At 65.5% G+C, this 54,779-nt stretch carries 56 protein-coding genes (2 of these 56 only partly in view); 28 read left to right on the top strand and 28 right to left on the bottom strand.

What is annotated here, in order from left to right; genetic code table 11:
• Together G9C89_RS17175 and G9C89_RS17170 are read right to left on the bottom strand one after the other, a co-directional pair.
• Nucleotides 1–488, bottom strand: partial view of a 3'-5' exonuclease gene (locus tag G9C89_RS17175; RefSeq protein WP_172150183.1) — the 5' portion only. Its footprint begins 130 nt before the window's first position; 488 of the gene's 618 nt are visible here — the first part of the coding sequence; the start codon lies at nucleotides 486–488; the stop codon falls past the left edge of the window.
• A 48-nt stretch (nucleotides 489–536) separates the two neighbouring features.
• Nucleotides 537–1,016: an NYN domain-containing protein gene (locus G9C89_RS17170; RefSeq protein WP_172150181.1), complete on the bottom strand. Its 480-nt coding sequence runs from the start codon at nucleotides 1,014–1,016 to the stop codon at nucleotides 537–539.
• Between the two features lie 152 nt (nucleotides 1,017–1,168).
• Here G9C89_RS17170 and G9C89_RS17165 point away from each other — a divergent pair, with 152 nt between their 5' ends.
• Nucleotides 1,169–1,831, top strand: a complete 663-nt coding sequence (locus G9C89_RS17165) for a YciC family protein (protein WP_172150179.1) — start codon at nucleotides 1,169–1,171, stop codon at nucleotides 1,829–1,831.
• A 43-nt stretch (nucleotides 1,832–1,874) separates the two neighbouring features.
• Nucleotides 1,875–2,309, top strand: coding sequence for a VOC family protein (locus G9C89_RS17160; RefSeq protein WP_172150177.1), 435 nt, complete (start codon nucleotides 1,875–1,877; stop codon nucleotides 2,307–2,309).
• 148 nt (nucleotides 2,310–2,457) lie between these two features.
• On the opposite strand, the gene G9C89_RS17155 is transcribed toward G9C89_RS17160, so the two are convergent.
• On the bottom strand, nucleotides 2,458–3,303 hold the full coding sequence (locus G9C89_RS17155; protein ID WP_172150175.1) for an SDR family oxidoreductase: 846 nt from the start codon (nucleotides 3,301–3,303) through the stop codon (nucleotides 2,458–2,460).
• Between the two features lie 31 nt (nucleotides 3,304–3,334).
• Complete coding sequence (locus G9C89_RS17150) at nucleotides 3,335–3,574, bottom strand: CDGSH iron-sulfur domain-containing protein (protein WP_172150173.1); 240 nt, start codon at nucleotides 3,572–3,574, stop codon at nucleotides 3,335–3,337.
• 325 nt (nucleotides 3,575–3,899) lie between these two features.
• Here G9C89_RS17150 and G9C89_RS17145 point away from each other — a divergent pair, with 325 nt between their 5' ends.
• Nucleotides 3,900–4,646, top strand: a complete 747-nt coding sequence (locus G9C89_RS17145) for a substrate-binding periplasmic protein (RefSeq protein ID WP_172150171.1) — start codon at nucleotides 3,900–3,902, stop codon at nucleotides 4,644–4,646.
• Between the two features lie 17 nt (nucleotides 4,647–4,663).
• On the opposite strand, the gene hrpB is transcribed toward G9C89_RS17145, so the two are convergent.
• Nucleotides 4,664–7,213: an ATP-dependent helicase HrpB gene (hrpB, locus tag G9C89_RS17140; protein ID WP_172150169.1), complete on the bottom strand. Its 2,550-nt coding sequence runs from the start codon at nucleotides 7,211–7,213 to the stop codon at nucleotides 4,664–4,666.
• Nucleotides 7,214–7,352: 139 nt separating this feature from the next.
• Between hrpB and G9C89_RS17135 the strand changes: the two genes are divergently transcribed.
• The 5 genes from G9C89_RS17135 (at nucleotide 7,353) to G9C89_RS17115 (ending at nucleotide 10,884) form a co-directional block, all read left to right on the top strand.
• Nucleotides 7,353–7,772, top strand: coding sequence for a polyribonucleotide nucleotidyltransferase (locus G9C89_RS17135; RefSeq protein WP_172150167.1), 420 nt, complete (start codon nucleotides 7,353–7,355; stop codon nucleotides 7,770–7,772).
• Between the two features lie 94 nt (nucleotides 7,773–7,866).
• Nucleotides 7,867–8,721 carry a cation diffusion facilitator family transporter gene (locus G9C89_RS17130; RefSeq protein WP_172150367.1) on the top strand — a complete coding sequence of 285 codons (855 nt, stop codon included), beginning with the start codon at nucleotides 7,867–7,869 and terminating at the stop codon, nucleotides 8,719–8,721.
• 203 nt (nucleotides 8,722–8,924) lie between these two features.
• On the top strand, nucleotides 8,925–9,680 hold the full coding sequence (locus tag G9C89_RS17125) for a VIT1/CCC1 transporter family protein (protein ID WP_172150165.1): 756 nt from the start codon (nucleotides 8,925–8,927) through the stop codon (nucleotides 9,678–9,680).
• Nucleotides 9,681–10,027: 347 nt separating this feature from the next.
• A complete protein-coding gene (locus tag G9C89_RS17120; RefSeq protein WP_172150163.1) occupies nucleotides 10,028–10,507 on the top strand; it encodes an Lrp/AsnC family transcriptional regulator in 480 nt (159 codons plus the stop codon).
• Between the two features lie 173 nt (nucleotides 10,508–10,680).
• A complete protein-coding gene (locus G9C89_RS17115) occupies nucleotides 10,681–10,884 on the top strand; it encodes a DUF2788 domain-containing protein (RefSeq protein WP_172150161.1) in 204 nt (67 codons plus the stop codon).
• A 34-nt stretch (nucleotides 10,885–10,918) separates the two neighbouring features.
• On the opposite strand, the gene G9C89_RS17110 is transcribed toward G9C89_RS17115, so the two are convergent.
• Nucleotides 10,919–11,485, bottom strand: coding sequence for a pseudouridine synthase (locus tag G9C89_RS17110; protein ID WP_172150365.1), 567 nt, complete (start codon nucleotides 11,483–11,485; stop codon nucleotides 10,919–10,921).
• Nucleotides 11,486–11,689: 204 nt separating this feature from the next.
• Between G9C89_RS17110 and ahr the strand changes: the two genes are divergently transcribed.
• A complete protein-coding gene (ahr, locus tag G9C89_RS17105) occupies nucleotides 11,690–12,724 on the top strand; it encodes an NADPH-dependent aldehyde reductase Ahr (protein ID WP_172150159.1) in 1,035 nt (344 codons plus the stop codon).
• 58 nt (nucleotides 12,725–12,782) lie between these two features.
• On the opposite strand, the gene amn is transcribed toward ahr, so the two are convergent.
• From amn to G9C89_RS17085, 4 genes are all read right to left on the bottom strand, one after another.
• A complete protein-coding gene (gene amn, locus G9C89_RS17100) occupies nucleotides 12,783–14,258 on the bottom strand; it encodes an AMP nucleosidase (RefSeq protein ID WP_390623833.1) in 1,476 nt (491 codons plus the stop codon).
• 231 nt (nucleotides 14,259–14,489) lie between these two features.
• On the bottom strand, nucleotides 14,490–16,139 hold the full coding sequence (locus G9C89_RS17095; RefSeq protein WP_172150155.1) for an acyl-CoA dehydrogenase family protein: 1,650 nt from the start codon (nucleotides 16,137–16,139) through the stop codon (nucleotides 14,490–14,492).
• Nucleotides 16,136–16,777 carry a TetR/AcrR family transcriptional regulator gene (locus G9C89_RS17090; RefSeq protein ID WP_172150153.1) on the bottom strand — a complete coding sequence of 214 codons (642 nt, stop codon included), beginning with the start codon at nucleotides 16,775–16,777 and terminating at the stop codon, nucleotides 16,136–16,138. The genes G9C89_RS17095 and G9C89_RS17090 overlap by 4 nt, the downstream gene beginning before the upstream one ends.
• 238 nt (nucleotides 16,778–17,015) lie before the next feature.
• Nucleotides 17,016–19,406, bottom strand: coding sequence for a hybrid sensor histidine kinase/response regulator (locus G9C89_RS17085; RefSeq protein WP_172150151.1), 2,391 nt, complete (start codon nucleotides 19,404–19,406; stop codon nucleotides 17,016–17,018).
• Nucleotides 19,407–19,735: 329 nt separating this feature from the next.
• On the opposite strand from G9C89_RS17085, the gene G9C89_RS17080 reads away from it, so the two are divergent.
• From G9C89_RS17080 to G9C89_RS17060, 5 genes are all read left to right on the top strand, one after another.
• Nucleotides 19,736–20,530, top strand: a complete 795-nt coding sequence (locus G9C89_RS17080) for a hydroxymethylpyrimidine/phosphomethylpyrimidine kinase (RefSeq protein WP_172150149.1) — start codon at nucleotides 19,736–19,738, stop codon at nucleotides 20,528–20,530.
• A 13-nt stretch (nucleotides 20,531–20,543) separates the two neighbouring features.
• The gene (gene thiE / locus G9C89_RS17075) at nucleotides 20,544–21,173 is read left to right on the top strand and encodes a thiamine phosphate synthase (RefSeq protein WP_172150147.1); all 630 of its coding nucleotides are present in this window, start codon (nucleotides 20,544–20,546) and stop codon (nucleotides 21,171–21,173) included.
• Nucleotides 21,174–21,227: 54 nt separating this feature from the next.
• Nucleotides 21,228–22,517 (top strand): glutamate-1-semialdehyde 2,1-aminomutase, encoded by a 1,290-nt coding sequence (gene hemL, locus G9C89_RS17070; protein WP_172150145.1) that lies wholly within the window; start codon nucleotides 21,228–21,230, stop codon nucleotides 22,515–22,517.
• Nucleotides 22,517–23,161, top strand: coding sequence for a hypothetical protein (locus G9C89_RS17065; protein ID WP_172150143.1), 645 nt, complete (start codon nucleotides 22,517–22,519; stop codon nucleotides 23,159–23,161). The genes hemL and G9C89_RS17065 overlap by 1 nt, the downstream gene beginning before the upstream one ends.
• 91 nt (nucleotides 23,162–23,252) lie before the next feature.
• Nucleotides 23,253–23,801 carry a tetratricopeptide repeat protein gene (locus G9C89_RS17060; RefSeq protein ID WP_172150141.1) on the top strand — a complete coding sequence of 183 codons (549 nt, stop codon included), beginning with the start codon at nucleotides 23,253–23,255 and terminating at the stop codon, nucleotides 23,799–23,801.
• 84 nt (nucleotides 23,802–23,885) lie between these two features.
• On the opposite strand, the gene G9C89_RS17055 is transcribed toward G9C89_RS17060, so the two are convergent.
• A complete protein-coding gene (locus G9C89_RS17055) occupies nucleotides 23,886–24,209 on the bottom strand; it encodes a DUF1820 family protein (protein WP_079204654.1) in 324 nt (107 codons plus the stop codon).
• Nucleotides 24,210–24,399: 190 nt separating this feature from the next.
• Between G9C89_RS17055 and miaB the strand changes: the two genes are divergently transcribed.
• The 5 genes from miaB to lnt all read left to right on the top strand — a co-directional run bounded on the left by miaB (nucleotide 24,400) and on the right by lnt (nucleotide 29,938).
• The gene (gene miaB / locus G9C89_RS17050; protein WP_172150139.1) at nucleotides 24,400–25,731 is read left to right on the top strand and encodes a tRNA (N6-isopentenyl adenosine(37)-C2)-methylthiotransferase MiaB; all 1,332 of its coding nucleotides are present in this window, start codon (nucleotides 24,400–24,402) and stop codon (nucleotides 25,729–25,731) included.
• Nucleotides 25,732–25,912: 181 nt separating this feature from the next.
• Complete coding sequence (locus tag G9C89_RS17045; RefSeq protein ID WP_172150137.1) at nucleotides 25,913–26,917, top strand: PhoH family protein; 1,005 nt, start codon at nucleotides 25,913–25,915, stop codon at nucleotides 26,915–26,917.
• Entirely contained in the window at nucleotides 26,910–27,368 is a 459-nt protein-coding gene (ybeY, locus tag G9C89_RS17040; RefSeq protein ID WP_172150135.1) for an rRNA maturation RNase YbeY, read from the top strand. Before G9C89_RS17045 ends, ybeY begins: the two co-directional genes overlap by 8 nt.
• Nucleotides 27,369–27,400: 32 nt before the next feature.
• Complete coding sequence (locus tag G9C89_RS17035; protein WP_172150133.1) at nucleotides 27,401–28,240, top strand: HlyC/CorC family transporter; 840 nt, start codon at nucleotides 27,401–27,403, stop codon at nucleotides 28,238–28,240.
• 180 nt (nucleotides 28,241–28,420) lie between these two features.
• On the top strand, nucleotides 28,421–29,938 hold the full coding sequence (gene lnt / locus G9C89_RS17030; protein ID WP_172150131.1) for an apolipoprotein N-acyltransferase: 1,518 nt from the start codon (nucleotides 28,421–28,423) through the stop codon (nucleotides 29,936–29,938).
• A gap of 63 nt (nucleotides 29,939–30,001) precedes the next feature.
• Here lnt and G9C89_RS17025 read toward each other — a convergent pair whose 3' ends face one another.
• Both G9C89_RS17025 and G9C89_RS17020 read right to left on the bottom strand, forming a co-directional pair.
• Complete coding sequence (locus G9C89_RS17025; protein ID WP_172150129.1) at nucleotides 30,002–30,769, bottom strand: YdcF family protein; 768 nt, start codon at nucleotides 30,767–30,769, stop codon at nucleotides 30,002–30,004.
• 26 nt (nucleotides 30,770–30,795) lie between these two features.
• The gene (locus G9C89_RS17020) at nucleotides 30,796–31,248 is read right to left on the bottom strand and encodes a hypothetical protein (protein WP_172150127.1); all 453 of its coding nucleotides are present in this window, start codon (nucleotides 31,246–31,248) and stop codon (nucleotides 30,796–30,798) included.
• A gap of 202 nt (nucleotides 31,249–31,450) precedes the next feature.
• On the opposite strand from G9C89_RS17020, the gene leuS reads away from it, so the two are divergent.
• The 5 genes from leuS (at nucleotide 31,451) to G9C89_RS16995 (ending at nucleotide 37,558) form a co-directional block, all read left to right on the top strand.
• Nucleotides 31,451–34,057, top strand: coding sequence for a leucine--tRNA ligase (leuS, locus tag G9C89_RS17015; RefSeq protein ID WP_172150125.1), 2,607 nt, complete (start codon nucleotides 31,451–31,453; stop codon nucleotides 34,055–34,057).
• 73 nt (nucleotides 34,058–34,130) lie between these two features.
• Nucleotides 34,131–34,742 (top strand): LPS-assembly lipoprotein LptE, encoded by a 612-nt coding sequence (locus tag G9C89_RS17010; protein WP_172150123.1) that lies wholly within the window; start codon nucleotides 34,131–34,133, stop codon nucleotides 34,740–34,742.
• Between the two features lie 42 nt (nucleotides 34,743–34,784).
• On the top strand, nucleotides 34,785–35,831 hold the full coding sequence (holA, locus tag G9C89_RS17005; protein WP_172150121.1) for a DNA polymerase III subunit delta: 1,047 nt from the start codon (nucleotides 34,785–34,787) through the stop codon (nucleotides 35,829–35,831).
• Between the two features lie 201 nt (nucleotides 35,832–36,032).
• Nucleotides 36,033–36,191: an alternative ribosome rescue factor ArfA gene (arfA, locus tag G9C89_RS17000; protein WP_172150119.1), complete on the top strand. Its 159-nt coding sequence runs from the start codon at nucleotides 36,033–36,035 to the stop codon at nucleotides 36,189–36,191.
• Between the two features lie 74 nt (nucleotides 36,192–36,265).
• The gene (locus tag G9C89_RS16995; RefSeq protein ID WP_172150117.1) at nucleotides 36,266–37,558 is read left to right on the top strand and encodes a lytic murein transglycosylase; all 1,293 of its coding nucleotides are present in this window, start codon (nucleotides 36,266–36,268) and stop codon (nucleotides 37,556–37,558) included.
• 15 nt (nucleotides 37,559–37,573) lie between these two features.
• Here the strand turns inward: G9C89_RS16995 and G9C89_RS16990 are convergent, their stop codons facing one another.
• Together G9C89_RS16990 and G9C89_RS16985 are read right to left on the bottom strand one after the other, a co-directional pair.
• Nucleotides 37,574–38,008: a GFA family protein gene (locus G9C89_RS16990; RefSeq protein WP_172150115.1), complete on the bottom strand. Its 435-nt coding sequence runs from the start codon at nucleotides 38,006–38,008 to the stop codon at nucleotides 37,574–37,576.
• A 33-nt stretch (nucleotides 38,009–38,041) separates the two neighbouring features.
• Complete coding sequence (locus tag G9C89_RS16985) at nucleotides 38,042–38,983, bottom strand: carbon-nitrogen hydrolase family protein (protein WP_172150113.1); 942 nt, start codon at nucleotides 38,981–38,983, stop codon at nucleotides 38,042–38,044.
• A gap of 112 nt (nucleotides 38,984–39,095) precedes the next feature.
• On the opposite strand from G9C89_RS16985, the gene G9C89_RS16980 reads away from it, so the two are divergent.
• Together G9C89_RS16980 and lipA are read left to right on the top strand one after the other, a co-directional pair.
• On the top strand, nucleotides 39,096–39,803 hold the full coding sequence (locus tag G9C89_RS16980) for a winged helix-turn-helix transcriptional regulator (RefSeq protein WP_172150111.1): 708 nt from the start codon (nucleotides 39,096–39,098) through the stop codon (nucleotides 39,801–39,803).
• 80 nt (nucleotides 39,804–39,883) lie between these two features.
• Complete coding sequence (gene lipA / locus G9C89_RS16975) at nucleotides 39,884–40,936, top strand: lipoyl synthase (protein WP_172150109.1); 1,053 nt, start codon at nucleotides 39,884–39,886, stop codon at nucleotides 40,934–40,936.
• A gap of 271 nt (nucleotides 40,937–41,207) precedes the next feature.
• Here the strand turns inward: lipA and lipB are convergent, their stop codons facing one another.
• The 11 genes from lipB to G9C89_RS16920 form a co-directional block, all read right to left on the bottom strand.
• On the bottom strand, nucleotides 41,208–41,861 hold the full coding sequence (gene lipB, locus G9C89_RS16970) for a lipoyl(octanoyl) transferase LipB (protein ID WP_172150107.1): 654 nt from the start codon (nucleotides 41,859–41,861) through the stop codon (nucleotides 41,208–41,210).
• The gene (locus tag G9C89_RS16965) at nucleotides 41,861–42,136 is read right to left on the bottom strand and encodes a DUF493 domain-containing protein (protein ID WP_172150105.1); all 276 of its coding nucleotides are present in this window, start codon (nucleotides 42,134–42,136) and stop codon (nucleotides 41,861–41,863) included. The genes lipB and G9C89_RS16965 overlap by 1 nt, the downstream gene beginning before the upstream one ends.
• A 73-nt stretch (nucleotides 42,137–42,209) precedes the next feature.
• Entirely contained in the window at nucleotides 42,210–43,385 is a 1,176-nt protein-coding gene (locus tag G9C89_RS16960; RefSeq protein ID WP_172150103.1) for a D-alanyl-D-alanine carboxypeptidase family protein, read from the bottom strand.
• Between the two features lie 124 nt (nucleotides 43,386–43,509).
• Complete coding sequence (locus G9C89_RS16955; RefSeq protein ID WP_172150101.1) at nucleotides 43,510–44,511, bottom strand: septal ring lytic transglycosylase RlpA family protein; 1,002 nt, start codon at nucleotides 44,509–44,511, stop codon at nucleotides 43,510–43,512.
• The gene (mltB, locus tag G9C89_RS16950; protein ID WP_172150099.1) at nucleotides 44,511–45,521 is read right to left on the bottom strand and encodes a lytic murein transglycosylase B; all 1,011 of its coding nucleotides are present in this window, start codon (nucleotides 45,519–45,521) and stop codon (nucleotides 44,511–44,513) included. Before mltB ends, G9C89_RS16955 begins: the two co-directional genes overlap by 1 nt.
• Before the next feature lie 18 nt (nucleotides 45,522–45,539).
• A complete protein-coding gene (gene rodA / locus G9C89_RS16945) occupies nucleotides 45,540–46,643 on the bottom strand; it encodes a rod shape-determining protein RodA (protein WP_172150363.1) in 1,104 nt (367 codons plus the stop codon).
• Between the two features lie 38 nt (nucleotides 46,644–46,681).
• On the bottom strand, nucleotides 46,682–48,571 hold the full coding sequence (gene mrdA, locus G9C89_RS16940) for a penicillin-binding protein 2 (RefSeq protein ID WP_172150097.1): 1,890 nt from the start codon (nucleotides 48,569–48,571) through the stop codon (nucleotides 46,682–46,684).
• 39 nt (nucleotides 48,572–48,610) lie between these two features.
• Nucleotides 48,611–49,078, bottom strand: coding sequence for a 23S rRNA (pseudouridine(1915)-N(3))-methyltransferase RlmH (gene rlmH, locus G9C89_RS16935; protein WP_172150095.1), 468 nt, complete (start codon nucleotides 49,076–49,078; stop codon nucleotides 48,611–48,613).
• Nucleotides 49,079–49,090: 12 nt separating this feature from the next.
• Nucleotides 49,091–49,456, bottom strand: coding sequence for a ribosome silencing factor (gene rsfS / locus G9C89_RS16930; protein ID WP_172150361.1), 366 nt, complete (start codon nucleotides 49,454–49,456; stop codon nucleotides 49,091–49,093).
• Between the two features lie 37 nt (nucleotides 49,457–49,493).
• Nucleotides 49,494–50,138 (bottom strand): nicotinate-nucleotide adenylyltransferase, encoded by a 645-nt coding sequence (nadD, locus tag G9C89_RS16925; RefSeq protein ID WP_172150093.1) that lies wholly within the window; start codon nucleotides 50,136–50,138, stop codon nucleotides 49,494–49,496.
• Complete coding sequence (locus tag G9C89_RS16920) at nucleotides 50,131–51,399, bottom strand: glutamate-5-semialdehyde dehydrogenase (protein ID WP_172150091.1); 1,269 nt, start codon at nucleotides 51,397–51,399, stop codon at nucleotides 50,131–50,133. Before G9C89_RS16920 ends, nadD begins: the two co-directional genes overlap by 8 nt.
• Nucleotides 51,400–51,591: 192 nt before the next feature.
• On the opposite strand from G9C89_RS16920, the gene G9C89_RS16915 reads away from it, so the two are divergent.
• Together G9C89_RS16915 and G9C89_RS16910 are read left to right on the top strand one after the other, a co-directional pair.
• A complete protein-coding gene (locus tag G9C89_RS16915) occupies nucleotides 51,592–52,308 on the top strand; it encodes a DNA-3-methyladenine glycosylase (RefSeq protein ID WP_172150089.1) in 717 nt (238 codons plus the stop codon).
• Nucleotides 52,305–53,621 (top strand): bifunctional DedA family/phosphatase PAP2 family protein, encoded by a 1,317-nt coding sequence (locus tag G9C89_RS16910; RefSeq protein WP_172150087.1) that lies wholly within the window; start codon nucleotides 52,305–52,307, stop codon nucleotides 53,619–53,621. The genes G9C89_RS16915 and G9C89_RS16910 overlap by 4 nt, the downstream gene beginning before the upstream one ends.
• Here the strand turns inward: G9C89_RS16910 and G9C89_RS16905 are convergent.
• A complete protein-coding gene (locus G9C89_RS16905; protein ID WP_172150085.1) occupies nucleotides 53,615–54,211 on the bottom strand; it encodes an LON peptidase substrate-binding domain-containing protein in 597 nt (198 codons plus the stop codon). The genes G9C89_RS16910 and G9C89_RS16905 overlap by 7 nt on opposite strands.
• Nucleotides 54,212–54,221: 10 nt before the next feature.
• Nucleotides 54,222–54,779: the 3' portion of an LrgB family protein gene (locus G9C89_RS16900; protein ID WP_172150072.1), read on the bottom strand. 159 nt of this gene lie beyond the right edge of the window; 558 of the gene's 717 nt are visible here — the last part of the coding sequence; its start codon lies beyond the right edge, outside the window; its stop codon occupies nucleotides 54,222–54,224.

The raw sequence follows: 54,779 nt of genomic DNA, 5'->3' as shown, positions 1-54,779 counted from the left end.
GTCAGGTTGGCCGCCATCTCCGCATCGGCCAGCGCACGGTGGGCCTGGCCGGTGTCCGGCAGTTGTGCCCAGCGGTTGAGGGTGCCGAGCTTGTGGTTCGGCGCCATCGGCAACAGGCGTCGCGCCAGCAGCAGCGAGCAGGCGAACGGCTGCACCCGCTTGCGCCGGATCAGCGCCAGTTCGGCATCCCAGAATTTCTGGTCGAAGGAGGCGTTGTGCGCCAGCAAGGGGATGTCGCCGACGAAATCCGCCACCTCGTGCATCACCTGCGCCGCCGGCGGGGCGTTGCGCAGCATGGCGTTGCTGATGCCGGTGAGCTGTTCGATGAAGGGCGGCACCCAGGCGCCGCTGTTCATCAGACTCTGGTAGCGCGCCACTATCTGCCCGCCTTCGACGATGACCACGCCGATCTCGGTGGCGCGCGCCTGCTGCGCCGGCGACATGCCAGTGGTTTCAAAATCGAGGACGGCTATCGGTGCTTCGAGCATTTATCGGTTTCTCAACGACTGATTTCTTAACGGCTAACGTCTCAACGACTAGCTGCGCAACAACAACGCGCCTTCAATCGGCACATAACGACTGGCCGCCCGCACCAGCGATTGCGCGGTCAGCCCCGGCACGCCGTAGGCCACGGCCTCGACCCCGTAGCTGCTGCGGATCTTCTCCAGCAGCAGATCGAAATCGCCATCGCCGGACGCCAGCACCACTTCGTCGACCCGCGGCGCGGTGTCCATGATGTCGATGGTGATGCCGACGTCCCAGTCGCCCTTGGCCGAGCCGTCGCTGCGCTGGATATAGGGTTTGAGCTTCACGGTGAAACCGAGGTTGCGCAGGATCTGCTGGAACTGCTGCTGCTTGGCGTCGCCACGGTCGATGGCGTAGGCATAGGCCTCGACGATCTGCCCGTGCTGGCTGATGTCGGCCCACAGCGCGGCGTAGTCGAAGTGGCAGCCATAGGCCTGGCGCACGGTGTAATAGAGGTTCTGTACATCGGCGAATACGGCGATTTTCTTCACCGGTAATCCTCTTGGCGGTAACAAACGCCGGCCAGTATGCCAGATCCACCCGGTTCGCTTGCCCGCCTGCGCAACCGGTGCGCGCTGAATTTGGAGCGCATGCCACGATCGGCTAGAGTGGCGCCCTGCTCACTCGACCGCGATCCCTGCCCATGAATGCCTTTCACGTCCTGCGCGATGCCTGGTTTTTCTTCAGCCACAATCTGGCGGCGATCGCCCGCCTGTGCTTGCCCCTGGTGGTGCTCGAAGCGCTGGTGCAGCAGGTCGTCAGCGCTCGGGTCGGGGTCGAAACGGCGGCGGCTTACGGCATTCTGGTCGGCCTGCTGTTCTATCCGCTGTACACCGGAGCGCTGATCCTGTTCCTCGATGCGCGCAGCCGCGGCGAGGCGCCGGCCAACCGCGACCTGCTCGCCGCCAGCCTGCGCCTGTGGCCGGGCTTTGCCCTGCTGGCGGGCCTGAGCACCCTGGCGATCATGCTCGGCGCCTCGCTGTTCGTGCTGCCGGGCCTGTGGCTCATGATCAAGCTGGCATTCGCCGAGTACCTGCTGGTGCTGCGTGGGCTGAGCCCGATAAAAGCCCTGCATGAGAGTTTCGAACTGACCAGCGGCTACTTCTGGCAGATTCTGACCTGCGTGCTGTGCGTCATGCTGCCGTTGTGGCTGCTGTCCTGGGCCAGCCAACCGGCCGAGGGCGCGCAAGCGGACGTGCTGCTCAGTCTGCTGCTCGACAGCGCCAACGGCTTTCTCCAGCTGTTCGCCAGCGTGGTGCTGTTTCGCCTGTTCATGTTGCGCGGCAGCCTGCCGGCAGAGGAATAAATTCGGGCTAGGCTGTTAGGGGTCAATCTCCAAGGAGCCCCCCATGGCCGACACCAACCCCAGCTGCCTGTCGCATGTATCGCTCGGCACCAACCAGTTCGACCAGGCCGTAGCCTTCTACGACCGGGTACTGCCATCCCTTGGCTGCAAACGCATTCTCGCCCACCCAGGGGCGGTGGCCTACGGCCGCGAATACCCGGAGTTCTGGGTGCAGACGCCCATCGATGGTCAGCCGGCGACTGTCGGCAACGGCACTCACTTCGGCTTTGTCGCGCCAGACAAGGCCGCCGTGCATGCCTTCTACCAGGCCGCCCTGGACGCCGGCGCAGTCGGCGAAGGCGAGCCCGGTCCGCGTGCCGAATACGGCGAACCCTATTACGGCTGCTTCGTCCGCGACCTCGACGGGCACAAGATCGAAGCGACGTACTGGGATCTGGAACAGGTCTATGAGCTGTATATCGCGCCGGCCGAAGACTGAGAACCCCGCCAATTGCGGCCACCTGCAAACGCTCTGGGCTCCGACCAATCAGGGTGTCGCTCGCCGCAGGCAGTGCACCGTGGTTCGGCGGCGCGGCACAAAAGCTGGCGGGTTATCGCTGCGCTCCGATCGCCGCCCGGACCGCCGTTCAAGCGCGGCGCGGGCGTTGCGGCTTCATGCCGGACAGACGCGGCAGCAGCACCCGCTCGAACAGGCGCGGGAAGAAGCGCGCCAGGATGCGCGCGCGCCAGTCGACGTTGGACAGGATCAACAGCCGCTTGCGCTTGAGCGCCGCCAGGTAGATGGCTTCGGCGACGTCCTGCGGCGAGGCCACCTTGCCCATCGCCAGCGGCGGCTGCGGGGCCACCGAGCCGTCACCGACCAGGGCGTTCTTGCGCAGGTCGGTGGCGGTAAAGCCGGGGCAGACCAGCATCACGCCGACCCCGCTGTCCTTCAGCTCGTAGCGCAGGGTTTCGAACAGGCCATGCAGGGCATGCTTGCTGGCGTTGTAGGCGCTGCGGTAAAGCAACGGGGAGAAACCGGACAACGAACTGAGCACGATGATCTGCCCACCGCGGGCCAACAGGCTGGGTAGCGCCGCCTTGGTGCAATGCAGGGCGCCGAAGTAGTTGACCGCCATGACCCGCTGGAACACCGCCAGCTCGGTGTCGGCGAAGCTGCTGCGATGGGTGATCCCGGCATTGTTGACCAGCACGTCGACCCCGCCGAAGCGCTCGACGGCCAGGGCGACGGCGCGCTGCACCGCCTCGGCATCGGCGACATCGCAGACCAGCCCCAGCGCCTCGGCGTTGTGATGATCGGCCAGGTGTTGCACCAGACTGTCCAGCGCCTGCTGCTGCAGATCCAGAATCACCAGGCGCGCGCCGGCCTGAGCCAGGCGCACGGCCAGGGCGCGGCCGATACCGGCGCAGCCGCCGCTGATCAACACCACCTTGCGATCGAATACTTTACTGGCGAAGACCTTGCGATACATGGTTTGCCCCCGGCTGTGCTGGCTGCTTGAACTACAGCTTGTTATGGCTACCGTCGCAACAGGGCGGCGTCTGGGTATGCTTGCAACCGCAAAAATACAGGGTGTCGCTCTGTTCGGCATGATACTTCAGCGGCGTGATATCAGTGCCCTTATGGCTGCCATCGCAAAACGGCTGGCTGGCGCTACGCCCGCAACGGCACCAGAAATAGTTTTTTCCGGCCGACACCTCGACCGCAAAGGGGCCTCGTTGGGCAATCAGCGGCTCGGTCATGCTAGCTCCTCACTTCACCATACCAATCCACACCAGCAAAGTCGGCGGCACACAGCCTCACCCACCCGTTGCACGCCAGCCTCTCGGTTTTTTTCAGCATAGTCCATGCACTCCCTGGGCTGGCCCTGCGTCCTGTGTACCCCGAGTCCGACAGGCTGCCAGCCTTGCCATTGGCGATGCTTTTCGTGGTTAGGGCGCCCGCTGCCAGCAACGCTCGACTAGGCTGACTATAGATGCCGCTGGACAACCGCTGCCGCGCATCGTCATGCTCGTACAGGTGATTGTTTTATAACGACAAGACGGCCAAGCGCCGCAGCCCTGATCAATGCCCAGAATATTCTGCCTCGCCCTTGTCGCTGTCCTCTGGGGCAGCGCGAGTCCGGCTCACAGCGCCAGCGACGGCCCGGCTTCGCCGATTCAGGTCGGCTTTTATGAGTTCCCACCCTATTCCTACAGCGACAGCCAGGGCCGCCCGCAAGGCGCGATCCTGCACCTGACCAAGCGGCTGCTGGAGCACGCCGGCTACCAGGCCGAGTTGCGCTCCTACCCGAGCGCGCGCCTGTACAACAGCCTGCGCGATGGCAGTGTGCAGGTCTGGCCCGGTGCGCCCGGCAAAGCGGAGCTGAGCGGACATACCCTGGAAACCCGCACGCAGCTGGGGGAAATCGTCCTCAACCTGTATTTCCGCCGCGACACCCTGCTGCCACGCATTCCCGACGACCTGCAAGGCCGCGGAGTCATCATGATCAACGGCTACAGCTATTGGCCGCAGACCAATGCACTGCTCAACGACCCGGCCCTGGCGATCCGCCAACACCGCACCACCACCCACAGCGCCGCCCTGGAAATGCTCCAGCGTCGCCGCGGCGACTTTCTGCTGGACTACCATCTCCCAGTGGAGCAGTCCCGACGGCGCCTGGGCATGAGCGAGCTACCCTATGTACAGCTGCAACGCGTGCCCTTGAAGCTGATCGTCTCGCGCCACGCTCCCGACGCCGAAGCCCTGCGCGATGCGCTGGATCGTGCCTACCAGGAACTGCAGGCAGCCGGCGAGGATCTGCGCCTGCCCTAGCAACCTGTCTTTACTCGTTATTTGCGCGGTTTGGCCCGGGCGGTGGGCTCGGCGATCAGCGGGTCGTCCGGCCAGTAGTGCTTGGGGTAGCGGCCCTTGAGGTCCTTCTTCACCTCGGCGTAGGTGCTGCGCCAGAAGTTGCCCAGGTCCTGGGTCACCTGCACCGGCCGCCGCGCCGGCGACAGCAGGTGCAGCTTGACCACTTGCCGGCCGCCGGCGATGCGCGGCGTCTCGGCCAGGCCGAACAGCTCCTGCAGACGCACCGCCAGTACCGGCGGCTGCTCGCTGTAATCCAGGCCGATGCGCGAACCGGACGGCACCTGCAGGCTGCGCGGCGCCAGTTCCTCGAGGCGCTGCGGCAGCGGCCAGGGCAACAGGTTCTTGAGCAAAGCGGACAAATCCAGATTGGCGAAATGGCTGAGGCGCTTGACCTTGCCCAGGTAGGGTTGCAGCCAGTCTTGCAGGCTGGCGAGCAGCGCCGCATCGCTGACATCCGGCCACTCGCTGACGCCCTTGGCGGCCAGATCCAGCGCGCGCAGCAAAGCCACCCGCGCCTGCCACTGACGCAACTCCGGGGTCCAGGGCAGCAACTCCAGGCCCTTGCGCCGCACCAGGCCGAGCAAGGCGCGGCTGCGCGCGGCTTCATCCAGACCGGTCAACGGCTCGCGCTCGAGGACCAGTTCGCCGACCTTGCGCTGGCGTTCGGCGCGCAGTACGCCTTCGCGTTCGTCCCAGTCCAGTTCCTCGTGCACGCTGACCTGCTCGGCCAGCACCGTCTCGAACAACTGCGGATCGAGGTCGGCGGCCAGGTAGATGCGTTCCTCGCGCTGGCCCTGGCGGCTGCCGAGATCGGCCAGCACCAGCCATTCATGTTTCATCAGCGCATCGGCCTCGGCGAACAGCGCCGCGCGGCCGTTGGCCAGGCGGTATTCGGCGCCACCCGCGCGGCGCTGCCGGGCCACCCGGTCGGGGTAGGCGAATGCCAGCAAGGCGCCGAGCCAGCGCGGATGTTCGGGGTCGGCCACAGGAGTGCTCGCGGGGCTGCGCTTGAGATAGCCCTGGAACTGGCGGGCCAACTGGCGCGCCCGCTGTACCCCGCCTTGGCCGGCACTCCGGTGGCTGCCACGCGCAGCCTTGCTCGCGCCGCCGAGCAAGGCAATGCGGCTGTGCAAATCGGCGCCCGCGCCGCGCAGGATATCGCGCTCGCCGAGCAAGGCGGCCAGGTCGCAGGCCAGCGCCCCCAGGCCCAGCGCCTGGCCGCGCAGCAGCAGATGGGCGATGCGCGGGTGCGCCGGCAATTCGGCCATGGCCTGACCGTGGGCCGTCAGCACCCCGCGCTGATCCAGCGCGCCGAGCCGGGTCAGCAGCTCCGTGGCCTGGGCATAGGCCGCGGCCGGTGGCGGGTCGAGCCAGGCCAGTTCGGCCGGGGTCACGCCCCAGCGCGCCAGCTGCAGGGCCAGACCGGCCAGGTCGGCCTGGAGGATTTCCGCCGCAGCATAGGCCGCGAGTTGCTCGTGCTGGTGTTGCGACCACAGGCGATAACAACTGCCCGGCTGCAGGCGCCCGGCACGACCGGCGCGCTGGGTGGCGCTGGCGCGGGAAATCCGCTGGGTGTCCAGGCGCGTCATGCCGCTGCCCGGGTCGAAGCGCGGCACCCGCGCCAGGCCCGCGTCCACCACCACGCGCACGCCGTCGATAGTCAGGCTGGTCTCGGCGATATTGGTCGCCAGCACCACCTTGCGCTTGCCGGCGGGCGCCGGCTCGATAGCCGCGCGCTGAGCGCTCAGGTCCAGCTCGCCATGCAGCGGACACAGCAGGATCTCGCTGCGCCCGACCAGGGCCTCGGCCAACTGCTCGTTGACCCGGCGGATCTCCGCCTGCCCAGGGAGAAACACCAGCAGACTGCCCGGCTCGTCGGCCAGCGCCTGCAGCACCGCCTGCACCACCCTGGGCTCGAGCCACTCGCCGGGTTGATAGGGCGCGCCCCAGCGCAGTTCCACCGGGAACATGCGCCCCTCGCTGCGCAGTACCGGCGCATCGTCGAGCAGCGCGGCCAGCTTCTCGCCTTCCAGGGTCGCCGACATCAGCAGCACCTTGAGCGCCGGCTCGCCCGAGTCCTCACCGCGAAACACGGTGCGGCCGTTGAGGCACAGGGCCAGGGCCAGGTCGGCATCCAGGCTGCGTTCGTGGAATTCGTCGAAGATCACCAGGCCGACCCCCTCCAGCGCCGGGTCGTCCTGCAGACGGCGGGCGAGGATGCCCTCGGTGACCACCTCGATGCGGGTGCGCGGGCCGACCCTGCTGTCCAGGCGGATGCGATAACCGACGGTCTCGCCCACCGCCTCGCCCAGCTCGCTGGCCAGGCGTTCGGCGGCGGCACGCGCGGCCAGGCGGCGCGGCTCGAGCATGATGATGCGCTGCCCGGCCAGCCAGGGTTCGTCCAGCAGCGCCAGCGGCACGCGGGTGGTCTTGCCGGCGCCGGGCGGAGCCTCCAGCACCGCCTCGTGGCGCTCGGCCAGGGCTTGGCGCAGCGCGGGTAACAGGACGTCGATAGGCAAGGAATTCATGAAGGCTCCAATCTGGCCGGCGATTATAGCGGCGAACCGCCACCCTGCTCCGCGGGTCTTAACTTAGCCACATCAATGCGCAGCAGTTTTGCACCAGCCGGCTTGCTATAGTTGCGCCACTTTTGTCTGGAGGTATGCCATGCGCACCCAATACCGCGTTATCGGCGGCGCTCTCGCCGTCACCCTGCTCACTCAATTGAGCGCCTGCGGCACCCTGTTCTTCCCCGAGCGGCGCGGCCAGATCGAAGGCCGGATCGACCCAGTGGTGGCGGCGCTGAACGCCGTCGGCATCCTGTTTTACGTGATCCCCGGCCTGATCGCCTTCGGCATCGACTTCGCCACCGGCGCCATCTATCTGCCGAACGGGCAAAACGCCCAGGTCGATCCGCAAGAGTTGCGCAAGGTCGTGGATGCCGAGGGCAAGATCGACCACGCCCGCCTCAAAGTCCTGATCGAACAGCAGACCGGCCACAGCCTGCCGCTCGACGACCCGAGGCTGATCCACAGCAGCGCCAGCGCCGAGCAACTGGCAGCCTACGGACTGCGTCCGGCCGCTTGAGCCTGACCCGCGACAACCCTGGCCTGGCCCGCTCGGCCAGGCCTGCTAGCGAGAGCAAGACCCTGTGACCATACTTCCGCAGCATGCCCGCCTGATGCGCCAGGCCACCTTTGCGGCGCTGGCCGTGGCCTTGACCCTGGCCCTGGCCAAAGCCATCGCCTGGTGGTTGAGCGGCTCGGTCAGCCTGCTGGCCGGCCTCACCGACTCGCTGCTGGATGGCGCCGCCTCCCTGCTCAATCTGATCGCCGTGCACTATGCCTTGCGCCCGGCGGACGAAGACCATCGCTACGGACACGGCAAGGCCGAGGCCCTGGCCGGGCTTGGCCAGGCACTGTTCATCGGCATCAGTGCGGTCGTGGTCGGCTGGCATGGCGTGGATCGCCTGCTCGATCCGCAACCAATCGGCGCGGCGACCCTGGGCGTGGCGGTGATGCTGCTGTCGCTGGCGCTGACCGCCGCCCTGCTGCTGTTCCAGCGCCATGTGGTGCGCCAGACCGGTTCCACCGCGATCCGCGCCGACTCGCTGCACTACCGCTCCGACCTGCTGCTCAACACCAGCATCCTGCTCGCCCTGCTGCTGGCCAGCTTCGGCTGGCCACAACTGGATGCGCTGTTCGGTATCGGCATCGCCTTCTATATCCTCTGGAGCGCCCTGAGCATCGCCCGCGAGGCCTCGGCCGTGCTGATGGACAAGGAGCTGGCGCCGGAGCTCAGCGAGCGCATGCACCTGCTGGCCTGCGGCATCCCTGGCGTGCTCGGCGTGCATGACCTGCGCACGCGCATGTCCGGCACCCGCTGGTTCGTCCAGCTGCACGTGGAGCTGTCCGGCGAACTGAGCCTGCTGCAGGCCCATGAACTGTGCGAACGGGTGGAATTCGCGATTCGCGCCGAATTTACCCGCGCCGAAGTGCTGGTGCATGCCGACCCTCTCGACCCGATCAGCTCTTGATGATCGTCGCGGTTGCGGCAAAAACCCGCCTGCTGCGCGGCCCTGCCGGGGGCACGCTGGTGACCGTGCACAGGCTCGGTTGAGCTTTCGCCGCGACCCGATCACGGCGACAGGCGGGCGGCGGCCAGGTGCAGCCAGACGCACCGCAAAGCGCATTTCGCGCATATGCTGAGAGGGCGTATCAGCTCTGTGGACACGCCCCCATGAAGAAGCCCAGCCTCGAGACGCTTTACCGCGAGCACCAGCCCGCCGCCATCGAAAAGCGCCTGAACAGCAAGAACAAGCCACAAACCATCTCCGATGCCGTACTCGGCGGGATAGACGGTTGCGTCACCACCTTTGCCATCGTCGCCGGCGCTGTCGGGGCCGGTTTTTCCGCCTCGGTCGCATTGATCATGGGCTTCGCCAACCTGTTTGCCGATGGTTTCAGCATGGCCGTCAGCAACTACGAGGCGATCAAGGCCCAGCGCGAGTTCCGCGAACAGGCCCGGCGCATGGAAGAGGAACACATCGACCGGGTGCCCGCCGGTGAACGCGAAGAAATCCGCCAGGTGTTCTACCGCAAGGGCTTCAGCGGCGACATTCTCGAGGCGATCGTCACCACCATCAGCCAGGATCGCCAGCTCTGGGTTGAAACCATGCTCATCGAAGAACACGGCCTGCAGACCGTCGAACTGGACCCCAGGCGCTCGGCCGCCGTGACCTTCACGACCTTCCTGATCGCCGGCGCCATCCCGCTGTTGCCGTTGTTCTTCACCAGCCTGGGCATCCAGCGCCAATTCTTCCTGAGCACGGCCCTGGCCGCGGCGGTGTTCTTCTCCATCGGCATGTTGAAGAGCCTGGTCTTTGCCAAGCCCGTTCTGCGCGCCGGCCTGGGTACCCTGCTCACCGGCGGTGCGGCGGCCGCCCTGGCGTACCTGACCGGCTATCTGCTGCGTTACGGCTTCGGCATCGAATGATGCGACACCTTGGGACATCGCCCAGAAAAAAGGGAGACCTGGCGGCCTCCCTCTTTTCTTGCCTGGGGCAAGTGTCCGCTACTGGCAATTCTGTTGCCGCTTTCGTCGCCCGCCTGGTTGGGCAGTGCGGACCCGGGTGCCGTGACGGCCTGGTAAGGCCGGCGGCGCCGGTTCGCCTGGTTGGGCGAGCCGGGTGGACGTGTCGTCCGGGCCGTGAAACTGAGGTAAAGATTACCGTCACAGGCGCAGCGAAAGATTGCGAATATTGCTGATTAACTCGCCACTTGCGCAATTTTTAACTAACAGCGCATGATTATCAGCATTTAAATAATGAAAGCACGGCAAACATGACCAGACTCGACCGCTACGACCTGAATATCCTCGCCGAACTGCAGCGCGACGCCACCCTGTCCAATCAGGACCTGGCCGAGCGCATCGGCCTGTCGCCTTCGCCCTGCTCGCGGCGGGTCAAGCAGCTGGAGGACGACGGCTACATCCTCGGCCAGGTCGCCCTGCTGGATCGCAAGAAGCTCGGCCTGACCCTCACCGCCTATGTCCTGATCGGCATGGACAAACACACCCCCGAACGTTTCGAGCACTTCCAGCAGATGATCCGCCAATGCCCGGAGGTGCTGGAGTGCAGCCTGGTCACCGGCATGGATGCCGACTATCAGCTCAAGGTGGTGGTGCCGGACATGGACCATTACCAACAATTCCTCCTCGGCACCCTGACCCGCATCGAGGGGGTGTCCAGCGTGCGTTCGAGCTTCGTCCTGCAACAGATCCTCTCCAGCACCCAGCTGCCGCTGCAACACCTGCGCAACTGACCGGCACTTACCGACGGTCGCTGACAAACCAGGCCGCACGGGTATAATCGCCGGCGTTTAGCTGTGCCTTGTGCGGCCCGCCATAAAGAGCCTTGCGCTCAGACAATAACAATCGCCCAGCCCACCTCCTGCCCGTTCTGGCGGCACAGCCTCGTTTTGCCAAAGAGGTCACGATGGATCCGCAAGTATTCGAAGAGTTGATGATGACCGTGCTGGTCGGCGGCCTGGTGCTGTTCATGGCGTTCATCGTCTGGGACCTGGCGAAGAAGTCCAAGGCTGGACGCTTCGGCACCATGATCCTGTTCCTCGCCCTGGGCCTTGGCGTGCTCGGTTTTGTCATCAAGACCGTGGTGATCGCTGGGATGGAAGGCATCTGAGCCGTCGTTGAAAACGGCCCGCGCCGAGGTCGCCCTACAAGCGCGCCTCGACTTCTTTCCACTCGCCGGGTTGCAGGCCGTCCAGGCTCCAGGGGCCGATGCGCACGCGCACCAGACGCAGGGTCGGCAGGCCCACCGCCGCGGTCATGCGCCTGACCTGGCGGTTGCGCCCCTCGCGAATCACCAGTTCCAGCCAGGCGGTCGGCACGCTCTTGCGAAAACGCACCGGCGGATCGCGCGGCCATAACCGCGGCTCATCCAGCACGCGCGCCTCGGCCGGCAGGGTCGGCCCGTCGTTCAGCTCGACGCCAGCGCGCAGGCGCTGCAGCTGCTCGGCCGTCGGCGTGCCTTCCACCTGCACCCAATAGGTTTTCGCCAGCTTGTGTTTGGGGTCGGCGATGCGCGCCTGCAGGCCACCGTCATTGGTCAGCAGCAGCAAGCCTTCGCTGTCGCGATCCAGGCGCCCGGCCGGATAGACCCCGGGCACCGCGACGAAGTCCTTGAGGGTGGCACGGCCCTGCTCGTCGTTGAACTGGGTCAGCACATCGAAGGGCTTGTTCAGCAGCAACAAGCGCGGCTCGGCCGGCGGCGCCTTGGCCACCCGACGGCTAGCGGGTTTGCCAGCGGAACGCGAGGGCGTGGCGGAACGGGGCGGGCGCGGCATGCAGGCTCCGGGAGCAGAAAACGGGATGGCCAGTGTAACCGAGGCCACCCTTCGACCATCAGTCCGGCTTATGGGCGATTCCTTCGCGCGCACGGGCGACTATGCTGGTGGGGTTCTGTCATCCGTACCGAGGGAATCCGCATGAGCTCGTCCGCAACCATACTCGACACCTTCACCGGCTGGGCCGCCAAGGCGCCCGGTGCCCCCCTCGAACCGCACAGCTATGACCCCGGCCCGCTGGGCAGCGAGGAGGTCGAGGTGGCGGTCGAGTACTGCGGCATCTGCCACTCCGACCAGTCGATGATCGACAACGAATGGGGCAACGCCCGCTATCCGTTCATCCCCGGTCACGAGGTGGTCGGTCGCATCGTGCGGGTCGGCGAGCAGGTGCGCGGCCTCGAACTCGGCCAGCGGGTCGGGATCGGCTGGTACAAGGGCAGCTGCATGCACTGCCACTCCTGCATGGAGGGCGCGCACCAGCTCTGCGGCTCGGTAAAACCGACTATCGTCGGCAGCAACGGCGGTTTCGCCGACCGCCTGCGCAGCCACTGGGCCTGGGCCATTCCCCTGCCGCAGGGGCTGGACCCGAGCCTGGTCGGCCCGCTGTTCTGTGCCGGCTCGACGGTGTTCAGCCCGCTGCTGGAGTTCAACGTCAAGCCCACCGACAAGGTCGGCGTGGTCGGCATCGGCGGCCTGGGTCATTTGGCCCTGGGCTTTCTCAACGCCTGGGGTTGCGAAGTCACCGCCTTCACCTCGTCGCTGAACAAGCAGGAAGAAGCCAAGCGCCTGGGCGCGCACAAGGTCGTCGCCTCGACCGACAGCGCGGCGCTCAAGGCGATCGCCGGCAGCCTGGATTTCCTCCTGGTCACCGCCAGCGCCGACCTCGACTGGAACGCGCTGATCGGCACCCTCGGCGGCAAGGGTCGCTTGCACTTCGTCGGCATAGTGCCGAGCGCCATCCCGGTGCATGTGTTCAACCTGATCCCGCGCCAGCGCAGCCTGTCCGGCTCACCGGTGGGCTCGCCGGCGAGCATGGCGACCATGCTGGAATTCTGCGCCCGTCACCAGATCCTGCCGCAGGTCGAGCTCTTCCCCATGAGCCGGGTCAACGACGCCATCGCCCACCTGCGCGCCGGCAAGGCGCGCTACCGGGTGGTGCTGGACGCCAGCCAATAACCCCGTAGGGTGCGCCGTGCGCACCTTCGGCCGCGGAGCCTGGTGCGCGCGGCGCACCCTACCGGAACGGCGGCTCGTCGAAGCTGCGCAGCTTGCGCGAGTGCAGCGAGTTGAGCTGGCCGCGCAGCAGGTCGAGGGCGGTAATGCCGATGTGCAGGTGCTGGGTCACCGCCCGCTCGTAGAAGGCGCCAGCAGCGCCGGGCAGCTTGATTTCGCTGTGCAGCGGCTTGTCCGACACACACAACAGGGTGCCGTAGGGCACCCGCAGGCGATAGCCCTGGGCGGCGATGGTGCCGCTTTCCATGTCCACCGCCACGGCCCGCGCCAGGTTGATCAGCGGCCGTTCCTGGGCCCAGCGCAACTCCCAGTTGCGATCGTCGTAGGTCAGCACGGTGCCGGTACGCAAACGCCGCTTGAGGGCGTCGCCGCGCTCGCCGGTGACTTGCGCGGCGGCCTCCTGCAAGGCCATCTGCACTTCGGCCAGAGCCGGCAGGGGAATGTTGGGCGGCAGCACCCGGTCGAGAATCCCGTCGCGGCGCATATAGGCGTGGGCCAGCACGTAATCGCCGATGGTCTGCGATTGGCGCAGGCCGCCGCAGTGGCCGATCATCAACCAGCAGTGCGGGCGCAGCACGGCCAGGTGGTCGGTGATGTTTTTCGCGTTGGACGGGCCCACCCCGATGTTCACCAGGGTGATGCCATCGCCGGGGCTGGCGCCCTGCAGGTGGTAGGCCGGCATCTGGTAGCGGTGCCAGACCACGCTCTCGATGATCGCCTGCATCTCGCCTTCGGCCATGCCGCGCTCGATCACCACGTTGCCCGGCAGCACCATGCGCACGAAACGCGAATCCGCCTGCAGCACATCCAGGCCATGGCGAATGAACTGGTCGACGTAGCGGTGATAGTTGGTCAGCAGGATCCATGGCTGCACATGGCGCCAATCGCTGCCGGTGTAATGCACCAGGCGGCGCAGGGAAAAATCCACCCGGGCGGCGTCGAACAGGGCCAGCGGCAATTGCTCCGCGCCCTCCCAGTCGTACAGACCATCGGCAGTGCCGTCGTTGGCGGCGGACAGGTCGGTGCTGGGGAAGACCCGCGCCAGCTCGGCGGCAGTAATCCCCGACCCGGCCAGCTCATCGCCATGCTCGACCACGTAGGGATAGGGAATATTCTGCTGGCTGGTGCCCACTTCGACACGCACGGTGAAGTCGTGCATCAGCGGCTGCAGTTGCTCCAGCAGGTAATTGCGGAACGCCTCGGGGTGGGTGACGGTGACGCTGTAGGTGCCGGGCACCTGGACCTTGGCATAGGCGCGCACAGTCGTGGGCACCTCGCCCTGGCACAGGTAGGTCAGACGCAATTCGGGATAATGGAACTGACGCAGTTGCTCGGCGTCCGGCTTGATGCCTTCCTTGACATAGCACTTGAGCGCCCGACTCAGGGCACCGGTGGCCTGCCGATGCAGGGCGGCCAGGCGGTCCACGGCCTCTTCGGCAGTAGTGGCGACGACGAAGTCTTCTGAGCTAAGGATCACGGCAGATATTCCTGGCTGAATACACGCCCCTATCTTGCCCTGATCGCCGCGCCTTGGCATAGCGCGGCGTGGCTACTCCAGCAGCCGTCTGAGATCCTCCGGCAACGGCTGCGCAGTCAAGGGCCCGCCCCGCCGGGTGCCGGGGTTGCCAAACGGGTAACAACCCAGCGGCGAACCCAGGCTGCCGGGCAAACGCTTGCGCTGAGAGCGCTCCCCGCCAAGAAAGACAACTCAAAGCAGATGCGGCGTGCTGCGTGCCACCAGCGCCTCGACGTCGATGCCGCGTGGCAGGGTGCCGTAGACCCGTCCGCCGTCGCCCAGGCGGCTGGCGATAAAGGCATCGCTTACCGTGGCGTTGCCGGCTTCCAGCAGCAGCTTGGCCTGCAGGGCCAGGGCCACGTCTTCGGTGAGTTGGCGGGCGCGGTACTGGATGTCGGCGCTGTCGGCAAAATCCGCCTGGAGTTTGTCGATATGCCGCTTCAGCCGGGCGTCGCCATGGCCGTCGCCCAGCTCGGCGAACAGCGCATCGAGCACGCCCGGCTCCTTCGACAGTGCGCGCAGCACGTCGAGGCACTGCACGTTGCCGGAGCCTTCCCAGGTCGAATTGACCGGCGCCTCGCGGTACAGCCGCGGCAGGATGCTGTCTTCGACATAGCCGGCGCCGCCCATGCACTCGGCGGCCTCGTTGATCATGGCCGGCGCGCGCTTGCAGATCCAGTACTTGCCGACCGCAATGACCAGTCGGGCGAGCCTGTCTTCCTGCGGGTCTGCGGCGTTGTCCAGCGCCTTGCCCATGCGCATAGTCAGGGCCAGGGCGGCTTCGCTTTCCAGGGCCAGGTCGGCCAGGACGTTCTGCATCAGCGGCTGCTCGCTGAGCACGCGGCCGCCGACCTGGCGGTAGGCGCAGTGATGGGCGGCCTGGGTCAGGGCCTGACGCATCAGGGCACTGGAGCCGACCATGCAGTCGAAGCGGGTCAGCGCGACCATTTCGATGATGGTCGGCACGCCGCGCCCCTCCTCGCCGACCATCCAGGCCAGGGCACCGCGGTACTCGACTTCGCTGGAGGCATTCGACCAGTTGCCCAGCTTGTTCTTCAGGCGCTGGACATACAGCTCGTTACGCGTGCCGTCCGGGCGGTGGCGCGGCAACAGGAAGCAGGTCAGGCCCTTGTCGGTGTAGGCCAGGGTCAGGAAGGCGTCGCACATGGGCGCCGAGCAGAACCACTTGTGGCCGACCAGCTCGTAGGCCTGACCGGGCCCGCCAGCGCCGACCGGATAGGCGCGGGTGGTGTTGGCGCGCACGTCGGTGCCGCCCTGCTTCTCGGTCATGGCCATGCCGATGGTGGCGCCGCTCTTCTGTTCGATCGGCAGGTTGCGCGGGTCGTACTGGGTGGAGAGGATCTTCGGCAACCAGATTTCGGCGATATCCGCCTGCAGCTTCAACGCCGGCACGCTGGCGTAGGTCATGGTCAGCGGACAACCGCTGCCGGCTTCGGCCTGGCTGTGCAGGTAGCTCATGGCGGCGCGGGCGACCTGGACGCCGGGGCGCGGATCGGTCCAGGGCATGGAGGGGATGCCGTGCTCGATGGCCGCGCTCATCAGCTGGTGATAGGCCGGATGGAACTCGACCAGATCGATGCGCTGGCCATAGCGGTCGTGACTCTTGAACTGCGGCTTGTTCTCGTTGGCGAGGAAGCCCGCGGCCATCAGCTCGCCACCGGCCAGGGCGCCATAGGCGTCGATGCGCGCCTCGGCCCAGGCGCCGCCGAAGCGTTTGTTCCACTCCTGCAACGGCAGATCGATGCGGTACAGATTGACGCCATCCAGCGGCGGCACCTGGTTGAACACTTCATGGGTTTCGGCATGCTGGCTGGCATTCATGACTGCGGCTCCTCGGCGCCAACGGCGCGTAGACAGAAGGTGACCAGACCCTGACTGACTTCACTCAGGCTCGGGGCGGGATAACCCGCTTCGCGGGCGGCGCGGGCGGGGGGTGACAAGGGGCCGACCAGGGCTTCGGCGATAGCGCCGACCAGGCAGGCGGCGGTCAGGCCGAGATGGGTGACGCGAAACACGCCTGCCGCGTTGCCTTGCTCGAGCAGCTCGCCGAACGACTCGGCATAGGCCTCACGGAAGAGCAGGCGCTGCTCGTCGACCTGCGGTTCGACCGGCTCGGCGATCAAGGCGAAGGCCAGGCGCCGGCTGTGCCAGGCCCGCGCGGCGAACTGCTGCAAGCCGGCGGCCAGGCGCTCGGCGGGTGGCCCCGGGCCGCGCAGGGTCTGCAGCAGCGCGTCGAGTTCGCCCTGGCTGGCAATCGCGAAGACTTCGGCAGCCAATTCGCCCTTGTTGTGAAAATGGCGGTACAGGCTGCCGGTGGCGATGCCCACGTCCTCGGCCAGCGCCTGCATGGTCAAGGCCGCAAAACCGCCATCGGCGACACGGGCCAGGGCGCTGGCGAGGATCCGCTGGCGTAGCGCCTGGTCGCGGTCGATGCGCAGGGCGGTGGTGCGATAAGCCATGATCTGAATCCTGATTCACTAATTGAATCCAGTGAATCATGCTTCAGAGTTTGCGCAAAGGGGCATTTCGGCCAAGGGAGAGGGCTGGGACACAGGCTGTCTCAGAATTATTGTTTCGATGACGCCGACTCGTAGGGTGCGCCGTGCGCACCACTGACACCGGGTGCCTGGTGCGCACAGCGCACCCTACACAGGCCAGCCGCAACCGCTTGAGCAATGATTATTGCGAGACAACACACTAGCCGGCGCGGCACAGCACCCAGTCGTGCAACAGGCCGCGCAAGGCCTCGAACTTCACCGGTTTGGCCAGGTAGTCGCTCATGCCGGCAGCCAGGCAATGCTCGCGGTCGCCGCTGTGGCTGTGGGCGGTGATCGCCAGCACCGGTAACTCGGCGCAACCCGGCAAGTTGCGCAACGCCCGGCAGGTGGCGAAACCGTCCATCACCGGCATCTGGCAATCCAGCAGGACCGCATCGACCGGCTCACGCCGCAGTACCTCGAGCGCCTCGGCGCCGTTGTCGGCGGTACGCACGCGGTAACCCAGCTTGAGCAGCATGCCGCGGGTCACCAGCTGATTGATCGCGTTGTCCTCGACCACCAGCACCGTGCACTGCTCGGCACGCCGCGCGACCGTGGCCTGCACCCGCGACACAGGCGCAGGCTGCGCGGCCAGCGGGAGTGGCAAGGCCAGCGGCACTTGCAACTGGAAACGGCTGCCCTGGCCGGGCTGCGACTCATGGCTGAGACTGCCGCCCTGCAGGTCGACCAACTGCCGGCAGATTGCCAGGCCGATACCCAGACCGCCGTATTCGCGGGTCATGGAGCCGTCCAGTTGCTGGAAGCGCTGATACAGCGCCGCCTCCTGCGGCACCTTGAAGCCCACGCCGGTGTCGATCACCTCGATGCTCAGCGGCAGGCTATCGGCCAGCGTGCCGGCGCGCCTGACCCGCAGGCGGACCTCGCCCTGGGCGGTGAACTTGACGGCATTGTCGAGCAGATAGCCGAGGCTCTGCGCCAGCTTGCCGGCGTCGCCTTCGAGGGTATCGGGCAGGCTTTCGTCCAGTTCCAGGACGAAACGCAGGCCCTTGTCCTCGGCACGCGCGGCGTACTGCGCGCGCAAACCGTCAAGCAGTCCGCGCAGGCTGAACGGCTCACGCCGCGGATACAGCTTGCCGGCCTGCAACTCGCTGAGGGCGAGGATGTCGTTGACCATGCGCATCATGTCCCGCGCCGAACTGGCGGCGGTCTTCTGGTACTGCGCCAGTTCGGCGTCCAGGCTGAGGGTTTGCATCAACTCCAGCGAGCCGATCACCCCATTCATCGGCGTGCGCAACTCGTGGGTGACGGTGGCGAGGAATTCGTCCTTGAGCCGGTTACTGTTGGCCAGCTCCTGGTTCAGCGCCTCCAGCTTGCGCCCGCTATCCTGGAGAATCCGCGTGCGCTCCTCCTTCATCGCGTTGATCCGGTCGGCCAGGGCCAGCGACAGCAGACCAACCTCCAGCGCCGAACCGAGCTGGCTGGCGTACATGGTCAGGAACATATTGGGCAGGTAGCCGAGCACCATCAGGCTGTTGATCGCGCCGCCGAGCAGGAAGGCGCTCCAGGCGATGATGAAGTAGCGCGCCACACGCATGCCGCGCAGCCAGGCGAGCACCCCGGCGACGAACACCACCACGGTGAACAGCAGCGCCAGGTAGGTGGCCAGGCGCAACGACAGGGCATAGCTGACGGTCAACGCCAGGATCATCACCCCGGCACCGCTGGCCATCAGCAGCAGCAGCGTGCGGTCGACCCAGGGGCTGTGCTCGGAGGTATGCAGGAAGCTGCGCGCGAACTGGCAGCCGAACAGCGCGGCCGAACCGATCAGGAAGGGCGTCGCGGCGTTCGCCCACCAGGGGTTGTCGGGCCAGAAATACTCGATGCCGGCGCCGTTGACCGACACCTGATAGAGGCCGAACGAGGCGATATAGAGGATGTAATAGAGGTAGCTGGCATCCCTGACGCTGAGAAAGATGAACAGGTTGTAGATCAGCATCACCAGCAGCACGCCATAGATGATGCCGAGCACATAGATGCGCGCGGGCTGCTCTTCCAGGTAGGCAGTGGGTGCCCACAGGCTCAGCGGCGCCTGGATCGAACCCTGGCTTTGCAGGCGCAGATAGACGCGCTGCGGCTGCTGCGGCTGCAGGTCGAGTTCGAACAGGTAGTTGTGGTGCTTGATCTGCCGGCTGGCGAATGGCAATCCGTCGCCGGTGCGCTGGGCCAGCTGGAACTTGCCCTGGGCGTCCGGCAGATACAGATCCAGCCGATCCAGCGGCGGATAGGCCAGTTCCAGCAACCAGGGCTGCGGCCCGCCCAGCCCGTCCGGCCGCTGCGGCCGATACTCCAGATCCAGGCGCAGCCAGAACACCGAACGCGAATAACCGGCATTCAGCACCGGTTTGTCATGCGGGCGAAAACTCGCCTGCAGGGCCGACGAGGTGACCTCGTCGATGCTCGCGTCGCCGCGGACATCCTCGAACACCTGCATGGCCTGGCCAAGCGGCAGCATGCGGGTATGTTCATCGAACACCACGGCAGAGGCGCAAAGCGGCCAGACTGCGAACAGAAGAATCAGGAGGTAGCGCATGCGGACCCACGAAGGCGAAGTCGGGCAAAGTCGGGATGCGCCGGAGAGCCCTCCTCTCCTGACTGACGCCACCTCGCCTACCCGGTTATTTGCGTGGCCGTCACTCTAGCACAGGCTTTGCGGGGGGAACGACGGCTGGCGCAAACACCCCGGGCCGGCCAGGCAAGGCGTTGCAATCGGCGCTGCAAGCCAAGCGGGCAGCGTTCTTGGAGCGGCTGGCTAAAGCTGCCGGTACGATCAGAAATATCTCGGCCCGAGGACCGGCGAGCTTGAGCGCAGCAGATTCCCCGCGGTTCAATCGGGGCCGTTTAATGCTAAGCTCGCGCACCATGAAAACGCCTACTTCCCGCCCCGTAGTGCTCTGCCTGTCCGGCCACGACCCCAGTGGTGGTGCCGGCCTGCAAGCCGATATCGAAGCCCTGCTCGCGCAAGGCTGCCACGCCGCCCCGACGGTCACCGCGCTGACCGTGCAGGACACGGTCAATGTCGTCGACTTCCGCGTACTCGATCGCGACTGGGTGCTGGCCCAGGCCAATGCGGTGATCGCCGACCTGCCGATCGCGGCCGTCAAGCTGGGCATGCTCGGCTCGGTGGAGATGGTCGAGACCGTGCTGCAAATCATGCAGCAGCTGCCGGGCATTGCCCTGGTCTGCGACCCGGTCCTGCGCGCCGGTGGCGGTGGCGCCTTGGGCAAGGATGAAGTCGGCTACGCCATGCGCGAACGCCTGTTTGCCGTATCCACCATTGCCACGCCAAACCTGCCGGAAGCGCGCATCCTCGCCGAACTGCCGGACGGCACGGCCGATCAGTGCGCGGACAAGCTGCTGCCCTATATCCAGCATCTGCTGATCACCGGCGGCCACGGCGATGAACAGCAGGTGCACAATCGCCTGTATTGCCGCGACGGCAGTCGGCATACCTTTACCTGCCAGCGCCTGCCCGGCAGCTACCACGGTTCCGGCTGCACCCTGGCCAGCGCCCTGGCCGGTCGCCTGGCCCTCGGCCAGGAACTGGTCAGCGCCGTGCAGTTCGCTCTCGATTACACCTGGCGCACCCTGCGCGACGCCGAGCAACCCGGCCACGGCCAGTACATCCCGCGCCGCCTGCCCCTGGATTTCTGCTGATGGAGAGCCGTCGATGAAACTGCGAGGCCTGTATGCCATCACCGACAGCCAACTGCTGGCTGGCGGCAAGCTGTTGCCTTACGCCGAAGCGGCGCTGAAAGGCGGCGCCACCCTGCTGCAATACCGCGACAAATCCAGCGACGAGGCGCGCCGCCTGCGCCAGGCCGAAGCCCTGCGCGAGCTGTGCAATCGCTACGGCGCCGGACTGATCATCAACGACGACGCCGAACTGGCCGCACGCCTCGGCGTCGGCCTGCACCTGGGGCAGACCGACGGCTCGCTGTCCGCCGCCCGCGCCCTGCTCGGGCGCCAGGCGATCATCGGCGGCACCTGCCATGCACAGATCGAGCTGGCCGAAACCGCCGCCAAGGAAGGCGCCAGCTATGTCGCCTTCGGTCGCTTCTTCGACTCCAACACCAAGCCCGGCGCCCCCAGCGCCACGCTCGAGCTGCTGGATGAGGCGAAAAGTCGCATCGGCCTGCCGATCGTCGCCATCGGCGGCGTGACCCTGGACAATGCCGCCCTGCTGATTGCCCGCGGCGCCAGCATGGTGGCGGTGATCCACGCCCTGTTCGGCGCCGACTCGGCCGCCGAAGTCGAACGCCGCGCCCGTGCCTTCAGCGCCCTGTTCGCCACCCCTTAGCTGATTTGCGGGGCGGCCCGACTCGCCCCGATCCGATATTTGAGAGGCCCTGCCATGTCCCGTTCCGAAATCCTCTTCGCCCACGCCCAGAAGCACATCCCCGGCGGCGTCAACTCGCCGGTGCGCGCCTTCAAGAGCGTCGGCGGCACGCCGCTGTTCTTCAAGCACGCGGCCGGCGCCTATGTCACCGATGAGGATGACAAGCGCTACGTGGACTATGTCGGTTCCTGGGGTCCGATGATTCTCGGCCACAGCCACCCGGACGTGCTCGACGCCGTGCGCCGCCAGCTGGAACACGGCCTGTCCTACGGCGCACCGACCGCCATGGAAACCGAGATGGCCGACCTGGTCTGCGCCCTAGTGCCGTCCATGGACATGGTGCGCATGGTCAGCTCCGGCACCGAGGCGACCATGAGCGCGATCCGCCTGGCCCGCGGCTTCACCGGCCGCGACAGCATCATCAAGTTCGAAGGCTGCTACCACGGGCATTCCGACAGCTTGTTAGTTAAAGCCGGCTCCGGCGCCCTGACCCAGGGCGTACCGAGTTCGGCCGGGGTGCCGGCGGCCTTCGCCAAACACACCCTGACCCTGCCGTTCAACGACATCGACGCGGTCGCGCAGATGCTCGGTGAAGTTGGTAACGAAGTGGCCTGCATCATCGTCGAGCCGGTGGCCGGCAACATGAACTGCGTACCGCCGGCACCGGGCTTTCTCCAAGGCCTGCGCGAACAGTGCGACAAGCATGGCGTGGTGCTGATCTTCGACGAAGTGATGACCGGCTTCCGCGTCGCCCTCGGCGGCGCCCAGGCGCATTACGGCGTGACCCCGGACCTGACCACCTTCGGCAAGATCATCGGCGGCGGCATGCCGGTCGGCTGCTTCGGCGGCAAGCGCGAGATCATGCAGTGCATCGCCCCGCTCGGCCCGGTCTACCAGGCCGGCACCCTGTCCGGCAACCCGCTGGCCATGGCCGCCGGCCTGACCACCCTGAAGCTGATCAGCCGCCCGGGCTTCCATGCCGAGCTGAGCGATTACACCGCGTGCATGCTGCAGGGCCTGCAGGACCGCGCCGATGCCGCCGGCATCCCCTTCGTCACCACCCAGGCCGGCGGCATGTTCGGCCTGTACTTCAGCGGTGCCGACGACATCGTCACCTTCGACGACGTGATGGGCAGCGATGCCGAGCGCTTCAAGCGCTTCTTCCACCTGATGCTGGACGGTGGCGTCTACCTGGCCCCCAGCGCCTTCGAAGCCGGCTTCACCTCCATCGCCCACGGCCAGACAGAGCTTGCGCTCACCCTGGACGCGGCCGAGCGCGCCTTCGCCGAGCTGAAAAAAAGCTGATGCAGTACAGCACTGTCCTGTCCGGCGGCATGCTGGCGCTGGCCTGTCTGGCCTGCGCCGTCGCCATCGGCAAGGCACGCAAGCGCTACGGCGAGGCCGATCAACCAGCGCTGTTCTGCGCCCTGCTCGGCTTTCTCCTGACGGCTGCGGCTGCGGCTGCCTCCGTCGGCGAGCCGAGCTGGCAGGCGGCCCACCTGTGGCTGAGCCAGGCCAGCAGTTTTCTCGGCCTGCCGCTACTCGGCGTAGCCGCGCTGGCCCTGGGCCGCGGCTGGGCCTGGAGCCGGCCGAACTGGGGGCGCGTGGTGCTGGGACTGTGCGCCTTCTTCGAACTGTTCCGGCAGATGAACCTGCTGGAGGACTACCGCCTGCTGCTCAACCTGGCGACCCTGCTGCTGATTGTCTATGCCGGCGCCATCCAGTGGCCGCGGCGCACGCCGGCATACGCCGCGACGGTCGTGGTCGGCCTGTTCTTGCTGGGCACACTGGCGGTCGGCAGCGACGGTTTGATCGGTCCGCTGCGCCGCACCGACCTGCTGCAGGCCGTGCTGACGCTGGCCTATCCGCTGCTGGCCTGGCTGCTACTGAGCCTGCCGGGCCATGCAGAGGATTGCGTCAATCGAGAAAACCCCGTAAAGACTTTGTAAGAACGCCACTGCTTATTTCATAATGCCAACGCCGACGCACCTTGTCGGCCGGGTTCGACCCCGCACCGCTTCCCGAGGTACACGGATTTCCATGAAATGCACCGGCCGCACCCTATCTCTGGGCTGCCTGCTGCTTCTTCTGCCGCTACTCGCGTTCGCAGGCGGCAACACCTTGCTGATCCCCGCAACTGGCAGTTGCTCGCTGAACACCTCGCCCGAAGAGCTGCCCGACGCACTGGTCGCCTGCCAGCAAGCGGCGCAGAACGGTGATCCGCAAGCCGGGTACGAACTGGGCGAATTCTATTACGACGGCAAGCGCGCGCCACGTGACCTGGCGCAGGCGCTCAACTGGTTCGAACAGGCTTCGCTGCAGGGCCATGCCCAGGCGCAATACCGCCTGGGCATGATGTTCTTCCGCGGCGAAGGCGTGCCGGCGAACAACGTGCAGGCCTATATAGTGCTGAAAATGGCGGCGGTGAATGGCTCGGATGAAGCCATGGACAGTGCCGACCTGGTCTCGGAGCGCATGCAGCGCGAGGAACTGGAACTCGCCGGCCAGGTACTCGGCGAGATATTCCGCAACTACCTGCTGGAACTGCAGGCGGCCGACGGCCAATCGCCGTTCGCACCGCTGCCCTGAATCGTAGGAGCCAGCTTGCTGGCGATTGCATCATCAGACAGCGATCGCCAGCAAGGACTCGGCGCCCCCCTGGCTCCTACAGGCTTACTTATCCGGCATCGGCATGGGAAACGGCATGACATTGCCACCACCCTTGGCCTCGCTGATCTTCGGCGTGCCCAGGCGCTCGACCTCGTCGATACGAATGATCGCGTGCATGGGCAAGAAGCTGCGCACCACGCCGTCGAACTGGGCCTTGAGTTTCTCTTCGCTGGGATCGACCACCACCTGGGTCCGCTCACCGAAGACAAACTCCTCCACCTCCAGGAAGCCCCACAGATCGCTCTGAAAGATCTGCTTGGCATACATTTCGTACACCTGGCCCTGGTTGAGGAAAATCACCTTATAGATGGGTTCGCGCTTGCTCATGGATGGAAGTCTAGACTGGAGGGGAAATAAGAGGGCGCAAATCATAGCACAGCCACCGGGCAGGCAATGCCTGCAGCCTCTCAGACTTAACGCTGTCCTGCTACGGACGGCTAAGTCCGACAGGCGGCTAGGAACCCAGCCGTTCGGCCACTATAATGCGCGGTTCTTCGAATCACCCTTTTGAGCGCGCATGACCAAGAAGCTTTATATCGAAACCCACGGCTGCCAGATGAACGAGTACGACAGCTCGCGCATGGTCGACCTGCTGGGCGAACATCAAGCCCTGGAAGTCACCCAACGCGCCGAAGACGCCGATGTGATCCTGCTCAACACCTGCTCGATTCGCGAAAGAGCCCAGGACAAGGTGTTCTCCCAGCTTGGCCGCTGGCGCGAGCTGAAGCTGGCCAACCCGGAGCTGGTGATCGGCGTCGGCGGCTGCGTGGCCAGCCAGGAAGGTGCGGCGATCCGCGACCGCGCGCCCTATGTCGACGTAGTCTTCGGCCCGCAGACCCTGCACCGCCTGCCGGAGATGATCGCCGCCGTGCGCAGCACCAAGCTGCCGCAGGTGGACATTTCCTTCCCCGAGATCGAGAAATTCGACCGCCTGCCCGAACCGCGAGTCGACGGTCCCAGCGCCTATGTCTCGGTGATGGAAGGCTGCAGCAAGTACTGCACCTTCTGCGTGGTGCCCTATACCCGTGGCGAGGAAGTCAGCCGACCACTGGCCGACGTCCTCGCCGAAGTGCTGCACCTGGCCGAAAACGGCGTGCGCGAAGTCACCCTGCTCGGCCAGAACGTCAACGGCTACCGCGGCGACACCGCAGAGGGTCAGCTCGCCGATTTTGCCGAATTGCTCTATGCCGTGGCCGCCATCGACGGCATCGACCGCATCCGCTACACCACCAGCCATCCGCTGGAATTCTCCGACGCGCTGATCCAGGCCCATGCCGAGATCCCCGAACTGGTGAAATACCTGCATCTGCCGGTGCAGTCGGGCTCCGATCGCATCCTCGCCGCCATGAAGCGGGGTCACACCGCGCTCGAGTACAAGTCGCGCATCCGCAAGCTGCGCGCGGCGGTGCCGGACATCCTGATCAGCACGGACTTCATCATCGGCTTCCCCGGCGAAACCGAGAAAGACTTCGAGCAGACCATGAAACTGGTCGAGGACGTCGGCTTCGACTTCTCCTATTCCTTCGTCTACAGCGCGCGCCCCGGCACCCCGGCGGCGGACCTGAGCGACGACACCCCGGAAGATCTGAAAAAGCAGCGCCTGGCGATCCTGCAACAGCGCATCAGCCAGCAAGGCGCCGAAAACAGCCGACGCATGGTCGGCACGCTGCAGCGCATCCTGGTCAGCGACTACTCGAAGAAGGACCCCGGTATGCTCCAGGGCCGCACCGAGAGCAACCGGGTGGTCAACTTCCGCACCGACAACCCGCGCCTGATCGGTCAGTTCGTCGACGTGCATATCGACGACGCCCTGCCCAACTCGCTGCGCGGCAGCCTGCTCGGCGAGTGAACAGCCCCGCCATGCACGGGGTGCGCCGCGTGCAGCCTACGCGGGGCAACGCCAATTTCAACTGCAAGCCGAACCCACAGCAGACGATGCTAAAGTTGCAGCAGTCCGAGCTTTCCCGCGCGCACTGCTAGCGGTATTCTTCGCTTCACTACCCCAGCCGACTGGCGGCCATCAAACGACCTTGAACGCACCCATAGAACCACATCGCTTTATCCTCGAGCCCTTTGAAGCTCGCCGCTTTGCCAGTCTCTGCGGGCAGTTCGACGAGCACCTGCGCCTGATCGAACAGCGCCTGGCCATCGAGATCCGCAACCGCGGCAACCAGTTCGAACTGATCGGCGCGCCGGAGCAGACCAACTCCGCCGAACAACTGCTGCGCCGCCTCTACCGCGAAACCAAAAGCACGGAGCTGTCACCGGACATGGTGCACCTGTTCCTGCAGGAATCCGGTATCGAGGAACTGGCCAACCCCAACGCCGAGACCAGCATCGCCCTGCGCACCCGCAAGGGCATGGTTCGCCCGCGCGGGGTCAACCAGCAGCGCTACGTCAAAGCCATCCTCGAGCACGACATCAACTTCGGCGTCGGCCCGGCCGGCACCGGCAAGACCTACCTGGCGGTGGCCTGCGCGGTGGACGCCCTGGAGCGCGAGCAGATCCGGCGCATCCTGCTGGTGCGCCCGGCAGTCGAAGCCGGCGAGAAGCTCGGCTTCCTGCCCGGCGACCTGTCGCAGAAGATCGACCCCTACCTGCGCCCGCTGTACGACGCACTCTACGAAATGCTCGGCTTCGAGCAGGTGGCCAAGCTAATCGAGAAACAGGTGATCGAGGTCGCACCGCTGGCCTATATGCGCGGCCGCACCCTGAACAACAGCTTCATCATCCTCGACGAGAGCCAGAACACCACCATGGAACAGATGAAGATGTTCCTCACCCGTATCGGCTTCGGCTCCACCGCGATCATCACCGGCGACATCACCCAGGTCGACCTGCCGCGCGGCACCAAGAGCGGCCTGACCCACGTCATCGACGTACTGCGTGACGTGCCGGGCATCAGTTTCACCCATTTCAAGCCCAAGGACGTGGTGCGCCACCCCCTGGTCCAGCGCATCGTCGAGGCCTACGAACGTTACGACGATCGGGTTCACGGCAAGCTGATCGACGGGCAGGACAACGGCAATGCTTGAACTGGACCTGCAAGTCGCCACCCAGGCTGCCGACTTACCGAGCGAGGCGCAGTTCCGCACCTGGTGCGAAACCGCCCTGCGCCAGCGCACGGCCGATTCCGAGCTGACCATCCGCCTGGTCGATGAAGCCGAAGGCCTCGAACTCAACCACACCTACCGCCAGCGCGACTACGCCACCAACGTGCTGTCCTTCCCTGCCGACGTACCCGACGGCATGCTCGACATCCCCCTGCTCGGCGACCTGGTGATCTGCGTGCCGGTGCTCGAGCGCGAGGCGCTCGAGCAAGAAAAATCCCCGCAGGCGCACTGGGCGCACCTGGTGATCCACGGCTGCCTGCACCTGCTCGGCTACGACCACATCGACGACGCCGAAGCCGAGGAAATGGAAGCACTGGAACGCACACTGCTCGCCGAACTGGGTCATCCCGACCCCTATGCCGACGACCAATAATTGCCCATCAGCAAGGATCCCGAGTAACCCCCATGAGCGAAGACCGATCGAGCAACGAGCCGAAGTCCTGGTTGAACAAACTGACCCAGGCTTTTGCTCATGAGCCGAAAAACCGCCAGGAACTGCTGGAAGTACTGCGCGAAGCGCACCAGAACAAGCTGCTCGACAGCGAAGCGCTGGCCATCGTCGAAGGTGCCATCCAGGTCGCCGACCTGCAGGTTCGCGACATCATGGTCCCGCGCTCGCAGATGATCAGCATCAAGGCCAACCAGACCCCCAAAGAATTCCTGCCCTCGATCATCGACGCCGCCCACTCGCGCTATCCGGTGGTGGGCGAGAGCCTGGATGACGTGATCGGCATCCTCCTGGCCAAGGACCTGTTGCCGCTGGTGCTGCTGGACCAGCAGCCGAATTTCAACATCAAGGACGTGCTGCGCCCGGCGACCTTCGTCCCCGAGTCCAAGCGCCTCAACGTGCTGCTGCGCGAGTTCCGCGCCAACCACAACCACATGGCCGTGGTGATCGACGAATACGGCGGCGTGGCCGGGCTGGTGACCATCGAAGACGTACTCGAGCAGATCGTCGGCGACATCGAGGACGAACATGATGTCGAGGAAGACAGCTACGTCAAACCGCTGCCCAGCGGCGATTTCCTGGTCAAGGCACTGACCCCGATCGACAGCTTCAACGAGTCCTTCGACACCCAGTTCTCCGACGACGAGTTCGATACTGTCGGCGGCCTGGTGATGAGCGCCTTCGGCCACCTGCCCAAGCGCAACGAAGTGACCGAGATCGGCGAATTCCGCTTCCGCGTACTCAACGCCGACAGCCGCCGCATCCACCTGCTGCGCCTGACCCCGCTGGTGCGCTGAGGCTCTGCCCGCCTTTTTCGTAGGAGCCAGCTTGCTGGCGATCAGCGGCGACGAGAATCGCCAGCAAGGACTAGGCGTCCCCCCTGGCTCCTACAACTGCTGCATCCGCCAGCAGCACCTTCCCCCCTTCCGCATTCCGCTCTACCCTTGCGCCACCTCCAATCCAAGGATCTGCATACAATGCACTGGATAACTCGCTCCGGCTGGCCGGGCAACCTGATCGCCCTGGCGGCCGGCGCCATCACCCCGCTGGCGCTGGCGCCGTTCGACCTGTGGCCGCTGGCACTGCTCTCGATTGCCCTGTTTTATCTCGGCCTGCGCGACCTCAACCCACGCCAGGCGGCGTGGCGCGGCTGGTACTACGGCTTCGGCCTGTTCGCCGCCGGCACCAGCTGGGTCTACGTCAGCATCCATGACTACGGCGCCGCCTCGCCGGCCCTGGCGGCCTTTCTGACCCTCGGCTTTGTCGCCGGCCTGGGCCTGCTGTTGGCCCTGGCCGCCTGGCTGTGGGCGCGCTGGCTGCGCCGCAGCGAAGCACCACTGGCCGATGCCCTGGCCTTCGCCGCCCTGTGGCTGGCCCAGGAAGCCTTTCGCAGCTGGTTCCTCACCGGTTTTCCCTGGCTCTACGCCGGCTACAGCCAACTCGACGGCCCATTGGCCGGACTCGCGCCCATCGGCGGGGTATGGCTGCTGTCCTTCGTCCTGGCCTTGAGCGCCGCGCTGCTGGTCAACCTGGCGCAACTGCGCGCGCGCAAGGCCTTTCTCGCCACAGCCATGCTGCTGGCCGCCCCCTGGATCGCCGGCCTCGCCCTCAAGGGTCACGCCTGGACTACGCCTGGCGGCGAACCGCTCAAGGTCGCGGCCATGCAGGGCAATATCGAGCAGAACCTGAAGTGGGATCCGGCCCAACTCAACGCCCAACTGGCGCTGTACCGCGACCTGAGCTTCAGCGCCGCACCGACCGACCTGATCATCTGGCCGGAGACAGCGGTGCCGGTACTCAAGGCACAGGCCGCCGGCTATCTCGACGCCATGGATCGCTTCGCCAACGAGCGCCAGGCCGCGCTGATCACCGGCGTGCCGATCCGCCAGGCCAACGCGCGTGGCGAGCCGCGCTACTACAATGCGGTCAGCGTGTTCGGCCAGGGCGACGGTGACTACCTCAAGCAGAAACTGGTGCCCTTCGGCGAGTACGTGCCCCTGCAGGAAGTGCTGCGCGGGCTGATCGCCTTCTTCAACCTGCCGATGTCGGATTTTGCCCGCGGCTCGCCCGAGCAGCCGCTGCTGCAGGCCAAGGGCTACAAGATCGCCACCTTCATCTGCTACGAAGTGGTCTACCCGGAATTCGCCGCGGGGCTCGCCGCACAGAGCGAGCTGTTGCTGACGGTGAGCAATGACGCCTGGTTCGGCAGCTCGATCGGCCCGCTGCAGCACCTGCAGATGGCCCAGATGCGTGCCCTCGAAGCCGGACGCTGGATGATCCGCGCGACCAACAACGGTATGACCGTACTGATCGACCCCTTCGGCCGGATCACCGAGCAACTGCCGCAGTTCGAACAAGGCGTGCTCTATGGCGAGGTGGTGCCCATGCAACAGTTGACGCCTTACCTGTACTGGCGCGGCTGGCCGCTGCTGGCCCTCTGCACCCTGCTGTTCGCCTGGGCGCTGCTGGCCGGACGCATGGCCAGGACGCTGTAGCTGCCGATTGGACGAGCTGCCTGCTTGCGTAGCCCGGATTTTATCCGGGCTACGGACTGCAACTTACGGCTGGCCGTAGACCCAGGGATAGATCAACAAGCCCAGCGCCTCATTGAGCAACAGACTGCTCTGCCACAGCGCCTTGCTTTCCGGCAGCCAGCCACCGGCAGGGCGGCCGTTGGCTACGCCAAGAAAGCCAACCGGCGCGCTCACCACCTGAAAACCCGCCTGTTCGAAACACCAGCGCGCCCTGGGCATATGCCAGGCCTGGGTGACCAGCAACACACGCTCGACCCCGTCCTTGTGCAACAGTTCGGCGCTGTGGCGCGCGTTCTCCCAGGTGGTGCGGCTCGCCTCTTCCTGCCAGCGCACCGACAGGCCGTAATCACGCGCCAGCACCCGAGTCATCAGGGCGGCCTCGCTGGGCGGCTGGCCATAATGCAGGCCGCCACTGATCGCCAGCGGCACGCCCGAGGCCTTGGCCAGGCGTGCGGCATAGCGCAGGCGCTCCAGGGCCATCGAACTGGGCTGATCATCGCCCCAGGCCGGATCACCCTGCTCGCGCCCGCCACCGAGCACGACAATCGCATCCACCTGCTGCGCCAGATCGACCCAGCGGGCCTCGGCCAGCGCCGGCTCACGCTCCAGCAGACGCGCCGACCATTCCACCGCGACTGGCAGGCTCATCAACCACAGCCCGCCCAGCGCCAGGCCGAAACAGCTGGCGGCCACGCGCGGAAAACGCTTGCGCAACCACCAGGCGACAAGCAACGCGAGCAGCAAGACGCCCGGCGGCAGCAACAGTTGTTTGAATATGTATCGAATAGCCATCGGACACCTCCCGGGTGCCCGGCAGCCTAACGTTGATCGCTCGCCCGGAACAGCTGCGAACCACAGGAAGTGCAGGCGTGCACGCCCTGGCCTGGGCGCCAGTTGGCAACCACACCGCATAGTGCGCAACACAACTGCACCCGGCGCTTGACCAGCGGTTTGATCTTGCCGAGTGGCTTACCCGCCGTTCTCAGCGTGGCACGGTTGGTCTTGGCGGCGCGCGCGGGCCAGTGTTCGATCACCGCCAACTCCTCGGCCGCGGCATGCCAGCCACGCAACCAATTCAGGTCATGATCCATATAGGCACGAATCAACTCCAATTCAGCCGCAGTCAGGTCGCGCAATTCCAACTCATTCGGCGCCTTGGTAGACAGACGAGCCATATTGTCGGCTTCATCCAGCGCCACTGACAGGCGCTGCAACAACCGTTCATATAGCCCCCCCGACCCCGACGCCTCTGCTCGTCGCAATTCACCCATCCAGTCACCTCATGCCGGACTCGATCGTCCGGCTCATATATCAAGCTTAGCGGCAGGCTTTGAACCAGCCCGGCGCCGCGACAAACGGCGATGCGTCGGCCTTGGCGCCTGCCTTGCAGTGCAATCAGGGTTTCCCTCAGTTGCGGGGGGTCATGTATGCTACGGCGTTTCCCGAAAGTCCCTTTCCTTAGCGCCAGTAGCCATGCACGAACAGTATCAGCCACGCGAAATCGAAGCCGCCGCGCAATCCCACTGGGACTCGCAAAAATCCTTTGTAGTGAGCGAACAGCCAGGCAAGGAAACCTTCTATTGCCTGTCGATGTTCCCCTACCCCAGCGGCAAGTTGCACATGGGCCATGTGCGCAACTACACCATTGGTGACGTGATTGCCCGCTACCAGCGCATGCTCGGCAAGAACGTGCTGCAGCCGATGGGCTGGGACGCTTTCGGCATGCCGGCGGAAAACGCCGCGATGAAGAACAAGGTCGCGCCCGCCAAGTGGACCTACGAAAACATCGAGTACATGAAGACCCAGCTGAAGAGTCTGGGCCTGGCCGTCGACTGGTCGCGCGAAGTGACCACCTGCAAGCCGGACTACTACCGCTGGGAACAATGGCTGTTCACCCGCCTGTTCGAGAAGGGCGTGATCTACCGCAAGAACGGCGCGGTCAACTGGGATCCGGTGGACCAGACCGTACTGGCCAACGAGCAGGTCATCGACGGCCGCGGCTGGCGCTCCGGCGCGGTGATCGAGAAACGCGAAATCCCCATGTACTACTTCAAGATCACCGCCTACGCGGAAGAACTCTTGAGCAGTCTGGACGACCTGGATGGCTGGCCGGAACAGGTCAAGACCATGCAGCGCAACTGGATCGGCAAATCCCGCGGCATGGAGGTCAGCTTCCCCTATGACCTCGCCAGCATCGGCCAGGCCGGCGCACTGAAAGTCTTCACCACCCGCCCCGACACCCTGATGGGTGCGACCTATGTCGCGGTGGCGGCCGAGCATCCGCTGGCGACGCTGGCCGCGCAAGGCAATGCCGAGCTACAGGCCTTTATCCACGAATGCAAAAGCGGCAGCGTCGCCGAAGCCGACGTGGCCACCCAGGAAAAGAAAGGCCTGCCCACCGGCCTGTTCGTCGAACATCCGCTGACCGGTGAAAAGCTGCCGGTGTGGGTCGCCAACTACGTGTTGATCCACTACGGCGACGGCGCGGTGATGGCGGTACCGGCCCACGACGAGCGCGACTTCGAGTTCGCCCACAAGTACCACCTGCCGATCAAGCCGGTGATCCGCACCAGTGCCGGCGACCAGACGCCCGCGCCCTGGCAGGACGCCTACGGCGAGCACGGCAGCCTGATCAACTCCGGCGACTTCGACGACCTGGATTTCCCGGGTGCCTTCGACGCCATCGAAGTCGCCCTGCAGAAGAAAAACCTCGGTCAATCGCGCACCCAGTTCCGTCTGCGCGACTGGGGCATCAGCCGCCAGCGCTACTGGGGCTGCCCGATCCCGATCATTCATTGCGACAGCTGCGGCGACGTGCCGGTGCCGGAAGACCAGTTGCCGGTGGTGCTGCCCGAAGACGTGGTGCCGGACGGCGCCGGTTCGCCGCTGGCGCGCATGCCGAACTTCTACGAGTGCAGCTGTCCGACCTGCGGCGCGCCGGCCAAGCGCGAAACCGACACCATGGACACCTTCGTCGAATCGTCCTGGTACTTCGCCCGCTACGCCTCGCCGCAGTACAGCAAAGGCATGGTCGACCCGGCCGCTGCCGACCACTGGCTGCCGGTGGATCAGTACATCGGCGGTATCGAACACGCGATTCTGCACCTGCTCTACGCGCGCTTCTTCCACAAGCTGATGCGTGACGAAGGCCTGCTCAACTCCGACGAGCCGTTCAAAAACCTGCTGACCCAGGGCATGGTGGTGGCCGACACCTACTACCGCGTGCTGGAAAACGGCGGCAAGGACTGGTTCAACCCGGCCGACGTGGAAATCGAGCGCGACGCCAAGGGCAAGGTCATCGCCGCCAAGCTGAAAAGCGACGGCCTGCCGGTCGAGATCGGCGGCACCGAGAAGATGTCCAAGTCGAAGAACAACGGCGTCGACCCGCAAGCCATGATCGATGCCTACGGCGCCGACACCTGCCGGCTGTTCATGATGTTCGCCTCGCCACCGGACATGAGCCTGGAATGGTCGGACTCCGGCGTCGAGGGCGGCAGCCGCTTCCTGCGTCGCGTCTGGCGTCTGGCCCAGGCCCATGTCAGCCAGGGCCTGCCCGGCGGGCTGGACAAGGCCAGCCTGAGCGACGCGCAGAAAGAGGTGCGCCGCGCCATCCACCTGGCCATCAGGCAAGCCAGCGTCGATATCGGCCAGCACCACAAGTTCAACACCGCCATCGCCCAGGTGATGACCCTGATGAATGTGCTGGAAAAGGCCGCCCAAGACACCGCCCAGGATCGCGCCCTGCTCCAGGAAGGCCTGGAAAGCGTGGCCCTGCTGCTGGCCCCGATCACCCCGCACATCAGCCACCAACTGTGGCTGGAACTCGGCCACCAGGGCGCGATCATCGACGCCCAGTGGCCGGCAGTGGATGAGTCGGCGCTGGTGCAGGACAGCCTGCAGCTGGTGATCCAGGTCAACGGCAAGCTGCGCGGCCATATCGACATGCCGGCCGCGGCCACCCGCGAGGAAGTCGAAGCAGCGGCACGGACCAACGAAAACGTATTGCGCTTCACCGAAGGCCTGAGCATCCGCAAAGTGATTGTGGTGCCGGGCAAGCTGGTCAACATAGTCGCCAACTAAATAGTCGCCAACCGACAAAGCTCGACGCGGCGCCAAGCGGCGCGTCGAGAGGTTGGCCAAGGGGATAGCAAAGATGATGAAACGGAATCTGTTGGTAATCGGTCTCGCTGCGCTGCTCAGCGCCTGCGGCTTCCAGCTGCGCGGCACCGGTGACGTCGAGTTCGCCCTCAAGGAACTCGATGTCAGCGCGCGCAACGCCTATGGCGATACGCTCAAGCAGGTGCGTGAAGTGCTGCAAGACAACGGCGTGCGCGTCCACCCCGGTGCCGCCTATCACCTGGTGCTGAGCGACGAGCAGGAAAACCAGCGCACCGCCAGCTACACCAGCTCGGCACGCACGGCCGAATACGAACTGACCATGACCCTCGATTACGAGATTCGTGGCGCCCAGAACCTGCTGCTGACCAGCAACCAGCTGGAAGCGCAGAACTTCTACGCCCAGGACGGCAACAACCTGGTCGGCTCCGACCAGGAAGCAGTGCAACTGCGCAGCGAAATGCGCCGCGAGCTGGTGCAGCAACTGGTGCAGCGCCTGCAACAGGTCACCCCGGCCCAGCTCGACCAGCTGCAACAGAGCGCCGAAGCCAAGGCCAAAGCCGAAGCCGATGCCCTGGAGGCCGCGCGCCAGCGTGAAGCCGCCCAGCCGCAGCAGTCGCCCGTGCAACTGCCGACCCCCAGCCAGTAGACCGGCCGGGGTCGCAGCCGCGGTCCCGCCTGTTAGCGCCCGATGAAACTCAACCCCGCACAACTCGGCAAACACCTCCAGGGCAACCTGGCGGCGGTGTATGTGGTCAGTGGCGACGAACCGCTGCTGTGCCAGGAAGCCTGCGACGCGATTCGTGCCGCCACCCGCGAGCAGGCATTCAGTGAACGCCAGGTATTCAACGCCGACGCCAGCTTCGATTGGGGCAACCTGCTGCAGGCCGGCGCCAGCATGTCGCTGTTCGCCGACAAGCGCCTGCTGGAGCTGCGTCTGCCCTCCGGCAAGCCAGGCGACAAGGGCGCGGCCGCCCTGCTCGAATACCTGGCGCGCCCGCCGGAAGACACCGTGCTGCTGATCAGCCTGCCAAAACTCGACGGCAGCGCACAGAAGACCAAGTGGGCCAAGGCCCTGATCGACGGCCCGCAGTGTCAATTCGTGCAGATCTGGCCGGTGGATGCCCACCAGCTGCCGCAATGGATTCGCCAACGCCTGGCCCAGGCAGGCCTGAGCGCCAGCCAGGAGGCGGTCGAGATGATCGCCGTGCGCGTGGAAGGCAACCTGCTCGCCGCCGCCCAGGAAATCGAGAAACTCAAGCTGCTCGCCGACGGTGGGCAGATCGAGGTCAGCACGGTGCACGCCGCGGTGGCCGACAGTGCCCGCTTCGACGTGTTCGGCCTGATCGATGCGGCGCTCAATGGCGAAGCCGCCCACGCCTTGCGCATGCTCGAAGGGTTGCGCGGCGAAGGAGTCGAGCCGCCGGTCATTCTCTGGGCGCTGGCTCGCGAGATCCGCCTGCTCGCCACCATCGCCCAGCAATACGGCCAGGGCATGCCGCTGGACAAGGCCTTCAGCTCGGCGCGTCCACCGGTCTGGGACAAACGCCGACCACTGGTCAGCAAGGCCCTGCAGCGTCTTTCCGCCGCACGCTGGGCCGCGCTTCTGCAGGACGCCCAGCGCATCGACGCGCAGATCAAGGGTCAGGCCGCGGGCGATCCCTGGAGCGGCTTGCGCATGCTGACCCTGAGCCTGTGCGGGCAACGCCTGAGCCTGCCCAGCGACCCCGGACGGTAACCCGCCCACGACTGTATCCGGGGAAGCTGGAAAGGATTGCGCCCCGAGTCTGAGCGCTTTTCAACCGCCGCCGCTGTTTCCGGCGATCGGGCGTTTCGCCCAGCCTTCCAGCGTCCCTTCCGGCTGTCGGCTGGACATTTTTTAACCAACGGATCATCATTCACGCACCCGCGCCTCGCGGGCCGCCAATGAGGATCCAGCATGGCCAAAAACCGCAAACAGCACCCGAACAGGGCCAAATCCCTGATTGCCCAGCCGCTGTTCCGCTGTCGTCAGGAAAAACCCGGCAAAGGCAAAGGCAGCTACCGCCGCGAAGCCTCCCAGCAAAACTGGGAGGCTTCAGTCCTTCTGGCCGCCTGAAACCCTGCTGTGGCCCGCCTGGCAGCTCAACCGTGCTAAGGTAGCGGCCTGCAAAAAAACGCCTTGAGACCACCATGCCCAACCTGCTACTTCGCAGCCTGAGCCACATCACCTCGGCCTGCCTCCTTCTGCTCCTGACGGCTTGTGCCGAAGCGCCCGCGCAATCGCTGGCCACTGTTGCCGACAGCCCGAGCAGCACCTCGAACAAGCAGCCTGAGCCGGCGCCTGCCGCCGCAAAACTCAGCTTCGCCGACTGGCGCGCCCTGCTGCGCAGCGATGCGATTGCCGCCGGCATCGACCCCGCGCTGTTCGATCGTGCCTTCGCCGGCGTCAGCCCCAATCCCGACGTACTGGTCGCCGACAGCAGCCAACCGGAATTTACCCGTCCGGTGTGGGAATACCTGGATGGCGCTGTTTCCCCCCAGCGCGTCGCCCGCGGCCAAAGCCTGCTGCTGCAACACGGCAACACCCTCGCGCGCATCGAAACACGTTACGGCGTGGACCGCGAAACCCTGGTGGCAATCTGGGGCCTGGAGAGTAACTTCGGCAGCAATATCGGCACGCACAACGTGATCCGCTCGCTCGCCACCCTGGCCTACGAAGGCCGCCGCCAGGTGTTCTGGCGCAGCCAGCTGCTTGCCGTGCTGCAGATCCTCCAGCATGGCGACATCACCCCGGAACGTCTGGTCGGCTCTTGGGCCGGTGCCATGGGCCAGACCCAGTTCATGCCCACCACCTACAACGAACATGCCGTGGATTTCGACGGTGATGGCCGCCGCGACCTCTGGAGTTCCACGGCCGACGCCCTGGCCTCGGCCGCCCATTACCTGCAGGCCTCGGGCTGGCAGAAAGGCCAACCCTGGGGCTATGAGGTGCGCCTGCCGCAGGCCTTCGACTACAGCCTGGCCGACCCGGAAGTGCGCCGCAGTCTGGCCGAATGGACAGCGCTGGGCATCGAACCGCTCACGCCGCCACCCCAGTACCTGGCAGCCGAAACCATGGCGACCCTGCAACTGCCGGCCGGTCATCGCGGCCCGGCCTTCCTGCTGCTGAGCAATTTCCGCAGCATTCTCAAATACAACAACTCGACCGCTTACGCCCTGGCCATCGGCTTGCTGGCCGACGGCCTGCGCGGGGGCGAAGGCGTAGGTGCCGCCTGGCCCCGCGAGGAGCGCCAACTGGGGCGCAGCGAGCGCATCGAACTGCAGGAACTGCTGGCCCAGTACGGCCTGGAGCCGGGACCGGCCGACGGCATCATAGGCGCCAACACGCGCAAGGCCGTGCGCGCCTTCCAGCTACAACTGGGCTGGCCGGCCGACGGTTACCCGACCCAGGAGCTGCTGGTGCGCTTGCGTTCACCACTCTGAGCGAGCATGGCCGAACTATTCGGCCATGCTCTGTCCCGAGCCGCCCATCTCCGCCGGCAGGTCCCGCAGCTTCGGCAGCCCATCCCTGATCGGCAGTACCGCCTCCTGATAATGCACGTGAAGCGCCGGCCGGTACGTCAGCTGCGGGATAAGCGCGGCATACACATCGACCAAGCCCATGCCCGGGTGCTCGGTAAACAGGTGGCCGCCGCAGCGCTTGCACCACTTGCGGCTACTGCCCGGCGTCTTGTTGTAGCTGTCGATATTATCGGCGCCGCGGGTCACGCTCAGCGCCTCGGGCGGCCACAGGGTGAAGGCATTGACCGGCCCTGCCGACCACTGCCGACATGACTGACAGTGGCAATAGCCCATCGCCACCGGCTCGCTGCTGACCGTGAATTCGACCGCGCCGCAGAAACAGCGGCCCTGGTAAAGCTGTTCGCTACTCATGCTTGTTCTCCTCTTGTACAGACGGCATGACGGCTAGTCGTCGATCTGGCGCAGGCTGCAGGCCGGCGTCCGCCGCACCTGCAATTCGAAGATGTCGGCGCGCGCGTAATGCCCGCTGACATCCAGGGTGCGCCGCGCCGGCGCCACCTGGGCGACATCGATGTCGGCATACAGAATGCCTTCCTCGCGATGCAACGGACCGGCCACCAGCCGACCCATGGGATCGACCATCAGCGAATCACCATCATTGATCCATTCCTGCGGATCGGCAAACAGCTGCTCGCGGCCGGGAAAGTCCCCGGGAATGTCGCTGCCGCGCAGCACGGTGCCACTGCCGAGCACCCAGCAGCGGCCTTCGAGGGCAATGTGGCGCAGGCTGCCGATCCAACTGTCGCCACTGTCGTAGGTCGGCGCGATGTAGATCTCCACGCCCTGGGCATAAAGTGCGTAGCGTGCCAGCGGCATGTAGTTCTCCCAGCAGATCAGCGTGCCCAGGCGACCGACCGGAGTATCCACCGTGCGCAGCCCCGCGGCATCGCCGACCGCGTGCACCATGCGCTCGGGGTTGGTCGGCATCAGCTTGCGGTGGCGATTGAGCAGCGCGCCGTCGGCACCTATCACCACCACGCTGTTGTAGAGGGTGCCGCCACCCCGGCCCCGCTCACACTCATTGAGCCCACAGACCACGGTAACGCCATGCTCGCGGGCCGCCCGGTACAGGGGGTCGAGATCCGCGCCGGCGAGGTCCACGGCATTGGCCAGCAGTCGCGCATGCAGCTGGCTCAGCAACGCGCCATCCCGGCCCGGGGCCAGGCGCCAGATCCACGACGGGTAACCGGGAATGAACAACTCGGGCAAGACCACCAGCGCGGCTCCCGCCGCGGCGGCTTCGGCGACCGACTGCAGTGCCCGCGCCAGGGTCGCGGCGCGATCGAGCAACACGGGTGGGCGCTGGATGATGGCAATCATGCTCATGATGACCTCCTCTGCGTGGACGCTATTGGCTATCGACAGCCTCAGCCTGCGCCTGGCAAATCGACCGTACTAGTCCAGAATCTGAAGTGTTGGGATCATCTTGGACGGCATGATGGACGTCAGCTATGGGCAGTTTTGTACGGTCGCACGCGCCGCCGAGGCGCTGTGCGAGCGCTGGACGCCGCTGCTGGTGCGCGAGTTGCTGTGCGGCAGCAGACGCTTTAACGACCTGCACCGCGGCGTACCGCGCATGTCCACCAGCCTGCTGAGCCAGCGCCTGCGCCACCTGGAGGAGCTCGGCGTGGTGCGGCGCACGGCCAATGGCAAGGTCTGGGAGTACAGCCTGACCGAGGCGGGCGAGGATTTGCGCCCGATCATCATGGCGCTCGGCCACTGGGGGGCGCACTGGATTGGCAGTCGCCTGCGCGACGACGAACTCGACGCCGGCCTGCTGATGTGGGATGTGCGCCGCTTCGTGCGCATCGCCGAGTTCCCGCCGCGACCGGTGGTCATCCACTTCAGCTTCCGCGACGCGCGGCCTGGCGAGCAGCAGTGGTGGCTGCTAGTCGAGCAAGGGGTGGCCGACCTGTGTCGCGACGATCCCGGCCGCGAACCCTGCCTGGTGGTGGATGCCAGCGTACGCGCCCTCACCGATATCTGGAGCGGCGAGCGCAACCCCCAGCAAGTGCTGCAGAACGGCGAATTGCGGGTGCTGGGGAAACCCGCGGATGTACAACAACTCTGGCGCTGGCTCGGCACCAGCGCCTTCGCCAGCACCCGCCGCCAGGCCCTTCAGGCCGCACGACGCTCGACGGACTGAACGGTCAGCTTCTGTGATAAACTGCGCGGCGGCCACAAGCCGCCTCGTCCACGGAGCCTCTAGCGGAGCCCAGATTGCCGATGTCCGATACCTCCCCGCCAAAAACCGTCGCCAGCGGCGAAAAATTCCGCACCACCCAGGGCATCACCGCGATCAAGGACGGGCAGAAGCGCCGCGCCTCGAGCGAACCCCAGGTGTTCGAACCCAAGCCCAAGTGGCTGCGGGTCAAGGCCCCCGGCGGCAGCCGCTTCGAAGCGGTCAAGCGCAATGTCGGCGAACACCGCCTGAGCACCGTGTGCCAGGAATCCCACTGCCCGAACATGGGCGAATGCTGGTCCAACGGCACCGCCACCATCATGCTGATGGGTTCGGTGTGCACCCGTGCCTGCCGCTTCTGCGCGGTGGACACCGGCAACCCCAACGGTTGGCTGGATCAGGAGGAGCCACAGAACACCGCCAAGTCGGTGGAGCTGATGGCGCTGCGCTATATCGTGCTGACCTCGGTGGACCGCGACGATCTGGACGACGGCGGCGCAAGCCACTACGCCGCCTGTGTACGGGCGATCAAGGAGCGCACCCCGCAGGTGGTGGTGGAAGCCCTGACCCCGGACTTCGACGGCGATCTGCAGGCCATCGAGCGAGTAGTGGACTCCGGCCTGGAGGTGTTCGCGCAGAACGTCGAGACGGTCAAGCGCCTGACCCATGAAGTGCGCGACCCCCGCGCCGGCTACGAGAAGACCCTGCGCGTACTGGAACACGCCAAGCGCCATCGCCCGGCAATGCTGACCAAGACCAGCCTGATGCTGGGCCTGGGCGAAAGCGACGAGGAAGTCCTGCAGACCATGGATGACCTGCGCGCCATCGGCGTGGACATCCTCACCCTCGGCCAGTACCTGCAGCCGACCCGCAACCACCTGCCGGTCAAGCGCTGGGTCAGCCCGGAAGAGTTCAATCGTTTCCGTGACCTCGGCCTGCAGAAGGGCTTTATGGAAGTCGCCGCCGGCCCGCTGGTACGCTCCAGCTACCGCGCCGACAAGGTGTTCGAGAAGAACAACCTGGGCCTGGCCGCCCCTGTGCCGGTGCCGGGCCAGCAGCTCGACAGCAGCCTGATTCCGACCCTCAATCTGAACTGATCGGGCCGCACAACGCCTGACCCCGGGCTTTGCCTGGGCTCAGGCGTTTGTTTATCCGCAATCAGGCCATTGAAAAGGCAATGTTCCCGTACGCATCGGCGCACAGATGCAGGGGCCGGCTTCGTAGGGTGCGCCGTGCGCACCAATGCCAACAACATCGGTGCCGCCCCAAACGCCTGGTGCGCACGGCGCACCCTACCGATTTCGGCCGCAGCGAGCAGTGTCATGCTTCCCCACCCTCCATCCCTGAGTACGGTGGATAAGCCAAGGCTTAGCCGTCTATTGCGCCCGCCAGAGTCTGCTGCTCTGCATAGTCGAGGTGCTTGACCAGCTGTTCACGCAGCCGCGCACTGACCTCGGAAAACTCTATCGGCCCCGTCACCTGATCGGCCAGCTGGGTCATGGCCATGCCGGCGTAACCACAGGGGTTGATGCGCTGGAAGGGCTGTAGGTCCATATCCACATTCAGTGCCAGGCCATGGAAGCTGCGACCGTTGCGGATACGCAGCCCTAGCGAGGCGATCTTCGCCCCATCCACATACACCCCGGGCGCGTCCGGTTTGGCACTGGCGCTGACGCCATAGCTGGCCAGCAGATCGACCAGGCTGCGCTCGATCCGGCTGACCAGCTCGCGCACGCCAAGACCGGAGCGGCGCACGTCCAGCAGCAGGTAAGCCACCAATTGGCCGGGGCCGTGATAGGTCACCTGGCCGCCGCGATCGACCTGTACCACCGGGATATCGCCGGGCAGCAGCAGGTGTTCGGGCTTGCCGGCCTGGCCCTGGGTAAATACCGGCGGATGCTGCAACAGCCAGATCTCATCCGCCGATGCGGCATCGCGCTCATTGGTGAAGCGTTGCATGGCCTGCCAGGTCGGCTCGTAGTCGACCAAGCCGAGCTCGCGAAAGCCGAGCGGCAAGCTCATCAGAGCACCATGTGCACGATACCGGTCGCGCGCAGGGCACTATTGATATCGCGCAGCTGATCTTCACCGGTTGCCACGATGTGCAGCTGCACAGTGGTGTACTTACCATTACTGCTCTGGCGCTCGGCCAGCGTACCGAGATCGACCTTGGCATATTTGCTGAGGATTTCGATCACCATGCTCTTGTAATTGGCACCACTGTCGCCAACCACCTTGATCGGGTAATCGGCGCAGGGGAATTCGATTTTGTGCGATTTGATGTCAGCTTGACTCATGGCAGTAACGGCCTCGTAAGCCGTGGCAACAACAACGCCCCTGCGGGTCGGCAGGAGCGTGCAGGTCACGCTATCAGTTGAACAACCCGAAGAAGAACAGACGAATGCTATCCCACAGACGACGGAACAGGCCACCTTCCTCGACGGTTTCCAGGGCCACCAGATCGGCGCTGTGCACCACCTCATCACCCAGTTTGACCTCAACCTTGCCGATCACATCACCCTGCTGGATCGGTGCAATCAGTTGCGGATTCATGGTCATGCCGGCTTGCAGCTTGTCCAGCTGGCCCTTCGGCAGGGTCAGACTCAGGTCTGCCGCCAGACCGGCCTTGAGCTGACGAGTGGCGCCTTTCCAGACCTGGGCCTGGGCCAGTTCCTGGCCTTGCTTGTAGAAGGTACGGGTCTCGAAGAAGCGGAAACCATAGGTCAGCAGCTTCTGGGTTTCGGCGGCGCGGGCCGACTCGCTGACGGTACCGAACACCGAGGTGATCATGCGCGCACCGTCACGCACGGCGGAGGCCACCAGGCAGTAACCGGCTTCCTCGGTATGGCCGGTTTTCAGGCCATCGACGGTCTTGTCACGCCACAGCAGCAGGTTGCGGTTGCCCTGCTTGATGTTGTTCCAGAGGAACTCCTTCTGCGCGTAGATGGCGTAGTGTTCCTGGTCTTCGTTGATGATGGCGCGGGCCAGGATGGCCATATCGTGGGCACTGGAATAGTGCTCCGGATGCGGCAGACCGGTGGCGTTCATAAAGTGGCTGTTGCTCATGCCCAGACGCGCAGCGGTTTCGTTCATCATGTCGGCGAAAGCGTCTTCGCTGCCGGCAATGTGCTCGGCCAGAGCAATGCTGGCGTCGTTGCCCGACTGGATGATGACGCCGTGCAGCAGGTCGTCCACGCTGGCCTGGCTGTTCAGCGGCAGGAACATGGTGGAACCGCCGGAGGCTGCGCCGCCGGTACGCCAGGCGTGCTCGCTGATCGGCACCAGATCCTGCGTGCCGATCTTGCCTTTGCGGATTTCCAGGGTGGCGATGTAGGCGGTCATCAGCTTGGTCAGGCTGGCCGGCGGAAGGCGCTGGTCACCATTGTTATCCACCAGCACCTGGCCGGTGGCGGCGTCGAGCAGCACATAGGATTTGGCGGCCAGTTGCGGTGGTGCCGGAATCGCCATCTCGCTGGCCCAGGCGGCTGGCGCGCAGAGCAGCAGAAGTGACAAGCAAACGCGTTGGGCAAAGCTGGTGATATTCATCTGTCTCTCTAGATTACTAATGGTCGAACAGGCCCCAAGGGGCAAATCAGGTGAAGCTGGCAGCCGCAGCATGCTGCGCTTCCAGCCGCGTATTTAGTCCGAAACGCTGCGCAAAGGTGCCGCCTCAATCCGCCTTGACCAGCGTGGGCTGACCGAGGTTGGCCGAACGCACACTGAGTTGCAATTGCTCAGCCTCGCCTCGGCTGCTCACCGGCCCCAGTCGCACGCGATGGAGAATCTGCTGGTTGCGCACCACTGAGCTGATGAACACCGGGGCAGCCACCGTATCGCTCAACTTGGCCTTGAGCAACTCCGCAGCGTCCGGATTGGCGAAGGCTCCCACCTGGAGATACAGGCCAGAGGCTACGACTGAAGCGTTTTTTTTTGCGTCTATCTGCACCGGCAGCACGGCCGCAGCATGCTGCTGGGCGGGTGGCGAGTACTTTTCGAGCGGCTGCGCAACCGGCTGAGGGACAGTCTTGACCTGGGCCGCTTGCTGCGCGGCCAGCACCAGAGGCACCGGCCGCCCTTGCTGGGCCCACCACTCATGGGGGTCGATGCCCTCGACCTTGACCCGCGCCGTGCCGCTCTCGGCATAGCCGAGTTTCTTCGCAGCGGCAAAGGACAGATCGATGATCCGGTCCGAATAGAACGGCCCGCGGTCGTTGACCCGCAGAATCGCACTCTTGCCATTGTCCAGGTTGGTCACCCGCACGTAACTGGGCAGCGGCAAGGTCTTGTGCGCGGCGGTCATGCCGTACAGGTCGTAGGTTTCGCCGTTGGCGGTGGCCTGACCGTGAAACTTGGTGCCGTACCAGGACGCCGGACCTACCGCCTGGTAGCGGCGCGCGTCGGGGATCGGGTAGTACTGCTTGCCAAACACCACATAGGGGCTGGCCTTGACCGCGCCATAATGCGGCATAGGTACCGCATCCGGGATCAACGAGACATCGACATCCCACCAGGGCGCCCCATCCTTGTGCGGACGACTGAAGTCGCCAGGACCGGTAATAGTCGCACCCGGCTTGACCGGCGCCACCGGTTGCGGCGTGCGGGTGGACGCGCAGCTCGCCAGCAAGAGCGCGAGAGCCGAGTAGGCAGCAAATCTGAACGGCAATCCCGACATTAATTGGCCCCTCGTGCGTCGACCAGCGATTCGGCCAACTGATTGACCGCCATGGCGTACATCACACTGCGGTTATAGCGGGTAATCACAAAGAAGTTCGGCAACCCCAGCCAGTACTCATCGCCCTGGGCACCTTCGAGGCGGAAGGCGGTGACCGGCATTTCGCCGTCCAGCGTGTCGCTGCTCGACCAGCCGAGGCGGCGCAATTGGTCGACGTTCAGCTGCGGATCGAGGCCGACGCTCAGGCCCTGCTCGACCTGTTCGCCGGCGACCGTGGCGACGCTGACCACCGGCTCGCCGGGCAGCCAGCCGTGGCGCTTGAAGTAGCTGGCCACGCTGCCGATGGCATCCACCGGATTGGTCCAGATATTGATATGACCGTCGCCGTCGAAGTCCACCGCATAGGCGCGGAAACTGCTCGGCATGAATTGCGGCAAGCCCATGGCCCCGGCGTAGGAGCCCTTGAGGGTCAGCGGATCGACCTGTTCCTCACGCGAGAGCATGAGGAATTCGCGCAATTCCTTGCGGAAGAAGGGCGCACGCGGCGGGTAATCGAAGGCCAGGGTCGAGAGTGCATCCACCACCCGATAGCTGCCGGTGTTGCCGCCGTAGAAGGTTTCCACGCCGATGATCGCCACTATCACTTGCGCCGGCACGCCGTATTCGGCCTCGGCACGCGCCAGGGTCGCTTCATGTTCACGCCAGAAATCCACGCCACGGGCGATGCGCGAGTCGGTAATGAAGATTGGCCGATAGTCCTTCCAGGGCTTGACCTTCTCCGCAGGGCGCGAGATGGCGTCGAGAATCGCCTGCTTGCGCTGCACTTCGGCGAACAGGCGACCCAGTTGCTCCGAGGCAAAACCATAATCGCGGTTCATCTCGGCGATGAACTCGCTGACCTGCGGCGAATCCTGATAATCGGCGGCGAGCGCCGGCTGGACCACGGCGAAGGCGGCGGCCAGACCGAGCCAAGATGTTTGCCGTGCAGCCCAGCCACGCAATATGTGCATTGAATTCATAACCCCAATTTAAGCCTGTGCAATCCACTTACGGTGCGTGTGGACCGACATCAGAATGCCAAACCCTGCCAGCAGGGTAATCAGCGAGGTACCGCCATAGCTGATGAACGGCAACGGCACCCCCACCACCGGCAGCAAACCGCTGACCATACCGATATTGACGAACACATAAACGAAGAACGTCATGGTCAGCGCCCCGGCCAGAAGCTTACCGAACAGCGTCTGCGCTTGCACGGTAATCACCAAACCGCGCGCGATCAACAACAGGTAAACCAGCAGTAACAAACAAACGCCGACCAGGCCGAACTCCTCGGCGAGCACGGCGATGATGAAATCGGTGTGGCTTTCCGGCAAGAAGTCCAGGTGCGACTGGGTGCCGAGCAGCCAGCCCTTGCCGAAGACCCCGCCGGAGCCGATCGCCGCCTTCGACTGGATGATGTTCCAGCCGCTGCCCAGCGGATCGCTCTCGGGATTGAGGAAGGTCAGCACCCGCTGTTTCTGGTACTCGCGCAGAACGAAGAACCACATGGCCACGGCGACCGGCACCAGCGCCGCCACCGCGCCGAGAATCCAGCGCCACTGCAACCCGGCGATGAACAACACAAAGGCGCCCGAGGTGATCACCAACAATGAAGTGCCCAGATCCGGCTGCAGCAGGATCAGCACGAACGGCAGCAGAATCAGCGACAGGCTGATCGCCACGTGTTTCAAACTCGGCGGCAAGCTGCGCTTGGCCAGGTACCAGGCGATGGTCGCCGGCATGATGATCTTCATGAACTCCGAGGGCTGGAAGCGAATCACCCCGGGGATATTGATCCAGCGGGTGGCGCCCATGGCGTTGTGCCCCATGACATCCACCACCACCAGCAGGCTGACGCCCGCCACATAAGCCAGAGGCACCCAGCGCGCCATGAAGCGCGGCTCGAACTGGGCGATGATAAACATGCCCGCCAGACCAATGCCGAAGGAGCTGGCCTGCTTGATCAACAAGTCGACGTTCTTGCCGCTGGCCGAATACAGAATGAACAGGCTGCCGACCGCCAGGATCAGCAGCAGCAGCAGCAGAATGCCGTCGATATGCACGCGCTGTAGCAGACTGGCACGGCGGCGCAACACGTCCTCGCTGGACAGCACGCGGTCGAAGTTACTGTTCATCGCTGGCCGACCTCTGCACTCACGGGCGTGGCGTACTCGGCCTTGAGCTGGCCGCTGTCATCGAGCAGCCAGGCATCCATCACCTGCTTGACCACCGGCGCGGCCACACCCGAGCCGGACTCGCCATTTTCCACCATCACCGCCACGGCGATCTGCGGATTGTCCGCCGGGGCGAACGCGATGAACAGCGCGTGGTCACGGTGGCGTTCCTGGACCTTGTTGCGATCGTATTTTTCGCCCTGCCTGATCGCCACCACCTGCGCCGTACCGCTCTTGCCGGCAATCCGATAGACCGCACTGTCGCCGACCTTGCGCGCCGTACCGCGCGGGCCGTGCATCACCTGCTCCATGCCGAAACGCGCCGAATCCCAGCTTTTCAGGTCACGCAACTGGATATCCGGCAGCGGCTCGCTGTCGACCGGCGGCAAGCCCTCGATGGTCTTGGCCAGGTGCGGACGAATCCACTTGCCGCGGGTGGCCATCAGCGCAGTGGCCTGGGCCAACTGCAGCGGCGTGGTCTGCATATAGCCCTGGCCGATGCCGAGAATCAGGGTTTCTCCCGGGTACCAGGTCTGCCGGTAGCGCGCCCGTTTCCAGTCACGCGACGGCATCAGCCCGGCAGTTTCCTCGAACATGTCCAGCGACACCCGCTGACCCAGGCCGAAGCGGGTCATGTAGTCGTGCATGCGGTCGATACCCATCTTGTGCGCCAAGTCGTAAAAGTAGGTGTCATTGGAACGCATGATCGCCATCTCCAGACTCACCCAGCCGTCGCCGCTGCGATTCCAGTTGCGATACTTGTGGCTGTGATTGGGCAGCTGATAGAAGCCCGGATCGAACACCCGCGAAGTGGGGGTGATCACCCCGGCATCCAGGGCGGCTACGGCCATCATCGGCTTGATGGTCGAGCCCGGCGGATAGAGGCCCCGCAGGACGCGGTTGAACAGCGGCTGGTCGATCGAGTCACGCAGTTCGGCATAGGCCTTGAAGCTGATGCCGGTGACGAACGGATTGGGGTCGAAACTCGGCTGACTGACCATCGCCAGCACTTCGCCGGTGCTTGGCTGGATCGCCACTATGGCGCCGCGGCGCCCACCCAGCGCAGCCTCGGCGGCTTCCTGCAGGCGCACATCGATGGTCAGCATGACATCCTTGCCCGGCAGCGGATCGACACGTTTGAGCACCCGCAGCACCCGGCCGCGGGCGTTGGTCTCGACCTCTTCGTAGCCGACCTCGCCGTGCAACTGCTCTTCGTAGAAGCGCTCGACGCCGGTTTTGCCGATATGGTGGGTACCGCTGTACGCCACCGGGTCGAGTTCCTTCAGCTCTTTCTCGTTGATCCGCCCGACATAGCCCACCGAATGGGCGAAGTGTTCGCGCTGGGGATAATGCCGCACCAGTTGCGCCACCACCTCGACCCCGGGCAGGCGGAACTGATTGACCGCGATGATGGCGATCTGCTCTTCGCTCAACTCGAACAACACCGGCACCGGTTCGAACGGCCGCCGCCCCTGGCGCACGCGTTTCTCGAACAGCGCGCGCTCATCGCTGCTCAGCGCTAGCACCTCGACGATCACATCCAGCACCTGCGCCCAGTCGCCCGCCCGTTCACGGGTCAGGGTCAGGCTGAAACTCGGCCGGTTGTCGGCGACCAGCACCCCGTTGCGGTCGAAGATCAGCCCACGCGTCGGCGGCAGCGGCTGCACGTGCACCCGGTTGTTTTCCGAAAGGGTCGAGTGGTACTCGTACTGCACCACCTGCAGGTAATACATGCGAGCGACCAGGGCCGCGGTCAGCAGCAGAAACACCAGGGCACCGACCACGGCACGCCGGCGAATCAGGCGCGCGTCTTTTTCGTGGTCCTTGAGGCGAATCGGCTGCGGCATCTATGACTGCTGATTAGTGGTGGAAAATCGGGTGGGCATTCATTTGTGGTACGGATGGCCGGACAACACCGTCCAGGCCCGATACAGCTGCTCGCCGAGCACGATCCGGACCAGCGGGTGCGGCAGGGTCAACGGCGACAGCGACCAGCGCTGTTCACTGCGCGCCTGGACTTCCGGCGCCAAGCCTTCGGGACCGCCGACCATGAGGTTGACGGTGCGCGCATCCAGGCGCCACTTGTCCAGTTCGACGGCCAACTGCTCGGTACTCCACGGCCGCCCTTCGACTTCCAGGGTGACGATGCGTTCCCCCGGCTGCACCTTGGCCAGCATGGCTTCGCCTTCCTGGCGAATCATCCGCGCCACATCGGCGTTCTTGCCGCGGGTGGTCAACGGAATCTCGACCAGCTCCAGGGCAAGCTCCGCCGGCATGCGCTTGGCGTATTCCTGCCAGCCTTCTTCCACCCAGCGCGGCATGCGCGAGCCGACGGCAATCAGTTTGATCCGCACGGAGCGAAGCCCTTACTCTTGTTCCGGTTCGGAGCTGAACTGCGCACGGCTCTGCTCGGCACCCTGCCAGAGACGCTCAAGGTCGTAGAACTGACGGGCAGTGGGCAGCATCACGTGGACGACGATGTCGCCCAGGTCGAGCAGTGCCCACTCGCCAGAGTCCAGGCCTTCGCTGCCGAGCGGTCGCACGCCGTGCTCCTTGACCTTCTCCAGCACGTTGTCGACCAGCGACTTGACGTGACGGCTGGAGGTGCCGCTGGCGATCACCATGTAGTCGGTGATGCTGGTCTTGTCGCGCACGTCGATGGTGGTGATGTCTTGCGCCTTGATGTCTTCCAGGGCAGCGATGGCCAGTTTGACCAGGTCTGCGCTGAGCATTTTTTGCTTCTTCATAAGTAACTCGTTTGCCTTGTGTTCAGTTCGACGCACGGTAGAGCCCGTGCGCATGGATATAGGTGAGTACCGCATCGGGCAGCAGAAAACGCACCGATTTGCCGCTCGCCAAGAGCGTGCGGATCTGCGTGGCGGACACCGCCAGGGGCGTCTGCCAGATAAAGGAAATCTGTCCGCCGGGCCCCTCCAGGGTCAACGGGTCGCTGATGCTGCGGGCCGCCAGCAGGTTGCGCAAGGTTTCCGGCGCTTCGCTGTCGGCATCCGGGCGCTGCAGCACCAGGATATGGCAGTGCTCCAGCAACTCGTTCCAACGATGCCAGGTGGGTAGCCCGCAGAAGGCATCCCAGCCAAGAATCAGGAACAACTGGTCGTCGGCCGCCAATTCGCTGCGCAACGACTCCAGGGTGTCGATGCTGTAGGACGGCTTGTCGCGTTTGAGCTCGCGGTCGTCGACACACAGCGGCGACACGCCGGCCACCGCCAGTTCGACCATGGCCAGGCGATCCTGCGCCGCAACCTGCGGCGCCTCGCGGTGCGGCGGTCGCGCACTGGGGATCAGGCGCAACTGGTCGAGGGCCATGAACTCCGCCACTTCCAGCGCACTGCGCAGGTGGCCGATATGCACCGGATCGAAGGTGCCGCCGAATATGCCGATGCGTTTAGGCATTCTGCCCGCGCAGCTGACCGTCGCCGATCACCACATACTTCTCGCAGGTCAGGCCTTCCAGACCCACCGGGCCGCGGGCGTGCAGCTTGTCGGTGGAAATGCCGATCTCCGCGCCCAGGCCGTACTCGAAGCCGTCGGCGAAGCAGGTTGGCGCATTGAGCATCACCGAGCTGGAGTCGACCTCGGCGAGAAAACGCCGGGCACGGCCCTGGTGCTCGGTGACGATGGCGTCGGTGTGGTGCGAACCATAGCGGTTGATGTGCTCGATGGCCTGCTCCAGACCGTCGACCACGCGAATCGACAGGATCGGCGCCAGGTATTCGGTGCTCCAGTCCTCCTCCGTCGCGGGCTTGGCCTGGATCAGCGCGCAGGTGCGTTGGCAGCCGCGCAACTCGACGCCCTTCTCGACGAACATCTGCTCCATGGCCGGCAGAAATGCCGCCGCCACGGCCTGATCGACCAACAGGGTTTCCATCGCGCCGCAGATGCCATAGCGGTAGGTCTTGGCGTTGAAGGCGATGGCCTGAGCCTTGGGCATCTCGGCCAGGGCGTCGACATACACATGACAGATGCCGTCCAGGTGCTTGATCACCGGCACCCGGGCGTCGCGACTGACCCGCTCGATCAGGCTCTTGCCGCCACGCGGCACTATCACATCGACGAATTCGGGCATCGTAATCAGCGCACCGACGGCGGCACGGTCGGTGGTTTCCACCACCTGCACCGCGGCGGCCGGCAGCTCGGCCGCGGCCAGGCCGAGCTGGATGCAGGCGGCAATCGCACGGTTGGAATGAATGGCTTCCGAGCCGCCACGCAGGATGGTGGCGTTGCCGGATTTCAGGCACAGGCTGGCGGCGTCGATGGTCACGTTGGGCCGCGACTCGTAGATGATGCCGATCACGCCGAGCGGTACGCGCATCTTGCCGACCTGAATACCCGACGGACGGTAGCTCATGTCGCGGATCGCGCCGACCGGATCGGCCAGACTGGCGACCTGGCGCAGGCCCTCGATCATGCCGTCGATGCGCGCCGGGGTCAGCGCCAGACGGTCCAGCAGCGCCGGCTCCAGGCCATTGGCGCGGCCGGCGGCCAGGTCCAGCTCGTTGGCGCTGGCCAGTTCGCCGCGCGCGGCGTCCAGGGCCTCGGCGGTGGCCAGCAGGGCACGGTTCTTCTGCGCGGTGCTGGCGCTGGCGACCACGCGTGAGGCGGCGCGGGCCGCACGGCCCAGGCGGGTCATATAGTCGAGTACGGACTCGGTCATGGTCTCGGTAGCCTGGCAATAACTAAAGCGGCTGATTATAGCGGCGCCACCGCCCCACGCACAGCGGCGCCTGGCGGATAGTGGACAAGCAGTAGCAATGATCTGCCGGCCAAGGCAGGCCCGGACATCGATATGGCTCTTGTTGCTATCATCGCGAGCAACCTGAGGCCTGCCTGCAACCAGTGAACTCACATGCCTGACGAACCCGCCCCAAGCCTGCCCTGGGCCCATGCCCGCCCCCTGACCGACAGCTTCTTCGATCGCGACGCGCGCCTGCTCGCCCGCGAACTGCTCGGCAAGGTGATTCGCCACCGCTGCGGCGAACGCTGGCTGAGCGCCCGCATCATCGAGACCGAAGCCTACTACCTGGACGAAAAGGGCAGCCACGCCTCGCTCGGCTACACGGAAAAACGCAAGGCGCTGTTCCAGGGCGGCGGGCACATCTACATGTATTACGCCCGCGGCGGCGACTCGCTGAACTTCAGCGCCCAGGGCCCGGGCAATGCGGTACTGATCAAATCGGCCTATCCCTGGCTCGACCCGGTTTCGCCCAGCGCCAGCCTGGCGCTGATGCAGCGCAACAACCCGGACAGCCAGGGCCGGCCACGCCCGCCGGAGCGCCTCTGCGGCGGACAAACTTTGCTGTGCAAGGCCCTGGGCCTGAAAGTGCCGGACTGGGATGCCCGGCGTTTCGACCCGCAGCGCCTGTTCGTCGAGGATCTCGGCGAGCGTCCGCGGCAGATCGTGCAGACTTCGCGCCTGGGCATTCCCGCCGGGCGCGACGAGCATCTGCCTTATCGCTTCGTCGACGCCGCCTTTGCCCGCCATTGCACACGCAACCCTTTGCGCCGCGGACAGGTCGAAGGTCGGGACTTCTACCTACTCACCACCGAGGATGCCCATCGATGAGCCAATGGCTCGACAGCTTGACCCTCTGGCTCACGGCCAACCCCGAGTGGCTCGGCCTGGCGATCTTCCTGATCGCCTGCCTCGAGTGCCTGGCGATTGCCGGGATCCTGGTGCCCGGCACCATTTTGCTGTTCGCCGTCGCCGTACTCGCCGGCAACGGTGCCCTGACTCTCAGCGAAACCCTGGCGCTGGCCTACTGCGGCGGACTGCTCGGCGACCTGCTGTCCTACGCCAGCGGTCGCTACTTCCACCAGGACATCCGCCGTCTGCCGGGATTGCGCCACCACCCGGAATGGATGGCGGGGGCGGAGTTCTACTTCCAGCGCTATGGCATCGCCAGCCTGCTGGTGGGCCGCTATATCGGCCCGCTGCGGCCGATGCTGCCGATGATTGCCGGCATGCTCAACATGCCGTTCGGGCGCTTTGTACTGGTCAGCCTGCTCGCGTCGGCCGGCTGGGCGGTCGCCTACCTGTTGCCGGGCTGGGCCACCGGCGCGGCGTTGCGCCTGCCCCTGCCCGCGGGGTTTTGGCCACAAGCCGCGGTACTGGCCGCCGGCCTGACCACCTTGCTGCTGCTCAGCGTGCATGACAGCCTGGGCGAACGCCGCCGCGCCAGCTGGATCACCGCCGGCTTGAGCCTGCTGCTGCTGTTCGGCGTGTTTATCGGCTGGCCACGCCTCGACCAGCTCGACCGCGGCCTGCTCGCCCTGGTGCAGGAACAGCGCAGCGCCAGCCTCGACACCCTGATGGTGCTGATCACCCGCCTCGGCGATTTTCACAGCCAACTGGCCGTTGCCGCCCTGCTCTGCCTGCTGCTGCTGCTGGCTCGGCAGCGGCGGGCGCTGCTGTTCAGCGGCGGCGCCCTGCTCGCGACCGCCCTGGCCAACGGCGCGCTGAAAGCCCTGCTGGCCCGCCAGCGCCCGGAGGTATTGCTCGAACCCTTGAACAGCTTCAGCCTGCCCAGCGGCCACAGTTCGGCGGCGTTCGCGTTCTTTCTGGTCCTCGGCGTACTCGCTGGCCGCGGCCAACCGGCGCGCCTGCGCCTGGCCTGGTTGCTGCTGGCCAGCCTGCCGGCCATGGCCATTGCCCTGTCGCGGGTGTATCTGGGCGTGCATTGGCCGAGCGATATCATCGCCGGCGCCCTGCTGGCAGGAGGCCTGTGCGCGCTCAGCCTGAGCCTGACGCAATGGCCCACGCCACTGCCGGCGATACCCGCCAAGGTGTGGTGGTTGGTCCTGCCGGCGTGCCTGGGACTGCTCGGCGCCATTGCCACCTGGCAACTGTCGGAGGGCGTCCTGCTCTATCGCTATTGAGCGGCGCCACTCTCGCCCTGCAGTTGGTCGAGCCAGGTTTGCAGTTGGCTCAGGCGCGCCTGCGGCGTGTCGATCTCGAGCAGCTGAAGTTTCTGCTCGAGCGCCAAGGGCAACAGGTAGGCCAACTGATTGGCCAGGGCCGCTTGACCGCTGACCGCGTCGGTCATGCCCAAGGCGGCGACCAGCGGGTGCTCGGCCAGGGCCTCGAGCAACGCGACGAGATCCGCATGTTCAAGTCCCAGAGGTTGCTCCGCCGCCTCCTCCAGCCAGTCGACCTCGGCGACGGTCAGTTGATCCGGCAACACCTGGGCGCGGCGAACCCTGAAGCGACGGCCACCTTCGACACGAATCCCCAGCAAGCCGTTGGGCCGCTGCTGAAAGTCGCAGATCCGCGCCTCGCAACCAATCGCCGAGAAGTGGCCGGCGGCCTCGCCGACCTCCTGCCCTTCGAGGATGCATACCACGCCGAAGCCCTCGCCCTGCTTCATGCAGCGGCTGACCATGTCCAGGTAGCGGGCCTCGAAAATCTGCAAATCGAGCAGGCAACCCGGAAACAACACGGTATTGAGCGGAAACAGGGATAGATTCATGGGGTTGCCCTCAGACCAGGAAGATGATCGCCAGCGGTAACAGTACCGCGGTGAGCATGCCCATCAGACTCATCGCCAGCGCGGCGAACGCGCCGCATTCTTCGCTTTCCTGCATGGCCCGCGCGGTGCCGACTGCATGGGCGGTCATGCCCAGGGCCATGCCGATCGCCGCGTGATGGTGCACACCACACAGGCGCAACAGCGACGGCCCGAGCATCGCCCCGACCACCCCGGTGATCATCACGAACACCGCGGCCAATGCGGCAATCCCCCCGATCTGGCTGGCCACCAGCATGGCGATCGGCGAGGTCACCGACTTCGGCGCCATGCTCATCAACATCAACGAGTCGGCGCCAAACCACCAGGCCAGGGCCACGCCCAGCACCGTGGCCACCACCCCGCCGATCAGCAGGGTCAGCACGGTCGGCCAGAACAGCTGGCGGATCCGTCGCAGATTGAGGAACAGCGGCACCGCCAAGGCCACGGTGGCCGGGCCGAGGAACAGGGTCAGGGCTTCGGCGCTGACCCTGTACTCGGCGAAACTCAGACCGCACAACAGCAGCACGCC

It is taken from the genome of Pseudomonas tumuqii (genome assembly GCF_013184545.1).
In the GTDB taxonomy this organism is placed as follows: domain Bacteria; phylum Pseudomonadota; class Gammaproteobacteria; order Pseudomonadales; family Pseudomonadaceae; genus Aquipseudomonas; species Aquipseudomonas tumuqii.
This window is presented reverse-complemented; position numbering and strand designations above follow the sequence as displayed.

What these genes read in the sequence shown, in the direction of transcription:
- G9C89_RS17090 (WP_172150153.1), bottom strand. Translation starts at nt 16,777, where the DNA reads ATGGCTTATCGCACCACCGCCCTGCGCATCGACCGCGACCAGGCGCTA.
- G9C89_RS17055 (WP_079204654.1), bottom strand. Translation starts at nt 24,209, where the DNA reads ATGAGCAAGCGCGAACCCATCTATAAGGTGATTTTCCTCAACCAGGGC.
- leuS (WP_172150125.1), top strand. Translation starts at nt 31,451, where the DNA reads ATGCACGAACAGTATCAGCCACGCGAAATCGAAGCCGCCGCGCAATCC.
- G9C89_RS17095 (WP_172150155.1), bottom strand. Translation starts at nt 16,139, where the DNA reads ATGAATGCCAGCCAGCATGCCGAAACCCATGAAGTGTTCAACCAGGTG.
- G9C89_RS17020 (WP_172150127.1), bottom strand. Translation starts at nt 31,248, where the DNA reads ATGGGTGAATTGCGACGAGCAGAGGCGTCGGGGTCGGGGGGGCTATAT.
- nadD (WP_172150093.1), bottom strand. Translation starts at nt 50,138, where the DNA reads ATGCCTAAACGCATCGGCATATTCGGCGGCACCTTCGATCCGGTGCAT.
- lipB (WP_172150107.1), bottom strand. Translation starts at nt 41,861, where the DNA reads ATGAGCTTGCCGCTCGGCTTTCGCGAGCTCGGCTTGGTCGACTACGAG.
- hrpB (WP_172150169.1), bottom strand. Translation starts at nt 7,213, where the DNA reads ATGAATTCCTTGCCTATCGACGTCCTGTTACCCGCGCTGCGCCAAGCC.
- G9C89_RS17035 (WP_172150133.1), top strand. Translation starts at nt 27,401, where the DNA reads ATGAGCGAAGACCGATCGAGCAACGAGCCGAAGTCCTGGTTGAACAAA.
- G9C89_RS16995 (WP_172150117.1), top strand. Translation starts at nt 36,266, where the DNA reads ATGCCCAACCTGCTACTTCGCAGCCTGAGCCACATCACCTCGGCCTGC.
- G9C89_RS17025 (WP_172150129.1), bottom strand. Translation starts at nt 30,769, where the DNA reads ATGGCTATTCGATACATATTCAAACAACTGTTGCTGCCGCCGGGCGTC.
- G9C89_RS16955 (WP_172150101.1), bottom strand. Translation starts at nt 44,511, where the DNA reads ATGTCGGGATTGCCGTTCAGATTTGCTGCCTACTCGGCTCTCGCGCTC.
- mrdA (WP_172150097.1), bottom strand. Translation starts at nt 48,571, where the DNA reads ATGCCGCAGCCGATTCGCCTCAAGGACCACGAAAAAGACGCGCGCCTG.
- G9C89_RS16910 (WP_172150087.1), top strand. Translation starts at nt 52,305, where the DNA reads ATGAGCCAATGGCTCGACAGCTTGACCCTCTGGCTCACGGCCAACCCC.
- mltB (WP_172150099.1), bottom strand. Translation starts at nt 45,521, where the DNA reads ATGCACATATTGCGTGGCTGGGCTGCACGGCAAACATCTTGGCTCGGT.
- G9C89_RS16985 (WP_172150113.1), bottom strand. Translation starts at nt 38,983, where the DNA reads ATGAGCATGATTGCCATCATCCAGCGCCCACCCGTGTTGCTCGATCGC.
- G9C89_RS17120 (WP_172150163.1), top strand. Translation starts at nt 10,028, where the DNA reads ATGACCAGACTCGACCGCTACGACCTGAATATCCTCGCCGAACTGCAG.
- lnt (WP_172150131.1), top strand. Translation starts at nt 28,421, where the DNA reads ATGCACTGGATAACTCGCTCCGGCTGGCCGGGCAACCTGATCGCCCTG.
- G9C89_RS17130 (WP_172150367.1), top strand. Translation starts at nt 7,867, where the DNA reads ATGCGCCAGGCCACCTTTGCGGCGCTGGCCGTGGCCTTGACCCTGGCC.
- thiE (WP_172150147.1), top strand. Translation starts at nt 20,544, where the DNA reads ATGAAACTGCGAGGCCTGTATGCCATCACCGACAGCCAACTGCTGGCT.
- G9C89_RS17125 (WP_172150165.1), top strand. Translation starts at nt 8,925, where the DNA reads ATGAAGAAGCCCAGCCTCGAGACGCTTTACCGCGAGCACCAGCCCGCC.
- rsfS (WP_172150361.1), bottom strand. Translation starts at nt 49,456, where the DNA reads ATGCTCAGCGCAGACCTGGTCAAACTGGCCATCGCTGCCCTGGAAGAC.
- G9C89_RS17150 (WP_172150173.1), bottom strand. Translation starts at nt 3,574, where the DNA reads ATGACCGAGCCGCTGATTGCCCAACGAGGCCCCTTTGCGGTCGAGGTG.
- G9C89_RS17085 (WP_172150151.1), bottom strand. Translation starts at nt 19,406, where the DNA reads ATGCGCTACCTCCTGATTCTTCTGTTCGCAGTCTGGCCGCTTTGCGCC.
- ahr (WP_172150159.1), top strand. Translation starts at nt 11,690, where the DNA reads ATGAGCTCGTCCGCAACCATACTCGACACCTTCACCGGCTGGGCCGCC.
- arfA (WP_172150119.1), top strand. Translation starts at nt 36,033, where the DNA reads ATGGCCAAAAACCGCAAACAGCACCCGAACAGGGCCAAATCCCTGATT.
- G9C89_RS17060 (WP_172150141.1), top strand. Translation starts at nt 23,253, where the DNA reads ATGAAATGCACCGGCCGCACCCTATCTCTGGGCTGCCTGCTGCTTCTT.
- G9C89_RS16965 (WP_172150105.1), bottom strand. Translation starts at nt 42,136, where the DNA reads ATGAGTCAAGCTGACATCAAATCGCACAAAATCGAATTCCCCTGCGCC.
- lipA (WP_172150109.1), top strand. Translation starts at nt 39,884, where the DNA reads ATGTCCGATACCTCCCCGCCAAAAACCGTCGCCAGCGGCGAAAAATTC.
- G9C89_RS16920 (WP_172150091.1), bottom strand. Translation starts at nt 51,399, where the DNA reads ATGACCGAGTCCGTACTCGACTATATGACCCGCCTGGGCCGTGCGGCC.
- G9C89_RS17165 (WP_172150179.1), top strand. Translation starts at nt 1,169, where the DNA reads ATGAATGCCTTTCACGTCCTGCGCGATGCCTGGTTTTTCTTCAGCCAC.
- holA (WP_172150121.1), top strand. Translation starts at nt 34,785, where the DNA reads ATGAAACTCAACCCCGCACAACTCGGCAAACACCTCCAGGGCAACCTG.
- G9C89_RS16980 (WP_172150111.1), top strand. Translation starts at nt 39,096, where the DNA reads ATGGACGTCAGCTATGGGCAGTTTTGTACGGTCGCACGCGCCGCCGAG.
- G9C89_RS17155 (WP_172150175.1), bottom strand. Translation starts at nt 3,303, where the DNA reads ATGTATCGCAAGGTCTTCGCCAGTAAAGTATTCGATCGCAAGGTGGTG.
- G9C89_RS17080 (WP_172150149.1), top strand. Translation starts at nt 19,736, where the DNA reads ATGAAAACGCCTACTTCCCGCCCCGTAGTGCTCTGCCTGTCCGGCCAC.
- G9C89_RS16960 (WP_172150103.1), bottom strand. Translation starts at nt 43,385, where the DNA reads ATGAATATCACCAGCTTTGCCCAACGCGTTTGCTTGTCACTTCTGCTG.
- hemL (WP_172150145.1), top strand. Translation starts at nt 21,228, where the DNA reads ATGTCCCGTTCCGAAATCCTCTTCGCCCACGCCCAGAAGCACATCCCC.
- ybeY (WP_172150135.1), top strand. Translation starts at nt 26,910, where the DNA reads ATGCTTGAACTGGACCTGCAAGTCGCCACCCAGGCTGCCGACTTACCG.
- G9C89_RS17160 (WP_172150177.1), top strand. Translation starts at nt 1,875, where the DNA reads ATGGCCGACACCAACCCCAGCTGCCTGTCGCATGTATCGCTCGGCACC.
- G9C89_RS16905 (WP_172150085.1), bottom strand. Translation starts at nt 54,211, where the DNA reads ATGAATCTATCCCTGTTTCCGCTCAATACCGTGTTGTTTCCGGGTTGC.
- G9C89_RS17065 (WP_172150143.1), top strand. Translation starts at nt 22,517, where the DNA reads ATGCAGTACAGCACTGTCCTGTCCGGCGGCATGCTGGCGCTGGCCTGT.
- G9C89_RS16915 (WP_172150089.1), top strand. Translation starts at nt 51,592, where the DNA reads ATGCCTGACGAACCCGCCCCAAGCCTGCCCTGGGCCCATGCCCGCCCC.
- G9C89_RS17010 (WP_172150123.1), top strand. Translation starts at nt 34,131, where the DNA reads ATGATGAAACGGAATCTGTTGGTAATCGGTCTCGCTGCGCTGCTCAGC.
- miaB (WP_172150139.1), top strand. Translation starts at nt 24,400, where the DNA reads ATGACCAAGAAGCTTTATATCGAAACCCACGGCTGCCAGATGAACGAG.
- G9C89_RS17135 (WP_172150167.1), top strand. Translation starts at nt 7,353, where the DNA reads ATGCGCACCCAATACCGCGTTATCGGCGGCGCTCTCGCCGTCACCCTG.
- G9C89_RS16990 (WP_172150115.1), bottom strand. Translation starts at nt 38,008, where the DNA reads ATGAGTAGCGAACAGCTTTACCAGGGCCGCTGTTTCTGCGGCGCGGTC.
- G9C89_RS17115 (WP_172150161.1), top strand. Translation starts at nt 10,681, where the DNA reads ATGGATCCGCAAGTATTCGAAGAGTTGATGATGACCGTGCTGGTCGGC.
- G9C89_RS17145 (WP_172150171.1), top strand. Translation starts at nt 3,900, where the DNA reads ATGCCCAGAATATTCTGCCTCGCCCTTGTCGCTGTCCTCTGGGGCAGC.